Raw genomic sequence first — 44,213 nt, 5'->3', positions numbered from 1 at the left:
CGTGGCCCCCACCCCCGGGCACACGCGGCACCATTCAGTACCAAACCAGCGCCCCAAGTTCAGCGACCCGCCAACCCACCCACCCCTACCAGGCACAACCCAGCACTGAAAACCAGAAACCGACCACTGAAAAACCGAAGCCGAACATCAGCTGGTGTCATCGACGCCGGCAGGTACGGGAAGGCGCCGTAGTCGGCGAAGGGGAAGCGGACGTACTCGGCGTGGCTGCCGCGCAGGCCGCCCATGGCATGGGAGTAGCCGAAGATGCCGACGGTCTCATACTCGAGGAGGACCTGACCGATGCCGGGTTGATGTTGCTGTTATTGCACAGGACCACAGGTCGTTGGCGCAGTACCAGCAGTGCCCGCAGCCGATGAACGAGCAGACGACGACCCGGTCGTTGGCCATGAACCGGTCCACGAACACCAGCCGATGTCGGGCACCTGCACCTGCTGCACGCTTCGGACCCGTCATGAGTTTCGTGGCGATGTCCCTCGACCACGGTCTGTCACGGGCCGGTCAGCTCCTCAACCAGACACGCCAGATGGGTCCCGGGAGATGTCCGTGAACACCTGATGGTGAGAACCGTCCGGCTGGCCACGATCGCACAACAGATCAGGCCCCACCAGCAAGCGCACCTCCCCGCCATCACGCACCAGCTCGTAGAGGCCTGCCGGGAAACAGCCTGTGATTTCGCGAACTGGCCTCGCGGGGCCAGCGCGTCGCCCGCCGCATGTTGTTCTCCGGCAGGCCCTGAGCCGATGAATGACGACGCCTTGACCTCATTGACACGCGTTGATGAGCGACGCAAACTCAGTCAGGTACACGTCAAACGAGAGGGCTGGTCGATGCACAGACGCACTTCGAGCCCTCTCCCCTTCTGGTCTCGGTCCCCGCTCGTTCTCGCACCATTGGCTGTCGGCGAGACGGAAGTGGCCACTACCGAAGGAACCGCCCACGCCGATGGCTGCTGTACCTGGTCGCTGCGCCGACGGCATGGCCGGCCCCGCGGTAGGGAAGACGCACCGGCTTCAAGACGACGACTGCCCTCCGGTTCACTTCACCCACGGCGGGCTGAGCACTCGCGACACCATCCAGGCGCGCCCCTTCTACGCCTTACTAGAGGCTTGTTCGACTATCCCTGCAGCAACGTCGGCGCAAGCGCCGCGTCGGGTCGCCGTCTGTGCGATGACACAGCCAACCCAGGCGTTCCTACTCGCTCTGCCATCTCGCCCAGCAAGCCCGGATCCAACGGTCTCTTCTTCTGCCTCGGATATCCCCGGCACGGCGACCTCCCGCGTCGAACACCGGAGCACCTCCGCCTGGTCCGCCTCCAGATCCGTACCGTACGGGCCGCTCCGCTCCGGACCTCGCTGTCTGCTCTCCCCGCATGACCCTTTTCCTGCGCGAAAGGAAATACGCCCATGTTCTCCGCACTGTCCCGAAGAATTACCGTGACCGCCCTTGCCGTCACCGGTCTGCTCACCACCGGTCTGCTCGCCACCGCGCCTTCGGCGCCGGCCACCACCAAGGGCTCAGGCACGATTCCCGTAGCTGCCGCCCAGCCGGCATCCACCGGTGTCACCGCGAAGATGTCAGACGTCGTCGCCGACCGTCTCGGAACCAGCCGCAAGGCACTGATAGACGCCGTCTCCACGGACGTCCTCTCCCGGTCCCACGACGCCAAGGGACTCGCCCCGAAGACCGCCATCGCCAAGTTCGCCGACGAGGGCCGGAAGGTGGTCGTCGACGTACGCACCGTCTCGCGCGACTGGGCCCGTGGCGTCGCTTACGTCGAGGCGTCGCGCAAGCAACACGGCGAGCCGGAGGGATGGCTCTACATCGCCCACCGTAAGGACGGGCAATGGGTCTCGGGCCTCGAAGGCGACGACGAGTTCGCCGAACACGTGGCCCGGTCCCCGCTGGTCGGCAAGGCGGAACGGCGGACCATGACGGCGTACGCCGAACACGAGGCGACGCCTGAGGCAGAGGCGTCGCCGACCGGGGCCCTGGCCAACACCAACGGGCTGCTGCTGCCCTGGATGCCCGACTACTACATGACCCTGACCGGTGGCCCGCACGCCCACGACGGCGCGACCGGCTACTGGAGCGCCCTCGACTTCGCTGGTGGTAACGCCAGCGGGAAAGTCCGTTCGTCCCGTGAAGGCACCGCGACCTCAATGTGCGGCGCCGGCGGCGGCTGGACCCGGGTGATCCACCCCGGTGGCTTCTCCACGGACTACTACCACATGTCCAACGCGACCTACTACAACGGGACGGCGATCTCCAGCAGTGCCCTGCTCGGCAACATCGGCACCGACACCTGCGCCGGCGGTTCCGCGAGCGGCGCCCACGTGCACTGGAGTCTACGCACGTACGACGCCAACTACGTCGGCCAGTACACCTGGCTGAACGGCCGCACCATCGGCGGCTGGACGTGGTGGAACGGCTCCAGCCAGTACTCCGGCTGCGGCACCCGTTCCGGCTACACCGCCTGCCCCGGTACGGCGATCTACAACCGCACCAGCTGACCAACGCCCAGACCTCCGCTGCCGGGCCCGCCCGGGTCTCGGTCGACTCCACGGTCGTGCGAGCTCACCAGCACGCGGCCGGGGCCCGCAAAAAGGGTCCCGGCCGGTGAATCCCGGCAGGGGCACGCCATCGGCCGGTCCCACGGCGGACTGACCACGAAGATCCACCTCGCTGCCGATGCCGACTGCCTGCCACTGCCGTTCGTTGCCTCCCTGCCTCGGGCATCGCCTCAGCGTCGGACTTCGAGATCCGGATGGATCAGTGGGTCGCTCGTGTCTTCGGGGTCCGCGGCGGCTTTCAGTGAGTGCTCGTCCGTCTCGGTTCAGCTGGCAGGCTGCTGTTCGGCTCGGGCCCGGGTAGTGGCGAAGCGGTAGGAGTCGGTGCCGGTTTCGGTTCGTGAGCCAGACCGAGCTGGAATCCGTGGGCTATGAGAAAGAAGCCGCTGCAGGTGATTCCCGCCCGGGTGTGGGGACGCGCTGCCGACGGAGATCAAGGACGGCACCTACGTGAAGGCCTCGGAGGCGACGACGGTATGGCTGATCACCGGCGGGGACCGGACGGCGGCAGCCTCCACCCAGCCGGCGTGGACCATCCCGACGCGCGTGCTGGACGCCATCCCGCTCGGATGACGACGCGGTGAACGGTTCCGGGCCGCCACCGGGCGGCGCGGAACCCTTCGAGGCCGATCCGGCCTTGCTCGGGGCAGAACTGCTGCGGCCGTCGTTCGGGGAACGCGGTTGCCTGCCGCTCGGTGATGCCCACCCGGACGGTCAAGTTCAGCAAGTTGAGGTTGAAGCGATGTGGTTCACACGGATGCGGACCACTTGGAGAGAGGGTGTGGGTGGGGAAGGTCGCTGGGTGGCAGGGGTTAGGAACGCCTGCGGTATGCGCGCCAGCGTCGGCGTAGCCAGTCTCCGATTTCCCCTACCGTGACCAGCAGCGCTGCGGAGGCGGCGCAGCGCAGGAAGCCGGTGGGCTGACTAGTGGTGCGGCTGAGCAGCCAGAGGATGAGTGTGAGCGTGGTCCACCAGAGGCTGACTGATCTGATCTCGTGCGGCCAGAATCGTGGCCGCGTCATGACGCGGTGCTTACTGTGCAGTGCGAGGTGATGGCCGCGACCGCGCATCGGGTTGTGGCGACGATGTGTTCTGCGGTGGCGGCCGAGGTGATCGCCGGTGAAGCGCCGGCCAGGCGGGGGATCGCGAGAGGCGTGGCGGCGTACGGCGCGAGGATGGCCCGGCCACGCGGTGGCGTCGGGGCGCGCCGGGGGCGTGGAGGCTTCGGCGTGTGGTCGGTGACCATTGCCACCCTGGCCGGAATCAGGGTGAGGGAGAAGAAGGCCGGGCCGATCCAGTGCCAGGTCATGAGGGAAGTCCTGTAGGCGGTGAGGGGCGGGTCAGCTGAGACGGGTGGTGGCGATCACGACAAGTCCGGTGATGAGTGCGGCAATGCCGATAGCAAGGATGGGGAGGCCAGGCCCAGGCAGTACGTACATCGCTGCCCCTGCCACAGTCAATGCGGTCCCGACGGCGGCCAGGACGGCTCCGATGCGTCGTTCTGACATGCTGCTCCAGATGCTGCTGGCGGGTGGTCATGGGCGGGACGTGCGGTGGTAGATCATGCTGTCGGAGATCCCAGGACCCCGCTCAGGGCGCTTTGCCGCCTTGCCGATGACCAGTCGTGCGCTGGCTCACCGCGATCACGAGGATGCCGGTCACCATCAGCACGCTGCCGGTCAGGGTTCCCCACTGCCGGGTGTCGAGGTCGCTGGTCATCAGCCCGAAGACCGCCTGACAGCAGAGTGCGATGGCCATGACCAACTGCCCCCAGCCGTAGAGCTGCGGGCGGCGGATCGGTTTCCGGTTCGTGGGAAGCACCCATCCGCGGGTGACTGCCGCCATACCCGAAGCGGCAATGAGCAACGCCAGCAGAATGACGGGTACGCCGAGGTAGAGCCTCATTTTCCCTCCTTGCGGGCCGGGTCCATGCCGGACATCGCGTGATCATGACACCCCTTGGGGCGCCCGTCCATGAGCTTCCTCCTGGATGGGCGGACCATGGAGGGGAGGACCGGCAGAGGGGCATCCCGGCCAACGCCGCACGCCGCGGCGAGGAGCAGGGACCCGGGCTCGAGGTAGGTGCGTTCACGGTCTGGGCCCGTCAGACCGTGTGCAGTGGTGACCGGGCGTGCCGTCCGGTACTGCGTTGCTGTTGCCGTTTCAGGATCCATCGGACCAGCGGCAGCAGCGCCAGCCACACCACCAGCATGACCGGCACGCTCGTGAAGTCGCCCACGACCAGGGCCGGAAGCGCGCACAGGGCTGCTCCGGCCGCTTCCTTGCCCCGCGTCACGAGTGTGGCGGGCAGCTCCCGCACGGCGTGGCGCCGGGCCCGGGCCAGGGCCGTGCCTCCCGTGTACAGGCTGTACGCGCCGCCGCAGATCACTGCCAGGGCGAGCGCGCACACGAAGACCGGCTCGCCCTTCGGGGTATCGGCGGTCTCCTGGGAGACTTTGCCTTGCCGTACTTCGGTCGCGTAGTCCCGCCACAGGGTGACCGTCACGTTGTCACCGGGATGCAGGCGCTTGAGCAGCGGCTCCGAGGCGCCCATGTCGATGCTGCGGGGCACTTGCGTCGGACCGTTCAGGTGCAGCGTGTACTCCGATGACTTGTTCTCTTCTTTGATCACCGTGCGGGTCACGGTCGCGTCGAACGAGCGCAGGCAGTCGTGATGGGAAGTGGAGAGGGTGGTGCAGGAGGTCGCGGTTGCGAACGCCTTCTCGTCCTCGATCAGGCTCGGCACGATGGCCAGTCCCGCGGCACCGAGGAGGAGCATCATGACACCGAGCAGAGCCGCGCACAGCCCCCACACGCGACGCCAGATCGTACGCCGCCGGACGGTTCCCGGCTCGGGCGGCAGGCTCATGCGGTGGCGCACGAGCGGGTCACCGTGCGGCGGCATGACGGCGTTCTCTCACTCGCCCCACCAGAGTGAGCACGGCTACGGAGACGGTCGCTGCTGTCCCTGTGGCCAGCGCGTCCGCGACGTACCGGCCCAGCTCCGGACGCAGGACGTCGACGAGCCCGAACAGCACGGCAGCCCCCGCAAGACCGGCCGCGACCCCTGCCGGCCAGGAACGGTGTCGCGCCCAGAACCACTGCAGGAGCCCGGCGCCGATGAGGGGAGCAACGGACAGCTGCGGCTCGTCAAGGGCGGCGAGCACGCCGTATCCCAGGACGCTGACCGCCCAGCAGGCCGCGGCGACCAGCACAGCCTCACTCCAGGAGCCGGATCGTCTCACGCCCGCCGCCCGCCTTTCATCGTTCGGGCCCGGTGACGCTGCCACCCCCGGGCGACATGGGCCATCACGATCGAGCCGACCACGAGCGGCCCGGCCACCCAGCGGATCACATCTGCCGTCCAGCCCGACTCCCCGCCGGTCATCAAGGTGACCGTCTCGATGGTGAGGGCGATTCCCAGCAGGACAAAGCCGAGCCCCCAGGCCCGGACTACCCACACGGGCCCGTGGATGGGCTCCGGTGGCCGGCGAGGCTGGAAAACGGCCCGACATCCCAGCCAGACGCAGCCCAGTCCCGCGGCCACCACGAGCACGTCCATGGCCCTGTCGAGGCCTTGGGTCACGGTCCCGAGCATCCGCCTCTCCGTTCACCTGTCCACTTTCTGCAGGCCTCAGAGCGACAGGCCCTCCGGCTCGTCATGATGACTGCCCGGACATCGCCGTTCATCCACCGGGCACGGCAGACGACCTGCCCGGCTGCTTGCCGGAACCCGGCAATGTCGGTTCCGACGGCCCTGGCCCCGCGCCCCTCGAACAGCCTCGGTCCTCCAGTTGGGCAGTTGGGCAGTTGGGCAGTTGGGCAGTTGGGCAGTTGGGCAGTTGGGCAGTTGGGCAGTTGGGCAGTTGGGCGAGTATCCGGGATCTCGCTGTTCGCGGACGTCCGCGAACAGCTTCGGTGTCGGAAGGATGGCGGCTGCCAGGTGGTGGCCCGGCCGAAGGCCGGTTGCACCTTCTGCGACGCGCCCGTGCCCGCACACGCTCTGAGCCACCGGATGGGCCGGCGGCCCCTCCCGAACCGGTTGAGCCGGGAGAACCTAGCTCCCGGACGTTCCCTGCCTGACCGACGCGGCGTGGTCAACGGGGGCGCTCCCCCACGGCTGTTGCGTGGGAGCGTCGTCGTCTCCGGCAGCGCCGCCTCAGCGGCCGGGCGGTTCGGGGTAGCGCTGGCGGCGCTCCGCCAGCCCCAGCTCCGCCAGCTTCCTCATCGCCCCGCGGGCGTAGGGCCGGGCGCGGCATCCTGCGCCGTGATCACCTGGGCCATCTGCCGCATCGTAACTATTCGCACGCGCAGTTCGACCAGGCCCCGACCGAACGTGTGGCAAAGGCCCGTTCGGCAACCATGTTTGGTGTGCAGCCGCAGCCACGGTCAGACATGCAAGGGCAAGGAGGACCTGCTGCGCCTGGACTGCGACGGCGTGGGCGTTGGCGTGGCCTGCGGCTGGGGGGACTCAGGCGCCGATGAGAATCAGTACGGCGAGCAGCAGTTGGGCAGCCCACTGAACGACGACGACGCCGAGCCTGGCGGGCTTCCACTGGGCGCGGGGCCATGTCAGCGCGACGATGCCGCAGCCGAGGGCGACGTAGAAGACGGCCCACAGGACGTCACCGGGCACGGGCGAGCAGCCCTCGCCGTACGTCAGGCACCGGCTGCCGCGCTCGCCGGCGAGTACGAGGAACCACGCGACGAAGACAATGGGGAGCAGCAGGGCGAGCCCGGCCGCGGCGCAGCCGGTCAGTGCCTGGGACGACGAGTCGGGCTCGGCGGCGCGGGTGTCGGTGGCAGGTACGGCGGTGGTGTCCATGCTGTCTATGAGAGCGGGCCACCGGCGGCCGGCGTATCGGCCCGGCTACTCAACTCCCCTGAGTACGGTCGCCCAGGGCGCGCTCCGCGATGGATTCTGCGCGCGGTAAAGCCGCCTTTTTCTCCGTCGTCGTACGGTGGCGCGGCTTCCCGTCGGCCCGATGCGCGATGACGCGCTGGAGGCGCTGAACGCGGATCGGCCTCCACAAGGAGGTTCCTCTGAGGGCCGATCCGCTCTCCGCGCCGTACACGCTGACGGCTCCCGTCCTGCGAAGGGAGGGGAGCCGTCCAGGTGTGTCCGGAGGCGTTAGGCCTTCAGCGGGTCATGCGTGACGGTGCGAATGCCGGTTACCGGCGACGAGGCGGTAGAGGGCGAGCAGGATGACGGAGCCGACGATCGCGGCGATCCAGGTGGAGAGGTCGAAGAACCCGTCGATGGAGTCGACACCGAAGATGACCTTGCCGAGCCAGCCGCCGAGCAGACCACCGACGATGCCGATGAGCATGGTGATGATGATGCCGCCGGGGTCCTTGCCCGGCATCAGTGCCTTGGCGATGGCGCCGGCGAGCAGGCCGATGATGATCCACGCGATGATGCCCATGATGCGTCTCCGCTTCGTCATATAAACGTTGTGTCAGCTCATCGTCTGCACCAAAATCGTCCGAACAAACGTCTTCTCCATGAACCCGGTCGTGCCGGCTCGTGATCTGTAGTGAGGGATCCAGGCCAGCCGCGCCGGCCGGACTGGCCGCCGTCAGGCCCGTCAGGCGTCCTCTCGGATCTCAACCCACTCGACCGCGGCCCCACCCTCCTCGTCGGCCGTCACAAGTTCGACTGGCAAAACGGCGACCAGCTTGTCCGGCACGTACTGTGGAAGTGTGTCGGCGGCATCGGCGGTGACCGACTCGGTGAGGCGCCGGACCGCGTCCTCGGGGGTGCTGGAGCTCTCTGCGGTGAGACCGAGCGCCGGGCAATGGGAGGTGTAGAAGGAGGCGGGAGTTCTCTTTCCGTCCCCGCCCGCGCCCTGACGCGTCAGCGTCCGGGCCCATGCCGCCGGTGCTGTGGCCCCAGTGGTCGATGCCGACGAACGCCAGCGTCGCCGAACACGGCCCGCAGCGGGCCGTGTTCGGCGACCAGGCGGGTGCGGTAGGCGGTCCAGGCCCGCACCGGGCAGATCTCGGGATCGTCGGCGTAGCGGATGTTGGCGTTGCGCACGCTGTGCTTGGTTTTGCCGGTGAGCACGGCACCGACCATGCCGCGCGGGTGCAGACGGCTCACCCCGCCGCCTCGACCGGCCAGAACTGCACCACGTACTGCTCCACCCCGTCGGGCACACCGTCCCTGCTCGCAGCGGCGGCTTCCTGACGCCCCGTACAGAGGATCCGGGTGTTCCAGGTCGCCGGAGCGGACGGCAGCGCGATGTCCTCCAGGCCGGGCCCGGCCATCGACCACAGCCGCAGTCTTCCGGACCGGCACTCGATCCGCGACACCGCCGTTTTGTCCCAGGAGCCCTCAGGCAGCGGCGGCTCGTGCTCCCAGACCTCCGCAGTGACCGCAACGTGCTGTGTTTGTCCCGCTGTCGTCAGATCGATTCGCCCGGGCCGTTGCGTACCGAAGTCTCCGGCTCTGAAGGCCTCCGGGAACATCGCAGGCAGCCACGCGTCATCGGCATCCTGGAGACACAGCCCGTAGTAGTCGGCCAGAACCCTGACACGCTGTACGCTTAACGGCTCCATGCCGACGATATTATGGAGACGGCAGGAGGTCCGAGCCAGCGCGTTCCTCAGCGTCCGGGTGCTCTCCTTCACCACCGCCTCACCCGGCCGAGGCCGCCCCTCCCGTACCGGCCGGCCAATCGCGCAAGGCGCCCATGAGTTGGGTGTGGACGGTCTGAACACCCAGAACTCTGGACGTTCTTGGAATCACTGCACTGCGGTGAGTTCCTTTCCGGCACCGTCACAGCGATCGAGCGGTTCGGCGTATTCGTAGCGCTGCAGCGGGGCCAGACACCGGCGTCGGCTCAGTCCCGCAGCCGGCGCCGGGCCGTCACACCGGAGGAGCCCACACGCTCTGCGGGAACGTCACGCCAGGGAACACCGGGCCGCACCGCCATCCTGCTCGGCCTGAAATTGCAGGCCGAACTCGAAAGCGCCCAGGCCACCGACAGCGGCCACCCTCCCGGCAAAGAGCCCTACGTCGAGCCCTTCGACACCCGCAATCTCTGACAAGAGGGCTGGCCGAGGGCTCCGGTTAACTGATCGCTTCAGAACGAGTCGAGCTGTGGTCTTGCGCTCGGCGATCCTGGTCGGCAGGGTGTCCGGGGTGCGTGTTGATCTTGTTCCTGGCGACCTGGAGAGCTCGGCTGTTGCCCCTGCCCCCGAGCGGCGCCGTCGCCATCCGGGACGGTTGCGTGTTCCCGACCGAACGGCGTTTGCTGGCGGGCTGGGGATTTACACCCAGGCCAGGAAGATGATCACGGCCGGTGTGCACGTACAGGCGGGGGACTCATCGCGATCGGTGCGGTGGCGGGCCATGGCTCACCCCTTCTGATCGGTGCCGCCGCACCAGGAGCGAATGCGGAGGGGTGCGGCGGTCACTCGTTCACATGGCGCCAGGGGGCTGCTGCCGGGCCTCGTCGGTGACCTGCTGGCCGGACTGCCGGGCCTGCTCCGTGACCTGTCCGGCCCGGTCGGTCGTCTCCTCCTTGGTGGTGCGAGCAGCGTCCGCGGCGGTGTCCTTGACCTCCTGGGCGGCCTGCTTGGCCGTCTCGGTGGCGTCCTCCTTCACGTGCTGCGCAGATTCCATGGCCGCCTGCTTGACGGGCTCGATCGCCTCGCCGGCCTTCTCGGAGAGCTGGGAGGCCGCCTGCTCCTCGGCCTGCGAGGTGGGCAGGAGCGAGGAGGCCAGCAGCCCGGCACCGAAGGCGATCAGCCCGGCCGCCAGCGGATTGCCCTGCGTCTGTCGGACCGCCTGCTCCGGCGCGCTGCTGACCGCTTCGCCGACCTGGCCCGCGGTCTGGCGCATCGTGTCCGCGGCCTGCCCGGCGCTGTCCTGGACGGAAGCTGCGGCCTGCTGAGTGCGCCCCTTGGCTTCCTTTGTGGTTGCGGAAGCGGTGCCCATGACGCGCTCGCGCACGCCGGAGACCGCGCCACGGACCCGGTCCGTGCGGCGGCGCACGATCCGTCCCGGGCTGGTGCGGTCGGCCAGCCGGTCGGCGTTCTGCGACAGGCGCTCGCGGGTCGCCTCGATCTCGGTTCTCACTTGCTCGGGTGACGTGCCCATTGCGCGTCCTCCTTCAGCGTCTCCACGGTCTGCTGCGGCTTCGGGGACACCTCCCGCATCCGGGAGCGGCCCATCACGAACAGCACTGCCGCGATCCCCGCCCACACCGCGGTGACGATCAGGGCAGCCCATCCGGTGTCCATCACATTGGCCAGGCCGAACATCGCCGCGAGCGAGGCGAACAGCGCGACCATGTAGCCGCCGAACCCGGCTCCGCCGTACATTCCGGCGGCCTTGCCCGCCTTGCCGGCCTCCTCCCGGATCTCGGCCTTGGCCAGCTCCACCTCTTGCCGGAAAAGCGTCTGGATGTCCGAGGTCATCTCCGACAACAGCTGTCCGACCGAAGAGTCCTGTCCGCGTGGCTCCGGTGCCATCGATGACATGTCACACCTCCGGGTAGGCCCGTGGTTGCCCCTGTACGGCCCCTTGCGGGTAGGGCTGCGGCTCCGGTTCTACCGTCCTCTCGGGCTCCTCCGGGTAACCGCGGAACTCCCGCTGTACGGCCCCCTCGGGCACCCCTGGCGACCCATCGCCCTGGACCGGAGTCCGATCCTGCTGCGGCCCCTGTCCGGACTGCGCCTTGCTGCCGGCCTTGGCCATCCTGCCGACCGCGAACCCCGCCAGCGCCGCCCCCGCCAGGAACGCCCCCGGCCGACGTCGCGCGAATTCCTTCAGGTCCTCGGTCATGCCTTCCACACCGTGCCGGTCCAGGTAGTCCGCCGCCCGGTGGCCACCATCCGCAGCCTTGGACACCAGGCCCCGGGCCGGGGAGTCGTCGGGCGCGTTGCGCGCCAACTCCGCCAGATCGTCCGCCCACTGGTGCACCGTCCCGGCCGCCCGCCGCGTCTGGCCCTCCACCTCTTCAGCCACACGGCCCCGAAGGTCACCCACGGCGCTTCCGGCCTGGCGACGCGCCTCCCCAGCTACCGTCTTGGCCTGCTCCAGCGCGGTGCCCGCCACCTCGCCGGCGGCTTCCCTGGCCTGGCCCGCTGTGGCCGATGCCTGGTCCTTCGCGGTCTGTCCGGCCGCCTGGACACGGCCGGCCCCGCCATCGGCGGACTCAGCACTCATAACCCTCACCCTCTCTCCGGGCGCGGACAGCCTCCGGGCTTCGATGACCATGCGAGGGAATCGCTGCACACGCTCGCCATGGTCGTTGTCTCTCGGCTCGGTGGGGGCCTTACCACACCCGTTTGCTTATGTACCGATTAGGGCATTTTGCGAGTATCCGGGCCATGACATGCAAAACAACTATCCTGATCGGGTTCGTTGTCTGGTCGACGGGCGGTCAGGCCAGAAGCAGAGTGACGCGTCGTGGCCTGCGGCCTTAGCAGCTCTCCTCAGCCGGTGGTCGACCGAATTTTGTCGCTGACGCAGCTTGCCCGCATTGCTGGCACTCGTCTGGTCGACCAAGACGCCACCGCGCACCCCAGCCTCCGCAAGGTCTGGGTCGACGCGGGTACCGCCGGCACCTCGTCGAGCACGCCGCCACTGTCCGCATCGGCATGGAGATCATCCAACCGGATGAAAGCGTGAGCGTAGGGGCCTGCACGTGATCGACACCGGCGACATCGACGTCTTCCTCGGCCTGGACGTCAGCAAGGGCGAACACCACGCCACCGCCGTCACCCCGGCCGGGAAGAAGGCGTACGACAAGCGGCTGGCCACCACCGATCCCGCGCTCCGAGAGCTGCTCGCCAAGCGGCCGCGATGATCGCCGCGAGTGGCCACCTCGCTCGCTGCCGTGCCTGACCAGCGGAAACTACTGGCCGGCGGATCGAGGAACTACTGAAGGCCCACCCTCTCTCGAAGGTCCTGACGTCCATGCCGGGAAAAGAAGATCGCCCAAGGCAAGCAACACACCCAAGCCCTGCACTGCCTCGCCAGGCGCCGAGCCGACGTCCTCTTTGCCATGCTCCGCGACGGAACCGTTTACGAACCCCAGTCGGCCTCCGATGCCTGCGGCGAGGGTGCGGAGGCTGGGCAGGTCGTCCCGCCGGACGGCGTCGAGCCAGTCCGGCAGCCGCTCGCCCTGGCGCTCGGTGAGCATTGTCGCGAAGGAGCGGACATGGCGGGTGAGCTAATTCAGTTCGGGACAGTGGGCCCGGACGGATCAAGGCCGGAAGGAGCACCCCGGACCGGACATGCTGGGCCAAGCCGAGGCCTTCGTGGCCGGCCTCCCGTACGTCACCAGGAAGCCGCACACCGGCGAGGCTGCTCCTCCGGCGCAGCCACCATGGCAGCGCGGCCCGCGTTCGGTGAGGCTGGGAGGTGTGCTCGGCGTTCTTGCCGGCCTGACCCGTTCCCTACTGAAGGAGCACTGTCTCTACCGCCCGCCGTGCCGGCGTCCAGCAACCAGCCTGGCGGTGACGGCTCTGGGCAAGCGGCGGGGGCCCGGGCCAGGCGGAGTGGATCGTCGGCCGTGCGGCGGGCGAGGCAATCGATGGGAACGCCGCGCCCTCGTCTTCATGGCCTTGATCGCCCAACCCGGTGAGCCCCAGCGGTCGAAGCACTTAGATGACGGTGACTCTGGGATAGCGGTGGATCAGCTCTGCCGCTCGGTGCCTGACGTCGAAACCGACGGTCATGGCCAACTGCCCGCGGGTTTCGTGCAGGCTCCAGTCGCCGTCGTCATCGCGATAGAACGCGTACGCAGCCCGAAACTGTTCGGGGGTGCCGATCACAACGTCGGCCAGATACTCCGTCCTGCGCTGCTCGACGGTCGGGTCGGTGGCCAGCCTGACCACAGTGGTGCCGGTGAGTTCAGCCACTGCGGTGAACATCTCAAACCACGGGAATGTTCCGGTCTCGGAGGCTGTCATTATGTGCACGCCACCGCCGTGTGCGGGCCGGCGGGAGGCCGTCCGTGACTTGGTCGCGTAGAGCATGGCGACCGGCAGCGCCGCCGCCAGCTTGTCCCGGCCCTCCAGCCGCATGATCATGGCGCTGTTCCCGGTGCTGCACGCCAGCGTGGCCGTCAGTAGATCGTCGCCGACCTCGATCCCCAGCTTTCTCTTGAGCATTTCGGCAGTCAGGGCGATCATCTCCAACCGCACCTTCCTGGCGAAATCCGTGTCGCTCAGCAACTGCGCCTGCTCGGTGTAGGTAATTCTCGCCGCGCCGAGCCGCACCTGCTGTGCGTTGATCAGTTTCGGCAGCGGGTTGTCCGACATTCGCCTGCGCAGATCCAGCGACGTGGTCACCCCGACAGTGAGCCATTCTTTTGCGTCCACCACTTCCCGCATATCCGGGGACAGCGGTGAGACGTGCCAACTGTGGGCGATGGACGCCTCGTCGGTAATCTGCGCCGAAATCCGGTCCCCGTCAACGACGACCGACAGCGACGGCTGCGCAGTCACCCCGTCGAACAGGTCCGTGCCCATGCCGTAGGCAGCGAACCGGTCCAACGTAGCCAGGCGCCAGCGCCCGTTGTCCCTGCGCAGCATCGCGAGCTCGTAATACGGGTTGACCAGGAACACCAGCGTGCTGCCCGTCGGAAGCAGGATGAGCCCCGCCCGCCACGTGACGTGCGGGAAGGCGGTGAACTCGGATTCGTCGCTGGTCGGTAACTCGAGCCATCGTGGTGAGCGGCAGCCGCGGTGATGCAGCGATGCGTCAGCCGTGTCGGCTGCCACCTGCACGGTCAGCGCCGGCCTCTCCCACCGCCCAAACCGTCGACCGCACGTCTGACAGTCCACCGCCCAGAGGTTGGCGCGGAGTTCGGCCAGAAGTTCAGGGCCGAGCCTTGTCTCTGTGGTCGAGTCGGTCAGCAGCTTGGATACCGTCATTCGGTGACGACCCCCGTCTCCCAGCGCGCGTCATCCGCAATTCGACTGTCAGTGAACCATCGCACGGGGCCAGCGGGAACCCTCCCGTTCAGGGGTCCCAGTCCACGACCCCAGGGTGCTGTGCGCACCCGCACATGCTCGGACATCACCCCACCCAGGCGGTCGGAGTGAACATCACCGCCCATCCAACGGCTCCAACTCCGTACCCGGCGACCCTATGCGGTCACAGCACTAGCGTCCCTCCAGGTCCGCAGCAGCACGCTCTGCTGCCCCGTCGCAGGTCTGCGTCGCCTCGCCGTCGACTGCCCAGCCGTGGACACGCCGTCACTTTGCGGGCCGGATGCGAAGGACGGCGGCCTGATCAGCAGTGTCAATTCCGACCACCTCCAGGCTCATCTTGTTGACAACTGCCTTCTCGCCGACGCTGCAGGTCAGGCCCACGGATCCGGAGTCGCCTGCCCCTGGCCCCGTGATAGCAGCACTACATCCGCCATCACTGGCGAACTCCGACTGAATCAGCGGTGCGAACATGGCAACTGTCCCGTCCTGAATCGCCGTCACCTGGAGCGGACCGAGGCCAAGGCGTGCCGGCAGCGGCACCCTGGCCGACGGGCTCACTCGGATCTCGCAGGTGCCGTCCGCGCATGCCCGGACGTCCTTACCGTCCGTCGCCACGGGCATGGACGGGGTTGGCGAGGCAGCAGGCGCTGTGGAAGTGGCGGAGGCACTGGAGGGAACTGATGTCGGCGTGGCTGTGCTCTTGGGGACCGGCTCGTTCGACGAGCATGACAAGAGCACAGCAGCCCCCGCCACGGACAGCAGGATGCGGGCAAGCGAGCCAAGGCTGAGAACCAATCGCAGGCGGGTCACCAGTCGACGTCCCTTCGTCTTGTGGCCGGCCGACGCTTGCGGCCATGAGGGTGAACCTACGGGCGCGAGGCGAGCTGGCGAAAGACCACCGTGCTCGCGGCCACCGCGGTCGTCCGGACAGAGTCTGGGGAGCTGGAGTTGGGCGCCTGGATCGGAAGTCGGCGCAGCAGGGCCGCGACGCCCTCTCCCCGGAGCAGCTGTCCGCGATCGGCATGCGTTGGCGTAGCAGCTACGGACGAGATGCGGGGCCGGGCAGGGTAATCCTGTCCGGCCCGTCGTCATTGGGTTAGCCGTCGGCAGGGCCAATCTTCAGCAGCGGCACCCACAGCGAGGATCTCCCCGAAGCAGACCGGTTGGCCGTACGAGCGGCGGTGCGCGGCGTTGCAGTCGCTGTTCTGGGACCACCGTCTGGAGGCACCTCTGACGCTGTGCCCGTCGACGACCGACCCGGCCGTGGCGCGAGGGTGGCTGGAGTGGACGGCGGCCGGGCTGGTGGGGCTGTGCTTCAAGCGGTTGGACGAGCCGTACCGGCCGAGGAACTGCTGGTGGAGATACGCAACCTGCGCACACACGCGGACATCGGTGATGCCCGGTCACCAGGAGCCGAGCGGTCGGCCCGACCCGACCCTGACATACGTCAGGACCCCCTGCGTGCGTTCCGTCCTACGGTGATCAGGACCGAGCGCGGCGCAGCTGAGCGTAGCGATCGCACGAAGGGCGGCGGGCCGGCCGTTCGGCGTCCGCGCACACGGTCCGGGATGGCCGGGCCGGAAGGACACCGCCGGGAAGGGGTTGGAGGACATGATTCCGCTGGGCAGGCGGATCGCAGCCGGACTGGCGGCACTTGCGCTGCCCCTCGTGGTTGCCGGGTGCGGGAGCATGGGCGAAGGCGAGGGCGCGCAGCGGGAGACCACCGCGTCGGACCGGAGCGACACAGCACTTTTGCGGCGGGCGCAGGAGCAACTGATCGCCGATTGCATGCGTGGCCACGGTTTCTGGTACGCCACCGCGCCCGAGCGGACGCGGAGCGCCGCCTCCCCGTCCCCGCGGCCGAGCGCCGAACAGCGCCGCTTCCCGTACGGCATCGACGACATCGCGTGGGCGCGCACGCACGGGTTCGGTGACAACAACGCCCGGGACCACGAAGCCCTGCGCACGGCGAACCCGAACGTGCGGTATGTGAGCACGTTGCCTTCCCAGCGCCGGCAGCAGTATCAGCAGGCCCTGGGGGGCAGTGGCCGGGACGGAATCGTCACGGTGGAACTGTCCAGCGGTCACAGGATCATGGGCAACCGCGACGGCTGCATGTCCCAGGCGCAGCAGGAGCTCTACGGAGACTTCGACACGTGGTTCAAGGCCGACACGATGGTCAACAACCTTGCGTCCGAGAGCGGTCCGCGCATACTCGCCGACCCGGCATACCGGAAAGCGCTGAGTGCCTGGTCCGCATGCATGACCAGGGCGGGCCATCCGGCCGGCAGCCCCGGTGCGCTGCGGGAAGGTTTCGTTGCCCGTGCCAAGCGGCTCAGCGACGCCGACAGGGACGCCCTCGAACGCGACCTCGCCGTTACGGAGGCGCGTTGCGTCGACCGCACCGGGCTGGTGAGCGCGGCGCGGCGCCTGGAGAAGCACTACGCACACGAGCAGCGCCGCATACGGCGGGAAGAGATCGACACACGACAACGGATGAGGCAGTCCGCGCTGCCCCGTGCCGAGCGGATCCTGTCGGATTCGACACAGACCAAATGACGCGTTCGTTTCCCACGGAAAAAAGGAGAAGAACCCATGCGCAGGACTGTCATAGCCCTGTCCGCTGCCGCCCTGGCGGTGTTCGCCGGCGTTGCTCTGCCGAGCACCGCCTCGGCGGACGACAGCTGCCCGTCAGGGCACTTCTGCGTCACGACCGACGCCTACTACAACGGCTACAAGAGGGCATGGTCCGGCGACGACAGCTGGTGGGAGTCGGACGTTTTCGCCAAGGACTCGTCCTGGATCAACGCCGGTATCACCGGCCCGGGGATTCCCAGCTACGTGAGGGTCTACCCGCAGTACTTCCAGGGCGGTAACCACACCATCTGCCTCGCCCCCAACCAGAAGGTCGCCTACAGCAGCAGCGCCAACGACTGGGGCGCCTCGCATGAGTGGGACTTCGGCTGCTGACGTCGTTCCCCGAACGACGGTGTTGCGGTGCGTGCATGCGAGCACGTACCGCAGCACTGTTCATGACGTCGTTTCTATTGTCACGCCGGTTGTTGGACTGTCCGCGGCGGATCCGGTCGAACGGCTCCTCGTGTCCGGCGAGTTGGGCCTGAGCCGGTCCAGTTGTACGTCGAAGCAGATCAGGCTCATCGAGTCCGCCAGATCTGCCGCAAAGGCTGGTGCTTCCTCTGCCATGCTCCAGTGCATGGCGAAGTAGATGAGGTGAAGCAGAGGAGCGGGCCGCTGGCCTCATTGATCAGAGGCCGGTCGACCACGGAGAGGTGTCCTCGTCGTCCTCGGTGCCTGGTTCCGGGTGTGGTGCGGTGGGCCGCAGCGGCTGCGGCCCACCGCTCAGCTCGTGGTCAGGCGAGGCGGTTGCGGAATACCTGGTTGAGGTAGTCGCCGACGGGTGAGAGGACGAGGTACTGGTCGTTGGCGCTGGGGACGCCGGCGGGGGTGATGGCGAGAGAGGTGTCGTTGTAGGGGCGCAGGGTGAAGCCGCGCTGGACTCCTGTGTCGGTGTTGTACAGGTGCCACCATTGCTGCTTGTTGGAGGCTGAACAGGTCTTGGTGGAGATGACCTTGCGGTTCTCCACGCTGGCCGGCTGCAGACAGACGTTGTTGCCGCCGGCGTTTTTGACGAGGAACGTGGTGCTGCTGCCGCTCACGGCCTCGTAGGTCCACTTTTCGGTGTCGTGGATGACACCGTTGTGGTCTTCCCAGATGTCCACGTACGTCGTCGGTCCCTGGGCGAAGCCGTTGGGGGTGATGTGCTCGCCGGTCTGCACGTGGTCGATGAAGACGGCTGCTTCGGGGACGGGAACGGCCGGGGCGGCGACGGCTGCCGTGGGAGCCATGGCGGCCAGAGTACCGAGCATGACGGTGCCGAAGAGGCGGAGAGCGGTTGCTTGGGACATGGAGTCTGCTCCTGTGTTCGAAAGGGATGGCGGTGCAGCCGGACGGCAGGTCCGGTTCTGCGGGCGCCTGCGCCTCGAAGTGGTGGGTGCGGCCGCCCGTGCCCGCCGTGGGGCAGTCGAGGGCTGCCCGAAGGGCAGGCCGAAGTGCGTGACAGGGGCGGCGCGCTTGCCGGGCGGGCTCTTGCCGCGGCAGAGGTCTTTGTGCCCTCTTGGCGGCTGGAGGGTGGGGGTGGGATGGTGAGGGCGGGCGTCGTGGCCAGTTCCGATGGTCACGACGCCCGCCCGGTCCATGCCGTCAGCGGGGCGGCGTCACTGGCGTCAGCCGATGGCGAACGTGCCGCTGGCTCCCGCGTTCTTCACGCCGCCCATGGGGGCGCCGACCGTGCACTCACCGATCCCCTGGAAGAGGCTGACCTGCAGGTCGGCGTTGAAGCCCTCGCCGGCGAACATGCCCTGGCGGATGTGACCGCTGATGTGCCCGGTGTTGAGGACGGTGTGGTCCCACTTCATGTCCACCTTGCTGGTGGTCTTGCTACCGTCATCGAGGGTCCACTCGATGGTGCCGGAGCCGCTGCCGCCACTGGATGGGGTGGCGACGCAGCTGAACAGGAAGTTGTAGAAGGACGCGGACAGCTTCGCGCTGCGGATACCCACACCGCTGTTGTCGGTGCATGATCCCTCGCCGTTCAGCGTGGCCTGCTGCGGGAGAGGGATGATCTGCACACCCGGCTGGAAGTTGAGCTGCCCCGCGGTGCTGCACGAGACGGCGACATTGGGTGCGGCCTGCGCACCCGGCGCACCACTGAGGCCGAGTCCGGCGGCAAGGCCGGCGGCGGCCAGGCCCATCGTTGCCCTGCGGGCGGTGCGGGAGAAGCTGAGTGACTGCACGGTGTTGCTCCTTTCGGGAGTGATCGGCCGGCGGACACGCTGAGGGAGCTGCGGGGAGGGGGACCAGAGACTCCGCTGTGCCGCTGACGCCGATCGCGGTGCACCCACCGTGCGGAGTAACCAACCGTAAACGCAATACTACTTTTAGTGAATGCGCGGTCGGGTCCCTCGAACGGGTGGCCCCTGCCCGCCAACTCCCTTGCGAAACAGCGCATTTGCCCGCACCGGAGCGCTGCCGCCGCCCCGGCGCCTGCCCGCGAGCCGGGCGCGACCGAGAGTGCGGCCGTACCCCGCCGACGCCCTGGGCGCCGCCCTTCGGGGCGGGACGGGACCCAACGCCCCCTGCCCCCGCTCACATCATCACAACACGTAACCAACACGGATGACCCTCCGGATAAGGAGCAGGCGGGCAGGGCACCGTCCCGGGTGACCAACTCACTGCCGGGCTCCGCCTGTTACGCACCGTGAGGGGGCGTGCGCCGGTCGTCGGCCCGTGACCACCCCGAAGGGGACCTTTCATGAGAACCCGCCCTCTTGCGGTCACCCGTGCCCGCACCCACCTCCGAACACGGCTGGCCCGCCGGCTCTCAGGCGCCGTGGCCGCCACCCTCGTAGCTCTCGCCGCGGCCTCCACCGCTGCCGTGGCACCGGCCGCCGCAGCACCGGCACCAGCACCAGCACCAGCACCAGCACCAGCACCAGCACCAGCACCAGCAGGAGAACCGACACCGGTCCCGCCCGGCATCGACAACTTCCCCCAGGCGTTCCTGAACTCCCTCAGCCGGCCCGACGCCGACCCGCCCGGCGCCAACGACTGGGACTGCAAGCCCACCGCCCGCCACCCGCGTCCGGTCGTGCTCATCCACGGAACGTTCGAGAACGCCTTCAACAACTGGAACGAGCTCTCCCCCAAGCTCCGCAACGAAGGCTACTGCGTCTTCGCGGTCAACCAGGGAGCGCCCCGCGGAGCGGTCATCAAGGGCCGCAACCACATTCCCCACTCCGCAGCCGAGGTCGCACGCTTCGTCGACCAGGTCCTCAAAGCCACCGGCGCGAAGAAGGTCGACCTGGTGGGGCACTCACAGGGCGGCGGCGTACTGCCGCGCTGGTACCTGAAGTTCAACGGCGGAGCCGCCAAGGTCCACCATCTGGTGGGCATCTCCCCCTCCAACCACGGCACCACCATGGTGGGACTGGCCACCCTGGCCAAGACCATCGGCCTGCTCGGCTGGGTCGGAGAACTCGGCGGCCAGGCGCTGCCGGACCAGGTCGTCGGATCAGACGTCCACAGGAGGCTCGACCAGGGCGGTGACACGATGCCCGGCGTCACCTACACCACCATCGTCACCCGCTACGACGAGGTCGTCACCCCGTACACCAACCAGTACCTCACCGCGGGACCAGGGGCGAAGGTGAGAAACATCCTGCTGCAGAACGTCTGCCGCCTGGACCTGACCGACCACATCGGCAGTTCCTACGACCCCATCGTCCACCAGCTCGTCCTCAACGCCCTGGACCCCGCCAGAACGGCACACCCCGGCTGCTACCCGGTACCCCCCGTCATCAGCTGACACTCCCCCGACCGCCCCGGCTGAGGCCTCCTCCCTCACCGCCCCAGCCGGGGCCCCGGCCCTGCCGACACCTGACACCACACCACTCGAAAGCCGCCGCCGGCCCCGGCGAAGCGGTGCCGGCCACCACCACACCCGCCCGGCCACGCACGAACCGGACCGGCCCCGCGCCACCTGCCACCGGCACACCCGGGCCGGTCCGAACACCCAGGTGACAGCGGCCACTTGATCAGCCGCACCTCCCGCACCCGGCGAGAAGGGACCATCATGCACGGCCCGCCCCCGACACCGCGCGACCTCACCGGCTACCTGGCCGCCCTTGCCCTGGCATTACTGTTCCCGCCCCAGCCCTCACCCCCGTCCGCGCCCGCCGGCCGTCCCTACATCCCGCGGCAGCGCCGATGAGCACCCGTCATCACTCTGCTCTGCACCTTGCCGCCTGCGCCGTCGTGGCGGCCGCGCTGACCGCCCAGGCACCCCCCACCGCTTCCGCAGCCGAAGGCCCCTCCCCCGCGACCGCTCCGGCCGCCCTCACCCATGGCCAATCATCACTGGAGGCACAGACGCTGGAGCTCATCAATCAGCACCGCCGCACCGCCGGATGCCAACCGCTCAGGCCTCTGCCCGCCCTCCAGTCCGCGGCCTCCCGCCACAGCGACTTCATGGCCCGCGCGCATGCCCTGGTGCACAGCACCACACCACCCCCGTCCGGCCACGACGGACACCGCCGCCCGCCACGCGCCTGGGCCGAGAACATCGCCACCGGCCACCCCACGGCCGCCACAGTCGTCACAGCCTGGATGAACAGCCCCGGCCACCGCCGCAACATACTCAACTGCGCCTACACGCACACCGGACTCGGCCTCACCGCGTACCAGGGCCGGACATGGTGGACACACCTCCTCGCCACCGCACCGTAGGCGGTTCCGCAGCTGCGGGAAGAGCATCGGGCAGCCGCCGTCACCGGCCGCAGGCGACGCCCGTCAGCCGATGCCCTGCCCCGAAGGAGCGTGCGGCTCGCATCCCGCAGCACGGCGGCGCCCGCAGCCTCGTACAGGGTCAGGCCAACCCTCAGCGCCGAGAGGCATCACATCTGCGCGGCCTCGGCCAAGTCAAGGAACGCCAGACTAGGATGAGTGGCATGTCGCCTGATGTCTCCCCGTCCTCCGTGTGGCCGGTCCTGCACTACGACGACACGAGAGCGGCGCTGCGCTTTCTGGTCGACGTGCTGGGCTTCACCGAGGTGGTCGCCGCGCCGGACGACCATGGCGGCATCGGGCACGCAGAGCTGCGCTGGCCCGGCGGTGGTGCGTTGGTGTTCGGTTCGACCCGGCACACGGACAGCGTGCACGGGCGGATGCGGGCCGGAACCAGTGCGGTCTACGTGGTGAGCGACGACGTGGACGCGGTGCACCGGCGGGTGGTCGACGCTGGTGGCGAAGTTCTCGAACCGCCGCACGAGACCCGGTTCGGGTCGGGTGCCGCGGCGTACGTGTGCACGGTGCGCGATCCGGAGGGCAACTTGTGGACCTTCGGCACCTACCGCGGCCCTTCGCCGGCGTAGGGCTCGGAGCCGGCAAGCGAGGAGACTCTTACGCTGAACCAAGCCGACATCGTGGTCGGCACGCCCGAGCAGTTCCGCGCGACGCATGAACCCCGACCGCACGCCGCAGCGAGGTGGTCGGTGGTGGGACCGCCGGCAGGTGATCGACGGGCTCACCGTGATCCCCATCCCGGTGGACCAGCACAGTCACCGCTACGTCGGACAGCCGAGGCGGCGAGTCACCGGCCTGCGACCGCGTGACCTACAAGCAGCGCAACACTGATGAGCGGTGCATCAACCGCCTGAAGGTGCGACACGAAGTCGCGCGGGCAGGGCGCGGACTCACGTGATGGAGCGTGAGTGCACGCTGACGGCATAGCCACAGCCTTGGTAGTAGGGCTCGCCGCTCCAGGTGGCGTAGCGCTGACGCAGGGTCAGTCCGGCCTGGGTGCACCAGTGGTCGAAGTCCGTGAGGGTCACCGTTGGTTCGGGCAGGGGCAGGTGTGCCGCGTCCAGGCCCATGCCCGTGACCAGCAGTCCGCCAGGGCGCAGCACGGCGGCCAACTGCCGTACGACGGCTGATTCGGTGCCGGGGGCCAGCAGGGGAATGACGTTCCCAGCGGCGACCGCCAGGTCGAAGCCCGGATGCAGACCAAGGGCATCCAGATGGGCCAGGTCGCCGAGGAGCCACTCCTGTGTGGGGGCGTCGCGGCGGGCGACGGCGAGCATCGAGGGGTCAACGTCCACGCCGGTGCAGGAGTGGCCCAGTTCGGTGAGCCGGATCGCGATCCGGCCGGTGCCGCAGCCGGCGTCGAGTACCCGGGCGGCGGGCTTCAGCAGCGCGGCACAGAAGGTCGCCTCACCGTGGATGTCATGGCCCGATTCGGCGAGCCGCGCGAAACGCTGGGCATATTCCTCTCCGGCTTTTCCACCTGTCAGTTCCGCCCAACGGTCGCGTTCTCCAGTCATGTTCAGCGTGCCTTCCGTCAACAATCGCGGGTATATGCCTCACGGCCTGCTACGAAACTACACAGAGCGAGGCTCGAAGTGCACCGGCCGTGTGGGGTAGCCGTCGAGGGTGGTCAGCGAAGGGTCGTCCTGTGCGGCGCTTCGACGGACGAGGTACAGCCGACGCAGGGCCGGCGTGACGCCGACATGCTCGGCGGAGGCGGCGGAGGGCATGGGTTCTCCAAGGGCCAGTCCCGCGCGGCGTCCGCCGTTTCCTACCCGAGCGTGAGCATCGCCTCGCTGACCTCGCCGACCGTCGCATCGGGGATCGCGGTGGCAGCCTCTTTGAGGACGAGCAGCCGTGCTCCGGGGATCTCGCGTGCGAGCGCCTCGCCGTTGCCGACGGGGAAGAACCGGTCCCGGCGGCCGTGGACGACGAGCGTGGGGACCTTGATCTCGGGCAGGCGCTCGCGCCAGCGGGGTGTGCAGTCGAGCCTGGAGAACACCATGCCCATCTGGTTGGCCATCTGGACCGGGGGTGCGGTGCCGGGCGTGCGGTCCCAGATGCGCGCAGCGACGGCGCGCGCGGCGACGGGGTCGTCACCGCGGATTTCCGCACCGGTGGCGGCGAACTCCGCGACCGCCTCGCGGTCGGACCAGTCGGGCATCGGACGCGCGAACAGCCGCCCCATGGTCGCCCGGTCGTGGTCAGGGAGGTCATCGTCGGGCTTGCCGGGGGCCACCGCGCGGGTGCCGACCAGGGTGAGCGCCGAGAACGCGCCCGGATGGTCGAGCGCGGCCACCTGGGCGACCATCCCGCCGACGCCGATCCCCGCGAGGTGCGCAGGCCCTCCGCCGAGCCTGTCGGCGAGGGCAGCCGCGTCGGCGGCGAGGTCGCGCAGGGTGTAGGCCGGCGCCTGCGGATTCGCCGTCGTCGATTCCCCGCTGTCGCGAAGGTCGTAGCGCACCACACGGCGCCCGCCGGCGGCGAGGCGCTCGCACAGCGCGTCGGGCCAGGAGAGCATTGTCGTCCCGCCCGCGAGCAGGACGAGTGGCGCGTCGTCGTCGCCGAACTGCTCGATGCCCAAGGTGATGTCGTTGACGTCGGCAGTGGTCATCGGATCACCGCGAGACGTCGTAGGTCAGGTGCGTCGCGGTCGATGTCGAGATCACGCTCCGCTGCACCAGCGTGCGCGGCGCTCCGCCGGTGAACAGTGGTGTCCCGGCGCCCAGCACGACGGGCGCGAGGTGCAGCGTCAGCGCTTCGACCAGCCCGGCGTCGAGCGCCGAGCCGATCGTGGCGCCGCCGCCCATGAGGATGACGTCGAGGTCCCTGCCGCTGTCCGACGACGCCGCCTCGGCCCGCTCGCGCGCGGCGGTGACGGCGTCGGGCAGACCGGTGGTGACGAACGTCCAGTCGAGGTTGCTTGTCCGCACCGACTCCGGCGGGGAGCTCGTCACCACGACGAACGCGGGCTTGCCGACCTCGCCGGCGCCGTAGCCGGACGTGTCGTCCCAGCCTTGCGGCCCGTCGACCACGTCGAAGAGGTGGCGGCCGAGGACGACGGCGCCCGAGCACGCGGTCGCCTCGCGCAGGACCTGCCGGTCGTCGGGGTCGTCGGAAAACGCCCACGTGTGCAGGGCCTCGCCGCCGGTGCCCAGACCGTTGTCCGGGCCGGGGCCGGGCCCGGTGACGAAGCCGTCGAGAGAGACCGAGATGTCAGCGATGATGCGAGTCATACAGGGCAGACCCGATCCGCCGGCCAAACTCATCGCTCACGCAGGTGGCCGTACCCGTCGATCAGGTCGCCGGCGGTGTCCATCCACAGCGGCAGGTCGCTGCATCCTGTGCCGCCCCGGCAACAACTCGCGCCGCCCACCCTGGAACGACTCCCGCTGACCGCCCTGAGCTGAACCTTTCGGGCCTGCGGTTCCGGCCGCCATTGGTGTTCTGGCCTGGCTCACTCGGCGAGCGGGACCTCCTCCACCCGTCCGTCGAACCGCTCCCCCGCGAAGGCCAGGCCGGCCAGCATCAGGTCGATGGAATCCTGCGGGACGGTGATGGCCTTGACGACCTCCAACGCGCATCCCCCGAGTCCCGCGTCCCAGGCGGGCGCGCTCCCCGGATGGGCGGCCAGGAAGGTCTGCGGGTGGGCCGGCCACAGCAGCAACCGCAACATCGTCAGGCCGAGGAACGGGGAGTGCTGCACCTGCAGCGCCACGCGCTCCACCTCACTCCAGGGCAGTGCGAGGGAGACCTCAGAACTGCCCTCCAGTCGCAGGCCGCCCTCGTCGAAGATGTAGACGGCGCCGGTCTCCCGCAGTGCCAGCGGAGCGTAGGTCATGGCGTCGATGCCCAGTGATGGATCCGTGCCGGGGTCACGCATGGCGCGGCGGAAGCGCCTGGTGAAGTTCGCCCCGGTGGCACCGCTGGCAAACTCCCAGACCGCCTTCGCGAACACCAGCGGCGAGGGACGCATCATGCGCACCGGCACCCGGACCATCCGGGCCGGGAGCCGCATGGGATCACTGGCGGAAGTCATGGCGAGCCGATCCTGGCGAAGGGCTCGGGTGGTGTCTCCACTCCGTTCACCGCCGCTGGGCGCAGCAGGACAGCCGTGTGCCGACGGGCCCGTGCACATGTGCGTCGGGCAGCTTCAGAAACTCCTTGCGCTGCTGGGGGAACACCGGTTGGGACCGGGAGAGGAGAGGCCACAGCCACGGCGCCACGACCGATCGTTTTCCCGGGGGCGCCTTGTTGATCAGTGGCCTGACTGGACGAGGACGCCGACGGGGCCGAGGAGGAAGCCTGGGCGGATCAGCGCTTGACCTCAACCATGGTTGAGGGGCGAGGGTGGCGTCATGACCACTCACGACACGACGGTTCTTCTCTTCCGGAACACCATGCGCATCACCGACGGTCACCTGGAGGGCTTCCGCGACGCCATCGCCCGGGCCGTGGCGTTCGCACAGCAGCACGGGCCCCAGCTGATGGTGGAGACCTTCGTGGAGGAGGAGCGGATGCTTGCCCACAGCTTTGAGCTCTACCAGGACTCCGACGCAGTCCGCACGCACTGGGAGTTGGCGGACCCGTACATCCAAGAGGTGATGAAGCACTGCCGGGTGGAGCGCTTCGACGTGTTCGGTGAACCGGACGCTGACGTGGTGGCGGGCGTGCGTTCGGCGCTGAGCGAGCAGTGTGTGCTTACGTTCAGCCCGCGTATCGCCGGTTTCGTCCGCTTCGCCACCGGGCACCGCGCACAGCTTCCCAGCTCCTCATGACTCGGCGTCAGCGGAACATGGACAGGATGCAGCAACCCGACGTCGACGGCAAAGGTCCAACTCCATAGCCCGTGCCCAGGCCCGCAAGGACGTGAAGCGCCATCGTGTGGACCCAGTACCGCCCCTGGAGGACACGTTCGCCACCCGGCCATTCAGTGGGCGAGGCTGCGGAGCGGGGGCAACCAGCCGGCCGTGCACGATCGTCCTTATGCGACGCCAACTTCGGTGAGGCGACCTTCTCCGGCCCTGGCGCCGAGTTCGCCAGGGCAACGTTTTCCGGCGGGGCCGTGTTCGGCGAAGCGTCCTTCTCCGGTGATGCCGGCTTCGACATGACCGTCTTCTCCGACGACGCCAGGTTTCGCGGGGTGCGGTTCGAGACGGCGCCGCATCTGGGGCCGTTGGTGTGCGGCAAGCGGGTGCACTTGGACGGTGCGGTGTTCCAGCAGCCGGTGACGGTGGAGGTCGCCGCCCGTCAGGCGAGTTGTGCGCGCACCAGGTGGGCGTCGACCGCCACGCTTCAGCTGCGCTACGCCGAACTGGACTTGCGGGACGCGGTTTTCGAGTACCCGGTGGTGGTGGCCGCCCGCCCGGACCCCTTTCTCTCCGCTGGGGCGCATGACCCGGTGCCCGAGGCAGAGCTCTCCGGTCAGGAGCCCGGCGTGCGCCTGGCCTCGTTGGGCGGAGTCGATGCGGCGCACCTGGCCCTGCACGACATCGATCTCAGCGAATGCCGGTTCGCCGGGGCGGTTCACCTGGACCAGCTGCGCGTGGACGGCTGGTGCACTTTCGCCACCACCCCCGCCGGCTGGAACCCGCGCTTCCCCAGGCGGTGGAGCCGGCGCAACACACTGGCCGAGGAACACCACTGGCGGGTGCGCGCCGCCCGCCACCCCGGCCGGGCTCACGGCTGGGCGCTTCCCCGCAGGATGCTCCCGGACTGAAGCCCGCGGCGATGGCGGCGCTGTACCGGCAGCTGCGCAAGTCCCTGGAAGACGGCAAGAACGAACCGGACGCCGCCGACTTCTCCTACGGCGAATGCGAGATGCGCCGCCACGACACCACCCGGCCCTTCGGTGAACGGACGCTGCTGACCGCCTACTGGGCTCTGTCCGGGTACGGGCTGCGCGCCACCCGTGCCCTGGCCTGGCTGGTGACCGCCATGGCCGCCACGATCGCGGTGATGGTGCTGTGGGGCCTGCCCACCGACGACCCGAAACCACGAACCACCGGCCAGCAGGTCCGCGCCGGGCAGAACCTCGTCCTCATCACCGACACGCCCAACCCGCGCAACCCCACTGGTGCGTTGACCGAACGTGTCACCACCGGGCGGTTCGAGAAGGCACTGCGCGTGGTGATCAACTCGGTGATCTTCCGCTCCTCCGGCCAGGATCTCACCACCACCGGCACCTACACCGAGATGACCTCCCGCCTCGCCGAACCCGTGCTCCTCGGCCTCGCGGTCCTGGCCGTCCGCAGTCGCGTCAAACGCTGACCGCCGACGCGCACTCCAGTGGTCCTCGCGCGCCAACAGGCAAAGACCGGCCCAGCCGCTCCACCGGCTGCCGGCCGGTCAGCCGCCGGCTCCAGCAGCCCTGGCCCCCAGGCGCTGATCGGCCGACCAGTCCGGGGCTGGTGTACGGCGGCGGCCGGGCACGGCTTTTTTCAATATCTGTGCCCGCGAGCTGAGATTTTAATGGAGGATGCAGGCAGATTGTTTGCCGCCATGAACGGAGTGGGATTCTTCACCGCACGCCGACCGCTGTGGCGTGCTACTGTTGATCTCGGTTGCAGTTGTGGTTCCCGAAACTTCAAGTGCTCTCCGGTCGGCGTCAATGCGACTGGAAGCACTTTTGTCTTTCCGGTCTTTTTCCGGGCGGGGTAATCATCGCGGCGACATGGTGTCCGCGCTGTGCGGATCCCGATGCACTGCCCCAAAGGAGATATGACATGGCTACTGGCACCGTGAAGTGGTTCAACGCGGAAAAGGGCTTCGGCTTCATCGAGCAGGACGGTGGCGGCGCCGACGTGTTCGCCCACTACTCGAACATCGCCGCCCAGGGCTTCCGTGAGCTGCTCGAAGGCCAGAAGGTGAGCTTCGACATCGCGCAGGGCCAGAAGGGCCCGACGGCCGAGAACATCGTTCTCGCCTGACACTGACGCGAGCTTTGCAGCTGGGGCCCGCATCCTTCGGGGTGCGGGCCCCAGCTGCTCGCATTTCCCACAAGGGCTTCACCTGTGGGCGACGACCAGGAAATCCGTGGGTTCGCCGGACGGATCTTCCTCAGGAATACAGGCGTATACAGATGTATACAGACGTGTTCCGCATGGCTACATCCCTGTGGACGCCCCACATGTTGCGTCCACCTCGCGCCACTCATTTCAGCGCCTGCGACCGCACGGTTTTTCCGGCGGACGGATCCGGCGCTGCCGCGCTTCACCGGCCCATTCTTGCAATTCTCCGTGTCGCTCATCGCTGCGGGAATTCCTTGCCATGTGCCGCATCGAGGAAGGTTCCGCATGAACCGCACACGCACGAACGACCGCTTCGCCCGCACCCGTAACGGCAGTGCCGACCCCGGCAGGGGTGGCAGCCGATTCGGTTCGTCGGCCCCGCGCCGTTCCGGCGGTTACGGCCGCCGGTCCGCCGTGGTCCAGGGGGAGTTCGCCCTCCCCAGGACGATCACCCCCGCGCTGCCCGCCGTGGAAGGCTTCGCCGATCTCGACATGCCCGGGGCGTTGCTGGCCGCGCTCGGCTCGGACGGCGTGACCGTGCCGTTCCCGATCCAGGCCGCGACCCTGCCGAACTCCCTCGCCGGTCGGGACGTCCTCGGCCGTGGTCGCACCGGCTCCGGCAAGACCCTCGCCTTCGGGCTGGCGTTGCTGGCCCGTACGGCCGGGCAGCGCGCCGAGGCCGGGCAGCCGCTGGGGCTGGTCCTCGTACCGACGCGTGAGCTGGCGCAGCAGGTCACCGACGCGCTCACGCCGTACGCCCGCTCCGTGAAGCTGCGGCTGGCCACCGTGGTGGGCGGGATGTCGATCGGCAGGCAGGCGAGCGCCCTGCGCGGTGGCGCCGAGGTCGTCGTGGCCACACCGGGACGTCTCAAGGACCTCATCGACCGCGGTGAGTGCCGACTGGACCAGGTGTCCATCACCGTCCTCGACGAGGCGGACCAGATGGCCGACATGGGCTTCATGCCGCAGGTCACCGCACTGCTCGACCAGGTCCGTCCCGAGGGCCAGCGCATGCTGTTCTCCGCCACCCTCGACCGCAACGTGGATCTGCTCGTGCGCCGCTACCTCAGCGATCCCGTCGTGCATTCCGTCGACCCCTCGGCCGGCGCGGTCACGACGATGGAGCACCACGTCCTGCACGTCCACGGCGCCGACAAGCACACGACCACCACCGAGATCGCCGCACGCGACGGCCGCGTGATCATGTTCCTGGACACCAAGCACGCCGTCGACCGCCTCACCGATCACCTCCTGAACAGCGGGGTACGGGCCGCCGCCCTGCACGGGGGCAAGTCGCAGCCGCAGCGCACCCGCACGCTGGCGCAGTTCAAGACCGGGCACGTCAACGTGCTGGTGGCGACCAACGTCGCGGCGCGCGGCATCCACGTCGACAACCTCGACCTCGTCGTCAACGTCGACCCGCCGACCGACCACAAGGACTACCTCCACCGCGGCGGCAGGACCGCCCGCGCAGGAGAGTCCGGCAGCGTCGTCACCCTGGTGACCCCGAACCAGCGGCGCGACATGACGCGCCTCATGGCAGCGGCCGGCATCGTTCCGCGGACCACCCAGGTTCGCGTCGGCGAAGAGGCCCTGCACCGCATCACCGGCGCCCAGGCCCCCTCCGGCATCCCGGTCGTCATCACCGCACCGGTGGTCGAACGTCCCAAGAAGCGCGGCTCCGCCTCACGCGGCCGGCGCCGTCCCGCCTCGGCGGCCCGCCGCACGCCCGAACGGCAGTCCGCCGTCGGTGCGACGGCATAGAACCTTCGTGATCAGTAAGTCGGGCCCATCACCGCAGGAGGATCTTTTGACGCTTGTCCAGACGCAGTTCCGCCGGGCGAGCGCCCGGCCCGCCCACGGCGCAGTCGCCGACACCATGGACGCGGCCGGACCGCAGGTCTGGGAGGACATGACCGTGGAGGTGGCACTGTGTGTGATGGCCGCCGCCCGCACGAGTCAGCTGGTCGTCTGCGACGCGGACGGTCTGTACACCGCCCTGGTGACCCGGGCCAGGCTCACGGCCGTTCGTGACAGCCCCGGATACACGGACCGGATCCGTCTGGGTGAGATCGCCGAGGCCGTCGGGCGGTTCGCCTCGCCGCCGGCCTTGAGCGCCGGAGCCGAGCGTGCGAGGTCCCGCCGCCGGCCCGGGGCCCTGCCCTTGGCCGACGAACACGACAGGTCTTCGGACGTCTTGCCCCTCTCCCGCTGAACTGCTGTACGGCGGTCGGTCGCGTGCGTCGGCTTCGGCCTGCTGCTCCGCTGTTCCGCTGCGTTCAAGGGCATGCAGGTGAGATGACGGCCCGCTCGTCGGGTCCGCGGTCGGCCCTCACCGCAGGTCAGCACGGACTGGGCGGCGGTGCGACCGACGAGCGTTCCACGAGGCGGGCGCGCAGGGTGTGCATGTCGCGGCGCGGTTCGGCTCCTTCGAGGATGCCGAGCAGTACTTCGGCCGCCGTTGAGCCGAGTTGGTGCACCGGCTGTTCGATCATGGTGAGCGGGGGCACCATGACCGCGGCCCAGGCGCTGTCGTCGAACCCGATCAGGGACACATCGCGGGGACAGGACAACTCCCGCGCGCGGATGGCGCGCAGAGCTCCGGTGACTCCGTCGGTCTCGGTGCAGAACAGTGCGGTGACACGGTCGGGCAGATCGAGCATCCGGGCGACCTCCTGAGTCGCCCGTTCCTCCTCCTTCGGCCCGACCATCACCAGTTCCGGGTCGAAGGGGAGGCCCGCGTCGTCGAGCGCGTCGAGGTATCCGCGCAGGCGCTCCCCGTCGGTCCACAGATTCCGGGACGCGGCGGCGATCAGTTCCCGCCGTGTCGCGGGGGCTTCGTCCACCGGCGGCCCCCAGACGAATCCGATGCGCCGGTGACCGGCCGCGATGAGCTTCTCTACCGCCTCGCGCGCCGCGTCCCGGTTGTTGATGACGACGGCGTCCAGTTCGAGTGAGGACACCGCGCGGTCGACGAGGACGACGGGGATGCCGCGGTCGAGGGCCGTGCGGATGTGGCCGACCGAGGAGCGGTCGACCGCGGCCGACGCGACGATGATGCCGTCGACGCGCTTGTCGATGAGGACGTTGGCCGCCGCGACCTCCTCGTCGAGTTTCTCGTACGTACTCAGGACCAGCGTGTCGAATCCCCGGGCGCGGGAGGTGTCGCAGATGCCGCGGACGACACCCGCGAAGAACGGGTTGCCGATGTCCGCGACGATGACCCCGAGGGTGTGGGTCACACCTGTCGACATGCTGCGGGCCAGTGCGTTCGCGCGGTAGCCGAGCTTCTCGGCCGCGGCGAGCACCCGCTCCTTCAGTTCAGGGCTGACGTGTCCGTATCCGCCGAGTGTGCGGGCCGCGGTCGCCCGGCCGACTCCGGCCTCCGCGGCCACCTCGGAGATCGTCGGGGGCGCCGACGGGCGGGGCCGCTCTGCTGGCATCGCTGGGGTACCTCACTTCTCGTCATCGACGGCTGTCCACATGCTAGACACGGCCGGTCGGCCGGTGGGCCGGCCACGGCCGAACGCGGCCTCGGTGAAGCACTGGTCGTGGGCGGCGCCGGCCCCGTCGTGCAGCGCTCGCCCCAGTTGGTGGCGGTCCGGCGGGCTCGGCCTCCGCCAGCCCGCGCGCAGCAGCGAGACCACGAAACCGGCGAGGAAGGCGTCACCGCAGCCCATCGTGTCGACGAGGGACGTCTCGTCCGTCAAGGGCCGGGCCGGCGCCGCCACGGTCGTGCGGCCGTCGTGGGCGACGGCGCCCCCGGCCCCGCGGGTGGCGAGGGCGAGCCCCGCTCCGCGCCCCACCGCCTCGGCCAGCAGGTCCCGGGTGGCCGCCTCGTCCAGGTGGGAGCAGGACAGCAGTACGAGGTCGGCATGCGGGCAGACCCGGTCCAGGTACCCGGGTGTCCGGAACTCCTCCTCGCTGGAGAGGTCGAAGGTCGTGAGCGTGTCCAGCCCGGCGAGCTTGGGCAGTTCGTCCTCGCTGCCCGAGTACACGCTGGAGTGCACCAGGTCGAAGGACGACACGTAGTCGAGCAGACCGGGGTCGAGGACGAGCGGTTCGCGTACGGTGACGCCGCCTCCGTTCCAGCCCAGGAAGACACGGTCTCCGGCGTCGACCCGCAGGGTGGACACGCCGCTCTCGCCGGCGCGCACGGCGCACCGGTCGACGGCCACCCCGGTGTCCGCGATGGCCTCGCGCAGGAAGCTGCCGAGGTCGTCGTCGCCGAACACCCCGAGATACGCCGCCTCCATGCCGAGGCGTCTCGCGTAGACGGCCACGTTCACGCTGTTGCCGCCCGGGTAGTCGATGCCGCGGTCGACGAACCGGTCGACGATGTTGTCGCCGAAGCCGAGGACTCTCATGGGTTCTCCTGTGCGCTGGCCCGGCACGCCACGGGGCGGGGGCACGGACGGGCGCCCGGCAGCGCGGACACGTCGCCGGGCGGATGCGGACTACCGACTGAGGACTGCGGATACCGACTGCGGGCTGCGGACTGCGGACTGCGGAACACCGTGCGCGATGCGCGGTGCCGGACCGCGATGCGCCGGCCCCTGCCGCCGGAGTCCTCCCCGGACTGACAGCGGCCGGCCGCGCGTCTCAGTAGTCCATGACGCGGTAGTAGCGGCGCAGGTCCAGCGAGTGGCCGCGCACCCGTTCGAGGTGCTTGCTGACGCGGCCCATGACGGTGTCGAGCACCACCGGCGCGAGCAGGCCGCGGAACTCGGGGCTGATGCCGGCCAGCTCGTAGTCGCGGGTGTCGAAGACCGTCACGTCGCGGGAGATGCGCTTGGCGAAGGCCTCGACGCGGTCGGTGAGGGCACGGGTCTCGTCCTCGCCCTGGAAGACGATCACGCTCGTGTCCTCCTCGAGGAGTTCCAGCGAGCCGTGGAAGAACTCCGCGCTGTGCACGCGGGTGGTGCGCAGCCACTGCATCTCCTCGAGGATGCACATGGAGTACAGGTAGGTGAACCCCCACAGGTTTCCGCCGCCCACCAGGAAGTGGTAGTCGGTGTCCTTGTGGGCCTCGGCGAAGGCGGCGGCCGTCGGCTCGGCCTGCCGCGCCACGTCGAGGAGGATGCCGGGCAGTCCGGCGAGTTCGTCGGCGAGCTTCTCGTATCCCTCGAACTCGCCCCGGCGCGCGAGCAACCGGCCCGTGAACAGCAGCATCTGCGGATCGAAGGGCCAGGCCTTCGGCTCGGAGACGAGGGCCACGTCCACGCTCCGGGCGATGGGTGAGTCGGGGTGGCCCGTGAATCCGACGGTGCGCACGCCCTTCGCCTTGCAGTACTCGATGGCCCGGAGGCTGTCCTCGGTGGTGCCCGACACCGAGGTGAAGACGGCGACCGAGCGCTCGCCGAGCGTCGCCTCTCCCCCGGCGACCAGTTCGGCCGCGATGACGGCGTGGACGGGCAGCGTGGAGGTGCGGCGTGCGAGCCGCTCGTACGGCCACATCTGGGCGTAGGTGCCGCCGGCGCCGACGAGGAAGAGGTTGTCGAAGCCTTCGTCCGTGAGGCGGTCGGCGAGTTCTTCGATCCGGGGGCGCAGGGCCACCGTGCTCGCCAGCTGGGAGAGGAATTCCGGCTCGTCGAATCCGAGCATCTTCGCGTCCTTTCGGGAACGGGTGCGGCCGGCGGCGCTGAGCGACCTGATACCGGTATCACGCGGGCCACACGCTGACACAGCGTGCCGACGGCGTCAACAGCGAGGTGCTGCACGCCGGTTCGCGATCGACTTCTTCAAGGCCTTCTACCTGCTCTTTTGTTCATCTGAAGACCAGAGGGCAGCCTGGGTGGCGAGGCGGTCCCGCACCTTCCCGGAGAAGATCTTCGTTCCTACTCTGGTACCGGTATCAGATTCTCTGTACAGTCGCCGCACGCCAGCGGCCGTCCCCCGGACTCCCCCGCAGCGGATCCGACGTGCCCGCACCTTCGGCGGGCCCGCCCACTCGACGAAAGGACGCCCATGCGCGCACGTGCACTGACGCGGTCCGCGGCACTTCTCGGGGCCTCGGCACTCGTCCTCACCGGCTGCTTCGCCGGACCGGCGAAGGGTCCCGCGGCCGACGTGACCGCGAAGCCGGAGTACTCCGGCACCCTGAGCATCCTCACCAAGTTCGCGGGCGAGCCCCTGGAGCCCTACTTCGAGGACCTCGCCGCCGCGTACGAGCGCAAGCACCCGAAGGTGGACGTCGAGCTCATCCAGGAGACCGACCAGAGCATCAAGGACAAGACCAAGACGCTCACCGCGTCGGACGCCCTGCCCGACATCTACTTCACCTGGACGGGCAACTGGGCGGAGAACTTCATCCGCGGGGGCCGCGCGGCGGACCTCACCAAGGTGATCGGCCCCGGCACCGCGTGGGGCAAGACCTTCAGCGAGTCGTCCCTGTCGGCGTTCGCCCACGACGGCCGCTACTACGGTGTCCCGCTGTACAACAACGGCAAGTTCATGGGCTACAACAAGTCCGCCTTCGACAAGGCCGGCGTGGACGTGCCGAAGACCTTCGAGGAGCTGATCGCCGCCTGTCCCGTCCTGCGCGAGGCCGGCTACGAGCCCGTCGCCTTCGGCAACAAGGACGGCTGGCCCGCCCTGCACTACCTCCAGCAGCTCTTCGCCCACAACGTGCCGACCGACGTCCGCGAGGCCGACTACGACCCGAAGACCGCCACCTGGGACGACCCGGGCTACCTTGCCGCGCTCAAGCAGTTCAAGACCCTGGTGTCCGGCTGCACCGACACCGGACGCGGCACCAACGGCGTCCTCTACACCTCGGCGCAGGAGGCGTTCGGCCAGGGCAGGGCGGCCATGTACTACCAGGAGATCCTGGAGTTCGACAGCACCACCTCCGGCGCCGCCCTCAAGCCGGAGGACCTCGGCATCTTCCCGCTCCCCGCCGCCGCGGAGGCCGAGGGAGACCCGAAGGTCGTCGAAGGGGCGCCCGAGGGATACTTCGTCAACGCCCGGTCGCCGCGTGCCGCCCTCGCCGTGGACTTCATGAAGTTCGTGACCAGCTCCGCCAGTGCGAAGACCCTCTCCGCACCGCCCTACGGCCAGCCGAGCACCGTGATCGGCGCGGTGACCCCGCAGACGTCCAGCAAGGCCGTCCAGGAGGGCATCGACCTGGTCAACAAGGCCCCGCGCCTAGCCGGTTGGCTGGACATGGTCACCACGCCCGAGGTCGCCGACGCCTGGCTGGCCGGCGGCGAGGCCCTCATCAGCGGCAGCAAGTCGCCCGAGCAGGTCATGGACAGCGTGCGCCGGGCCTCCGAATCCGCCAAGTGACCGGCGCGCGGTCGAAGGGAATCAATCCGGTGCGCACCCTGTACCGAAGAGCAGCCGGGCTCGCGTGGATCGTGCCGGCCCTGGTCCTGCTCTGCGTCTTCGTCTACCTCCCGCTCGTCCAGAACTTCGGGTACTCCACGCTGACCTGGGACATCTACAGCGGCGGCCGGCAGTTCGTCGGCCTGGACAACTACCGCGACCTGTTCGGCGACCCGGTCTTCTGGACCTCTTTCACCAACAACCTCTGGTACGCCCTGCTGTCGGTCGTCTTCCAGGTCTTCGGCGCCCTGCTGCTCGCGGCGCTCGTCGAGAGCATCCGCAGTACGCGATGGCAGCGCGCCCTGCGGACGATCTACTTCATTCCCTCGGCGATCTCCCTGACCGTCGCGGGTCTGCTCTTCTACTTCGTCTACGAACCCAACCTGGGACTGCTCAACCACGCCCTCGGGGCAGTCGGCCTCGACGCGTTCGAGCACGCGTGGCTGGGGCAGGAGAGCACCGCCATGGCGGCGGTCATCGCGATGAGCCAGTGGCAGGGCTTCGGGTACTCGACGCTGCTGTTCGCCGTCGCCATCCAGCGCATCCCCGCGGAGCTCTACGAAGCGGCGGCGCTCGACGGCGTGGGACCCGTCCGCCGCTTCTTCCAGGTGACGCTCCCGCTCGTACGGGAGATGACCGGCCTGATGGTCATGGTGACCGTGTCGGGAGCCTTCCAGGTGTTCAACGAGGTCATGGTGATGACCAGCGGCGGACCCGACAACTCGACCCACGTGCTCGGCACGTGGCTGTACCGCAACGGCTTCGTACGCAACGACTTCGGCTACGCCGCGGCCATCGGCACGGTGATCTTCGTGATCACGCTCACGATCGCGATGGCGCAGCTGTGGTTCACCCGTAGGAGAAGGGTGGAATGGTGAGCCGTCTCGGCTTCCTCGGCGTGATCGCGCGCCTGTTCATATGGGCCTTCCTGCTGGGCCTCGCGGTGGTGGTGCTGTATCCGCTGCTGTGGATGGCGCTGAACGGGTTCAAGTCCAACGCCGAACTCTTCGGCAACCCCTTCGCGTTCCCCACCGACCTCAGTTTCGACAACTACCGCGACGCGTGGAACCGCGGCGTGAGCAACTACCTCGCGACCAGCGTCCTGGTCACGGTGACGTCCACCGTCGCGACCGTCTTCATCAGCGCCTGGGCGGCTTACGGACTCACACGGGTGAACATCCCGCTCAACAAGGTGCTCACCGCCGTGATCCTCGGCGGCCTCATGCTCACGCCGACGGTCGCTCTCGTCCCGCTGGTGCGCATGTTCCAGTCGATCGGCCTGTACAACAGCTTCTGGGCGCTGCTCATCCTGTACACGGCCTTCCGTGTCCCCTTCACGACCTTCCTCATCCGCGCCTACATGATCGACCTGCCGCGCGAGGTGGACGAGGCGGCGCAGATCGACGGTGCCGGCCGCTGGACCGCGTTCTGGCGGATCATCCTGCCGATGTGCAAGCCCATCATCACGTCCACCGTCCTGCTGCACGTGCTCTTCGCGTGGAACGAGTACCTGTTCGCCATGGTGTTCACCAACGGCAGTGACGTGCAGACCCTGCCGGTCGGACTGACGAGCCTGATGAGCAAGCACGGCACCGACTTCCCCGTCGTGTTCGCCGGCATGGTGATCGCCGCGGTCCCGGTCGTGCTCCTGTTCCTCTTCGGCCAGCGCTACATCGTGAAGGGCCTGGCCGACGGCATCGGCAAGTGAACGACTCCCCGTGTACGCCGTGTACGACGTGTACGACGTGCACTACCTGTTCGACGCGTACGAAAGGAAGACAGGCCTCATGCCGACCGCCCGTGCGCCACGGCTGACCGGAGCCAACTTCGCCTACCAGCACCTGCCGTTCGACACGTTCCTGGACGACGCGGTCGCGCTGGGCCGCGAGAAGCTCGAACTGTGGGGCATCGCCCCGCACCTGCACATCCCGCGGATCGGCAACGCGGAGGCCCGCGACATGCGCCGCCGCATCGAGCAACGCGGTCTCTCGGCGTACTGCCTGACGCCCGAGCAGGTGATGTACCCGGTCAACGTGGCCTCCCCGGTCGACTGGCTGCGCGAGCAGAGCATCGCCGTGTTCCGCCGGGCGGCCGAACTGTGCGTCGAACTCGGCGCCGCGAAACTGCTGGTGACGCCGGGACGGGGCCGGGAGGACGAGCCCGTGGACGCCGCCTGGCGCCGGTCGGTCGACGCGATCGGGGACATCGCCGCCTACGCGGACACGCTGGGCGTGACGTGTGTGCTCGAACCGCTCCAGCGGGTCGAGTCCAACCTGGTCAACGACTCGCCCACCCTGGCGGCGATGCTCGACGAGATCGGCTCCCCCCGTGTCGGGGCGGTGCTCGACACGGTGACGATGGCCGTGGCCGGCGAATCCGTCGACGACGCCTTCGCCGCGCTCGGCGACCGCATCCGTCATGTGCACCTGATCGACGGCCGCCCCGCGGGACACCTGGCGTGGGGCGACGGCGAACTGCCGCTGCACGACTACCTGCGGGCCCTCCAGCGGCACGGGTACGACGGCTGGATGACGTTCGAGCTCTTCGGCGACGGCACGTACGCGCTCGACCCGCGGGCGGCGGTGGAGCGGTGTGACGCGGCGGTACGCAGGCGCGACCACGGCACATCGAGGACCTGAGTCGCTGCCGCTGCCGGTCGTCCGAGGCTCCTGGCCGACGGGCGTGCGATAGGTTGCCGGCCATGACCGAGCTAGGAGCCGTCGCCTGGCCGCCTGCCCCCGATCAGGACCGAGCGGCTCGTGCTCCGCGAGCCCGAGGCCCGCGACCGCTCGGCGTTCGTCGAGCTGTTCGCGTCGCCGGAGGTGGGCACCTACCTCGGTGGCGCTCGACCGCGTGATGAGGTCGAGCGCGCGGTGCCCGAGGTGCCCGGGCGGCGCCCCGGCCTCTTCGTGATCGATCTCGACGGGGCGATGATCGGCATGGTCACGCTCGATCGGCGCGACGCGGAGCGCCGGGGCCATGTCCGTCCGGATGCCGGGGAGGCCGAACTCGGCTACCTGCTCCTGCCAAAGGCGTGGGGACGCGGGTATGCCGCCGAGGCGTGCGCGGCGGCACTCGCCTGGTTCGCCGAAGCGCTTCCCGGCGAGCCGGTGGTGCTCTGCACCCAGACCGCCAACGACCGCTCGATGCGCCTCGCGGCGGCACTCGGGTTCACCGAGGTGGAACGGTTCGAGGAGTACGGCGCCGAGCAGTGGCTCGGCGTGTGGTCGCCGGTCACGCCGTCCGGCTGAGCTCGTGCTCGACGGCGTACGCCGCTGATGGCCGGCCGGGTGATGTCGCGGGGGTGTCGGCATCGGGTCAGTCCCGGTCTCCGGTCTTCCCGGGCCCGTCGTGCGCGGTGTGCCGGTTCGGGTGGCCGTGGTCGAGCCAGGCGCGTTCCCATTGGCGGGTGAGGGCCGGGTAGATGACGAGGTATCGGAAGGGCGCGATCGCGGCCATGTAGATCCGTCCGAACAGTCCGTTGGGTTTGACCAGGGCCGCCATGCGCAGTTCGTAGCCGCCGGCCCCGGTCGGTACCCAGCCCAGGTGCATGATGTCGTGGACGGTCTTGTTGGCCAGTTCGCGGGCCGCTTCGTCGCGGAGCTGGTAGACCTCGGTGAACGGGTCGGTGCACGCGGTGGCGTCGTCAGCGGTGCGGGCGAGGTCGTGGGGCAGGCGGTCGCGCAGCGAGACGACCCGTCCGCCGAGGCCCTCCCGGGTACTGTCCCAGCCGAGCAGGGCGCCGAGCTTCCAGCGCACCGCGAACAGGAACCGGACCGCGGCGGGCTCCTTGCGGGTGTCGTACGCCGCCTTGAGCGCGTCGACCATCACGGGGAAGTCGTCGGGCCCGGCACCGGGGGCGCGGAAGGACCACACGTCCTCGACCCGGAAGTCGCGCGTGAACTCGTGGATCCGCCATGGCTGCGCGGTGTGAGCGGCTTTCGGGAGGCGCGTCGTCATTCCTTCCCGGCCGGTGTGCCCTGCCTGCATCCGCCTCCGAATGACCGGGCTGAACGACCTTTCCTCACCGGTGAGCCGGCATCGGCGCAGACCACGTCGGCCGTGCCGACGGCTGTACCGGCAGGGACAAGACCACCAGTTACGGAACCACTAGTTTCGATACTCATAGTTCCGTATGATGCGTGCATGTCTGCTGGAAAGCAAGCCCGGAACCAGGGCGGCCGCCCCCGAGAAGCCCGCGTCGACGACGCCGTCGCCTCCGCCGTTCGAGAGCTGCTGGTCGAAGTGGGGTACACGCGGCTCACGATGGCCGCGGTGGCCGCGCGGGCCGGCGTGGGCAAGGCGACGATCTACCGGCGGCACGCCACCAAGCAGGAAATGATCTTTGACGTTCTGGTGCCGGGACGGTTCCTGGCCGTGGCGCCCGACCGCGGGTCGCTCCGCGCCGACCTGGCCGCCGTGCTCGCCGAGGTCGCGGACAGCATGGCCGCTGCGCCGCAGGGAACGGTTCCCGGCCTGCTGGCCGACATCCACGCCGACCCCGCGCTGCGTGACCGGTTCGACGCCAAGTACCTCGGCCCTCAACGCCGGACCATCACCGAGATCCTGGACCGCGCGGTCGCGCGCGGCGAGCTCACCACCCGGGCCGACCCTGCCGCCCTCAACGCCCTGCTGGTCGGCCCCGTCTTCGCCTGGCTGTTCCTGCTGTCCGAATCGCCCGACCAGCTCCCCACGCTGACGTCCGCCCTTCTCGACGCAGCACTCGCCCTCAGCGGCCCGAGCGTCAACGCCCCCGGCGCTTGTGGCGGTTCGGGCAGTGGGGAAGCGGCTGGAACGTCGTCTCATCAGCCGTGAGCCGGGTCAGTCCAGTGGGCCCGGCCGGGTGGTCAGGGGCGCGGAGCCCATCAGGCCGCAGAAGCCGGTCCGGGTCGCGCAGCAGTCGCGCGCACGCCTGCGTCGCCGGCCGGTCGTCCAGCCCGAGCCGTAGCACGGCGAGCGAGGCGCCGCGCCGTACGTCCGGCTGCGGGTCGCCCATGAGCCACACCAGTACCCCGGCGCCGGCCTGGCGGCCTCCGAGCCGGCCGAGGCCGTGCGCGGCGGCCGGCCGCACCTGGGGGTCCGGGTCGTCGGCGGCCCCGACGAGCGCGGCGGCGTGTTCCGCGCGGCCGGTCTTCCCGAGCCCTTTGGCGGCCGCGGCGCGACGACCGGATTGTGTGGGTCGTCCAGCGGGCCAAGGACTCGCGGGCTGTTTCCGGGCGTCCGCTTCCTGCTGTCCCCAGCCACCGGGTCACCCCGGCGCCGTCCCGGGAGCGCGTCTTGTTGCCGATTGATGGATTGCCGCTCTCCTGGCCTGGGCAGGGAAGTCCCGCAGCGATTGACATGCACACACCTACCTTCCCCACAGGAGGTCGACCATGCGCTCACGCATCCTCGCCCACGGCGTCGCCGCCGCCGTGACAGCGGCCCTCACGCTGGCCGGCGGCCAGGCCCACGCGGGTACGGCCGCCCCGGACGACCGCACCGTCGCGGCACGTGTCGTCACCTATGACGCCAGCGCTTCGGCGGAGTTCAGGGCGGCCGTCGACCGGGGCGCCGCCATCTGGAACGAAAGCGTCAACAACGTGGAGCTGCGCCCGGTCGCCGCCGGACAGCGCGCCAACATCCGGATCCTGGCCGACGACGGCTGGCCCCGCGCGCTGCCCACCTCCCTCGGCAACGGAACCGTCTACATCGGACGGCAGGCCGTCAACCAGGGCTACGACACGATTCGGATCTCGTCGCACGAACTCGGCCACATCCTGGGCCTGCCGGACCGCAAGCCCGGCCCGTGCACCAGCCTGATGTCGGGCTCCAGCGCGGGCGTCTCCTGCAAGAACCCCTACCCGAACACGGCCGAGCGGGCCGAGGTCGAGGGCAACTTCGGGGCTGTGCTCACCCGCCCGGTGGGTGTTCCTGACGGCGTGCTGATCGTGAACTGACGTCCGTCCGGTGCGCGGGGACGCTCCCTCCCCGCGCACCGTGCCGACGCCGCCCACTCCGCTGGTGGCGGGAGGTCCTTCGGCTCAGAAGTCCAGCCGGACGTCGTAGGAGCGCAGCCAGAAGTCCAGCGCAAGTACCAGTTCGGCGCTGGTCCGCAGGCCCTCGCCGGCGGCCAGGCCTTCGGTGACCGCGGTGGTGAGCGTGGGCCGGTCCAGCAGTGCGAGCACCGGGTTGTCCGGGTCGCGGGTCACCCGGGCCAGCTCGGCGCGCAGGGCCTCCAGGTAGCGGGGGTCCTTGGTGGTGGGGTACGGGGCCTTGACCCGGTCGGCGATCTCCGGCGGCAGCAGGTCGCGGGTGGCCGCCCGCAGCAGGCTCTTCTCCCGGCCGTCGAAGGTCTTCATCGACCAAGGGGTGTTGAAGACGTAACTCACCAGCCGGTGGTCGCAGAACGGCACGCGCACCTCCAGGCCCACCGCCATGCTGGCGCGGTCCTTGCGGTCCAGCATCCAGGGCAGGAAGCGGGTCAGATGCAGGTAACACAGTTCCCGCATCCGGCGCTCCCGGGCCGAGGCGCCTGGCACGTGCGGCACCTCGGTGAGCGCGTCCCGGTAGCGCTGGGCGCGGTAGTCGCCGAGTTCGATCTTCTGGATCAGGCCGCGGTCGATCAGTGCCTCGCCCGGTCCGCTGCCGGGGCCCGAGATGCCGGTGCCGAACGGCGGGGCCAGCCAGGGGAAGGTGGGCGCGGCGACGGAGTCGGGGTGGTGGAGCCAGCGGTAGCCGCCGAACAGCTCGTCCGCTGACTCCCCGGAGAGCGCGACCGTGGACTGTTCCCGTACCGCCTTGAACAGCAGGTAGAGCGAGGTGTCCCCGTCACCCAGGTCGAACGGCAGGTCCCGGGCGCGCATCACCGCCGCACGGTGCGCGGGGTCCATCAGCGCCGGTGCGTCCAGGGTGACCACCCGGTGGTCCGCGCCGACGTGCCGGGCCAGCAGGTGCCCGTAGGGGGTGTCGGGGGTGCCGCGCCACTCGTCGGCCTGGAAGTTCTCGGCGTGGGCGGCGAAGTCGAGGGCGAACGAGCGGACCGGTCCGTCGCCCGTCCGCTCCAGTTGCCGGGCGGCGAGCGCGGTGATCACGCTGGAGTCCAGTCCGCCGGAGAGCAGGGTGCACAGCGGAACGTCGGAGATCAGCTGGCGGGCGATGATGTCGTCCAGGAGTTCCCGGACCCGGCCGACGGTGGTGTCCAGGTCGTCGGTGTGCTCCCGCGCCTCCACCTCCCAGTAGCGGCGCAGGCGCAGCCCTTCCCGCCGGACCCGCAGGGTGTGGCCGGGCCGCAGCTCGCGCATGCCGCTGTAGACGGCGTGGCCGGGCGTCTTGGTGAAGGAGAGCAGCTCCGCCATGCCCTCGCCGTCCACGGCGGGTCGGGCGGCGGGGTGGGCGAAGATCGCCTTGGGTTCGGAGCCGAAGAGGAGTCCGTCGCGCAGCGGGAAGTAGTAGAGCGGCTTGATCCCCAACCGGTCGCGGACCAGCAGCAGTTCGCCCTTGCCCGGTTCCCACAGGGCGAAGGCGTACATCCCGTTGAGGCGTTCGGTGAAGTCCTCGCCCCACTCCAGGTAGGCGTGCAGCACCACCTCGGTGTCGCTGCTGGTGCGGAACCGGTGGCCGTGGCGGGCGAGTTCCTCGCGCAGCTCACGGTGGTTGAAGACCTCGCCGCTGTAGGTCAGCGCGACCACGGTGCGGTCCCCGTGGCGGAAGGTCATCGGCTGGCTGCCGCCCTCGGGGTCGATGACCGCCAGGCGCCGGTGGCCGAGGGCGACCCGGTCGTCCAGCCACACCCCGTGGTCGTCCGGGCCGCGGCAGGCCATGGTCCGGGTCATGGCGTCGATCACCTGCTGCTGGACGGGTTCCGCGGGGTCGTAGGAGACCCATCCGGCTATTCCGCACATGAGACAACTCCTCCAGTCGGGTATCTCCTGCTGGGCCGAGGCGCGTTCCCCGGGCCCGGCCTGGCCCGGGG

The 44,213-nt window shown here is 69.3% G+C and carries 45 protein-coding genes and 6 pseudogenes; 24 read left to right on the top strand and 27 right to left on the bottom strand.

Features of this window, described 5'->3' with window-relative positions; genetic code table 11:
* The 4 genes and pseudogenes from QC282_RS29660 to QC282_RS29645 form a co-directional block, all read left to right on the top strand.
* On the top strand, positions 1–377 hold a 377-nt coding region (locus QC282_RS29660), incomplete at its 5' end, for a hypothetical protein (RefSeq protein WP_279552668.1).
* 1,047 nt (positions 378–1,424) lie between these two features.
* On the top strand, positions 1,425–2,531 hold the full coding sequence (locus tag QC282_RS29655) for a M23 family metallopeptidase (RefSeq protein WP_279552667.1): 1,107 nt from the start codon (positions 1,425–1,427) through the stop codon (positions 2,529–2,531).
* Positions 2,532–2,566: 35 nt separating this feature from the next.
* A pseudogene (locus QC282_RS29650) lies at positions 2,567–2,729 on the top strand (IS5/IS1182 family transposase); the annotation flags it as partial.
* A 309-nt stretch (positions 2,730–3,038) separates the two neighbouring features.
* Positions 3,039–3,161, top strand: a complete 123-nt coding sequence (locus QC282_RS29645; RefSeq protein WP_279552666.1) for a hypothetical protein — start codon at positions 3,039–3,041, stop codon at positions 3,159–3,161.
* A gap of 445 nt (positions 3,162–3,606) precedes the next feature.
* Here QC282_RS29645 and QC282_RS29640 read toward each other — a convergent pair whose 3' ends face one another.
* The 9 genes from QC282_RS29640 to QC282_RS29600 form a co-directional block, all read right to left on the bottom strand.
* Positions 3,607–3,897: a hypothetical protein gene (locus tag QC282_RS29640; RefSeq protein ID WP_279552665.1), complete on the bottom strand. Its 291-nt coding sequence runs from the start codon at positions 3,895–3,897 to the stop codon at positions 3,607–3,609.
* Positions 3,898–4,178: 281 nt separating this feature from the next.
* A complete protein-coding gene (locus tag QC282_RS29635) occupies positions 4,179–4,493 on the bottom strand; it encodes a hypothetical protein (RefSeq protein ID WP_279552664.1) in 315 nt (104 codons plus the stop codon).
* A gap of 199 nt (positions 4,494–4,692) precedes the next feature.
* Positions 4,693–5,469, bottom strand: coding sequence for a hypothetical protein (locus QC282_RS29630; RefSeq protein WP_279552663.1), 777 nt, complete (start codon positions 5,467–5,469; stop codon positions 4,693–4,695).
* A 7-nt stretch (positions 5,470–5,476) separates the two neighbouring features.
* Positions 5,477–5,833 carry a hypothetical protein gene (locus QC282_RS29625; RefSeq protein ID WP_279552662.1) on the bottom strand — a complete coding sequence of 119 codons (357 nt, stop codon included), beginning with the start codon at positions 5,831–5,833 and terminating at the stop codon, positions 5,477–5,479.
* Positions 5,830–6,174: a hypothetical protein gene (locus QC282_RS29620; RefSeq protein WP_279552661.1), complete on the bottom strand. Its 345-nt coding sequence runs from the start codon at positions 6,172–6,174 to the stop codon at positions 5,830–5,832. Before QC282_RS29620 ends, QC282_RS29625 begins: the two co-directional genes overlap by 4 nt.
* An 885-nt stretch (positions 6,175–7,059) precedes the next feature.
* A complete protein-coding gene (locus tag QC282_RS29615) occupies positions 7,060–7,413 on the bottom strand; it encodes a hypothetical protein (protein WP_279552660.1) in 354 nt (117 codons plus the stop codon).
* Between the two features lie 322 nt (positions 7,414–7,735).
* Entirely contained in the window at positions 7,736–8,014 is a 279-nt protein-coding gene (locus QC282_RS29610; RefSeq protein WP_252556322.1) for a GlsB/YeaQ/YmgE family stress response membrane protein, read from the bottom strand.
* Positions 8,015–8,445: 431 nt separating this feature from the next.
* Positions 8,446–8,691: a hypothetical protein gene (locus tag QC282_RS29605; RefSeq protein WP_279552659.1), complete on the bottom strand. Its 246-nt coding sequence runs from the start codon at positions 8,689–8,691 to the stop codon at positions 8,446–8,448.
* Complete coding sequence (locus QC282_RS29600; protein ID WP_279552658.1) at positions 8,688–9,149, bottom strand: hypothetical protein; 462 nt, start codon at positions 9,147–9,149, stop codon at positions 8,688–8,690. Before QC282_RS29600 ends, QC282_RS29605 begins: the two co-directional genes overlap by 4 nt.
* A 150-nt stretch (positions 9,150–9,299) precedes the next feature.
* Here QC282_RS29600 and QC282_RS29595 point away from each other — a divergent pair.
* Positions 9,300–9,407, top strand: a pseudogene (locus QC282_RS29595) (RNA-binding protein); the annotation flags it as partial.
* Positions 9,408–9,436: 29 nt separating this feature from the next.
* On the opposite strand, the pseudogene QC282_RS29590 reads toward QC282_RS29595, so the two are convergent.
* The 4 genes and pseudogenes from QC282_RS29590 to QC282_RS29575 form a co-directional block, all read right to left on the bottom strand.
* Positions 9,437–9,582, bottom strand: a pseudogene (locus QC282_RS29590) (IS5/IS1182 family transposase); the annotation flags it as partial.
* A gap of 432 nt (positions 9,583–10,014) precedes the next feature.
* Positions 10,015–10,695 carry a DUF3618 domain-containing protein gene (locus QC282_RS29585; protein WP_279552657.1) on the bottom strand — a complete coding sequence of 227 codons (681 nt, stop codon included), beginning with the start codon at positions 10,693–10,695 and terminating at the stop codon, positions 10,015–10,017.
* Complete coding sequence (locus QC282_RS29580) at positions 10,671–11,069, bottom strand: phage holin family protein (protein WP_279552656.1); 399 nt, start codon at positions 11,067–11,069, stop codon at positions 10,671–10,673. The genes QC282_RS29585 and QC282_RS29580 overlap by 25 nt, the downstream gene beginning before the upstream one ends.
* Before the next feature lie 10 nt (positions 11,070–11,079).
* The gene (locus tag QC282_RS29575) at positions 11,080–11,766 is read right to left on the bottom strand and encodes a hypothetical protein (protein ID WP_279552655.1); all 687 of its coding nucleotides are present in this window, start codon (positions 11,764–11,766) and stop codon (positions 11,080–11,082) included.
* Between the two features lie 499 nt (positions 11,767–12,265).
* Between QC282_RS29575 and QC282_RS29570 the strand changes: the two are divergent.
* Positions 12,266–12,391, top strand: a pseudogene (locus QC282_RS29570) (transposase); the annotation flags it as partial.
* An 817-nt stretch (positions 12,392–13,208) separates the two neighbouring features.
* Here QC282_RS29570 and QC282_RS29565 read toward each other — a convergent pair.
* Positions 13,209–14,483: a hypothetical protein gene (locus tag QC282_RS29565; protein ID WP_279552654.1), complete on the bottom strand. Its 1,275-nt coding sequence runs from the start codon at positions 14,481–14,483 to the stop codon at positions 13,209–13,211.
* A 324-nt stretch (positions 14,484–14,807) separates the two neighbouring features.
* Positions 14,808–15,353: a hypothetical protein gene (locus QC282_RS29560; RefSeq protein ID WP_279552653.1), complete on the bottom strand. Its 546-nt coding sequence runs from the start codon at positions 15,351–15,353 to the stop codon at positions 14,808–14,810.
* An 801-nt stretch (positions 15,354–16,154) separates the two neighbouring features.
* On the opposite strand from QC282_RS29560, the gene QC282_RS29555 reads away from it, so the two are divergent.
* On the top strand, positions 16,155–17,102 hold the full coding sequence (locus QC282_RS29555) for a hypothetical protein (RefSeq protein WP_279552652.1): 948 nt from the start codon (positions 16,155–16,157) through the stop codon (positions 17,100–17,102).
* A gap of 36 nt (positions 17,103–17,138) precedes the next feature.
* The gene (locus tag QC282_RS29550) at positions 17,139–17,513 is read left to right on the top strand and encodes a peptidase inhibitor family I36 protein (protein WP_279552651.1); all 375 of its coding nucleotides are present in this window, start codon (positions 17,139–17,141) and stop codon (positions 17,511–17,513) included.
* A gap of 401 nt (positions 17,514–17,914) precedes the next feature.
* Here the strand turns inward: QC282_RS29550 and QC282_RS29545 are convergent, their stop codons facing one another.
* A complete protein-coding gene (locus QC282_RS29545) occupies positions 17,915–18,469 on the bottom strand; it encodes a hypothetical protein (protein WP_279552650.1) in 555 nt (184 codons plus the stop codon).
* Positions 18,470–18,787: 318 nt separating this feature from the next.
* Positions 18,788–19,357 carry a hypothetical protein gene (locus tag QC282_RS29540; protein WP_279552649.1) on the bottom strand — a complete coding sequence of 190 codons (570 nt, stop codon included), beginning with the start codon at positions 19,355–19,357 and terminating at the stop codon, positions 18,788–18,790.
* Between the two features lie 518 nt (positions 19,358–19,875).
* Here QC282_RS29540 and QC282_RS29535 point away from each other — a divergent pair.
* The 3 genes from QC282_RS29535 to QC282_RS29525 all read left to right on the top strand — a co-directional run bounded on the left by QC282_RS29535 (position 19,876) and on the right by QC282_RS29525 (position 22,492).
* Complete coding sequence (locus QC282_RS29535) at positions 19,876–20,928, top strand: triacylglycerol lipase (RefSeq protein ID WP_279552648.1); 1,053 nt, start codon at positions 19,876–19,878, stop codon at positions 20,926–20,928.
* Between the two features lie 401 nt (positions 20,929–21,329).
* Positions 21,330–21,848 carry a CAP domain-containing protein gene (locus tag QC282_RS29530; RefSeq protein ID WP_279552647.1) on the top strand — a complete coding sequence of 173 codons (519 nt, stop codon included), beginning with the start codon at positions 21,330–21,332 and terminating at the stop codon, positions 21,846–21,848.
* Between the two features lie 221 nt (positions 21,849–22,069).
* Entirely contained in the window at positions 22,070–22,492 is a 423-nt protein-coding gene (locus tag QC282_RS29525; RefSeq protein ID WP_279552646.1) for a VOC family protein, read from the top strand.
* A 321-nt stretch (positions 22,493–22,813) separates the two neighbouring features.
* Here the strand turns inward: QC282_RS29525 and QC282_RS29520 are convergent, their stop codons facing one another.
* From QC282_RS29520 to QC282_RS29505, 4 genes are all read right to left on the bottom strand, one after another.
* Positions 22,814–23,440, bottom strand: a complete 627-nt coding sequence (locus QC282_RS29520; RefSeq protein ID WP_279552645.1) for a class I SAM-dependent methyltransferase — start codon at positions 23,438–23,440, stop codon at positions 22,814–22,816.
* A gap of 254 nt (positions 23,441–23,694) precedes the next feature.
* On the bottom strand, positions 23,695–24,537 hold the full coding sequence (locus tag QC282_RS29515) for an alpha/beta hydrolase (protein ID WP_279552644.1): 843 nt from the start codon (positions 24,535–24,537) through the stop codon (positions 23,695–23,697).
* 4 nt (positions 24,538–24,541) lie between these two features.
* Positions 24,542–25,159 (bottom strand): dihydrofolate reductase family protein, encoded by a 618-nt coding sequence (locus tag QC282_RS29510; protein ID WP_279552643.1) that lies wholly within the window; start codon positions 25,157–25,159, stop codon positions 24,542–24,544.
* Between the two features lie 221 nt (positions 25,160–25,380).
* Complete coding sequence (locus QC282_RS29505; protein WP_279552642.1) at positions 25,381–25,962, bottom strand: hypothetical protein; 582 nt, start codon at positions 25,960–25,962, stop codon at positions 25,381–25,383.
* Positions 25,963–26,281: 319 nt separating this feature from the next.
* Between QC282_RS29505 and QC282_RS29500 the strand changes: the two genes are divergently transcribed.
* From QC282_RS29500 to QC282_RS29475, 6 genes are all read left to right on the top strand, one after another.
* Positions 26,282–26,701: a hypothetical protein gene (locus QC282_RS29500; RefSeq protein ID WP_279552641.1), complete on the top strand. Its 420-nt coding sequence runs from the start codon at positions 26,282–26,284 to the stop codon at positions 26,699–26,701.
* Positions 26,702–26,988: 287 nt separating this feature from the next.
* A complete protein-coding gene (locus QC282_RS29495; protein ID WP_279552640.1) occupies positions 26,989–27,642 on the top strand; it encodes a pentapeptide repeat-containing protein in 654 nt (217 codons plus the stop codon).
* A gap of 11 nt (positions 27,643–27,653) precedes the next feature.
* Positions 27,654–28,193 (top strand): hypothetical protein, encoded by a 540-nt coding sequence (locus QC282_RS29490; RefSeq protein ID WP_279552639.1) that lies wholly within the window; start codon positions 27,654–27,656, stop codon positions 28,191–28,193.
* Between the two features lie 455 nt (positions 28,194–28,648).
* Positions 28,649–28,852 carry a cold-shock protein gene (locus QC282_RS29485; protein ID WP_030039020.1) on the top strand — a complete coding sequence of 68 codons (204 nt, stop codon included), beginning with the start codon at positions 28,649–28,651 and terminating at the stop codon, positions 28,850–28,852.
* A gap of 366 nt (positions 28,853–29,218) precedes the next feature.
* Positions 29,219–30,697, top strand: coding sequence for a DEAD/DEAH box helicase (locus tag QC282_RS29480; protein WP_279552638.1), 1,479 nt, complete (start codon positions 29,219–29,221; stop codon positions 30,695–30,697).
* Between the two features lie 46 nt (positions 30,698–30,743).
* Positions 30,744–31,148 carry a hypothetical protein gene (locus tag QC282_RS29475; protein ID WP_279552637.1) on the top strand — a complete coding sequence of 135 codons (405 nt, stop codon included), beginning with the start codon at positions 30,744–30,746 and terminating at the stop codon, positions 31,146–31,148.
* A 127-nt stretch (positions 31,149–31,275) separates the two neighbouring features.
* On the opposite strand, the gene QC282_RS29470 is transcribed toward QC282_RS29475, so the two are convergent.
* The 3 genes from QC282_RS29470 to QC282_RS29460 all read right to left on the bottom strand — a co-directional run bounded on the left by QC282_RS29470 (position 31,276) and on the right by QC282_RS29460 (position 34,537).
* Positions 31,276–32,376, bottom strand: coding sequence for a LacI family DNA-binding transcriptional regulator (locus QC282_RS29470; RefSeq protein ID WP_279552636.1), 1,101 nt, complete (start codon positions 32,374–32,376; stop codon positions 31,276–31,278).
* A 12-nt stretch (positions 32,377–32,388) separates the two neighbouring features.
* Positions 32,389–33,300, bottom strand: a complete 912-nt coding sequence (locus QC282_RS29465) for a PfkB family carbohydrate kinase (protein WP_279552635.1) — start codon at positions 33,298–33,300, stop codon at positions 32,389–32,391.
* A 235-nt stretch (positions 33,301–33,535) separates the two neighbouring features.
* Entirely contained in the window at positions 33,536–34,537 is a 1,002-nt protein-coding gene (locus QC282_RS29460) for an SIS domain-containing protein (RefSeq protein ID WP_279552634.1), read from the bottom strand.
* Between the two features lie 363 nt (positions 34,538–34,900).
* On the opposite strand from QC282_RS29460, the gene QC282_RS29455 reads away from it, so the two are divergent.
* From QC282_RS29455 to QC282_RS29435, 5 genes and pseudogenes are all read left to right on the top strand, one after another.
* Positions 34,901–36,220 carry an ABC transporter substrate-binding protein gene (locus tag QC282_RS29455; protein ID WP_279552633.1) on the top strand — a complete coding sequence of 440 codons (1,320 nt, stop codon included), beginning with the start codon at positions 34,901–34,903 and terminating at the stop codon, positions 36,218–36,220.
* A 29-nt stretch (positions 36,221–36,249) separates the two neighbouring features.
* On the top strand, positions 36,250–37,137 hold the full coding sequence (locus QC282_RS29450; protein WP_279552632.1) for a sugar ABC transporter permease: 888 nt from the start codon (positions 36,250–36,252) through the stop codon (positions 37,135–37,137).
* Positions 37,131–37,967: a carbohydrate ABC transporter permease gene (locus tag QC282_RS29445; protein WP_279552631.1), complete on the top strand. Its 837-nt coding sequence runs from the start codon at positions 37,131–37,133 to the stop codon at positions 37,965–37,967. Before QC282_RS29450 ends, QC282_RS29445 begins: the two co-directional genes overlap by 7 nt.
* 10 nt (positions 37,968–37,977) lie before the next feature.
* The gene (locus QC282_RS29440) at positions 37,978–38,898 is read left to right on the top strand and encodes a sugar phosphate isomerase/epimerase (RefSeq protein ID WP_279552630.1); all 921 of its coding nucleotides are present in this window, start codon (positions 37,978–37,980) and stop codon (positions 38,896–38,898) included.
* Positions 38,899–38,960: 62 nt separating this feature from the next.
* Positions 38,961–39,510: pseudogene (locus QC282_RS29435) on the top strand (GNAT family N-acetyltransferase).
* Positions 39,511–39,577: 67 nt separating this feature from the next.
* Here QC282_RS29435 and QC282_RS29430 read toward each other — a convergent pair.
* On the bottom strand, positions 39,578–40,219 hold the full coding sequence (locus QC282_RS29430; protein ID WP_279552629.1) for a DUF2867 domain-containing protein: 642 nt from the start codon (positions 40,217–40,219) through the stop codon (positions 39,578–39,580).
* 186 nt (positions 40,220–40,405) lie between these two features.
* Here QC282_RS29430 and QC282_RS29425 point away from each other — a divergent pair, with 186 nt between their 5' ends.
* On the top strand, positions 40,406–41,074 hold the full coding sequence (locus tag QC282_RS29425) for a TetR-like C-terminal domain-containing protein (RefSeq protein WP_279552628.1): 669 nt from the start codon (positions 40,406–40,408) through the stop codon (positions 41,072–41,074).
* On the opposite strand, the pseudogene QC282_RS32430 reads toward QC282_RS29425, so the two are convergent.
* Positions 41,004–41,408: pseudogene (locus QC282_RS32430) on the bottom strand (HEAT repeat domain-containing protein); the annotation flags it as partial. The gene QC282_RS29425 and the pseudogene QC282_RS32430 sit on opposite strands and share 71 nt — an antisense overlap.
* Before the next feature lie 226 nt (positions 41,409–41,634).
* Between QC282_RS32430 and QC282_RS29420 the strand changes: the two are divergent.
* Positions 41,635–42,198 carry a snapalysin family zinc-dependent metalloprotease gene (locus tag QC282_RS29420; RefSeq protein ID WP_279552627.1) on the top strand — a complete coding sequence of 188 codons (564 nt, stop codon included), beginning with the start codon at positions 41,635–41,637 and terminating at the stop codon, positions 42,196–42,198.
* An 84-nt stretch (positions 42,199–42,282) separates the two neighbouring features.
* Here QC282_RS29420 and asnB read toward each other — a convergent pair whose 3' ends face one another.
* Positions 42,283–44,142, bottom strand: coding sequence for an asparagine synthase (glutamine-hydrolyzing) (gene asnB, locus QC282_RS29415; protein ID WP_279552669.1), 1,860 nt, complete (start codon positions 44,140–44,142; stop codon positions 42,283–42,285).
* Positions 44,143–44,213 lie beyond the last annotated feature (71 nt).

It is taken from the genome of Streptomyces sp. DH24 (genome assembly GCF_029813775.1).
Taxonomy (GTDB): domain Bacteria; phylum Actinomycetota; class Actinomycetes; order Streptomycetales; family Streptomycetaceae; genus Streptomyces.
Note: the sequence above shows the minus strand (reverse complement) of the source record. Positions and strands in the feature narration are given on the sequence as shown.

What these genes read in the sequence shown, in the direction of transcription:
- QC282_RS29470 (WP_279552636.1), bottom strand. Translation starts at nt 32,376, where the DNA reads ATGCCAGCAGAGCGGCCCCGCCCGTCGGCGCCCCCGACGATCTCCGAG.
- QC282_RS29530 (WP_279552647.1), top strand. Translation starts at nt 21,330, where the DNA reads ATGAGCACCCGTCATCACTCTGCTCTGCACCTTGCCGCCTGCGCCGTC.
- QC282_RS29465 (WP_279552635.1), bottom strand. Translation starts at nt 33,300, where the DNA reads ATGAGAGTCCTCGGCTTCGGCGACAACATCGTCGACCGGTTCGTCGAC.
- QC282_RS29455 (WP_279552633.1), top strand. Translation starts at nt 34,901, where the DNA reads ATGCGCGCACGTGCACTGACGCGGTCCGCGGCACTTCTCGGGGCCTCG.
- QC282_RS29600 (WP_279552658.1), bottom strand. Translation starts at nt 9,149, where the DNA reads ATGGAGCCGTTAAGCGTACAGCGTGTCAGGGTTCTGGCCGACTACTAC.
- QC282_RS29640 (WP_279552665.1), bottom strand. Translation starts at nt 3,897, where the DNA reads ATGACCTGGCACTGGATCGGCCCGGCCTTCTTCTCCCTCACCCTGATT.
- asnB (WP_279552669.1), bottom strand. Translation starts at nt 44,142, where the DNA reads ATGTGCGGAATAGCCGGATGGGTCTCCTACGACCCCGCGGAACCCGTC.
- QC282_RS29565 (WP_279552654.1), bottom strand. Translation starts at nt 14,483, where the DNA reads ATGACGGTATCCAAGCTGCTGACCGACTCGACCACAGAGACAAGGCTC.
- QC282_RS29575 (WP_279552655.1), bottom strand. Translation starts at nt 11,766, where the DNA reads ATGAGTGCTGAGTCCGCCGATGGCGGGGCCGGCCGTGTCCAGGCGGCC.
- QC282_RS29480 (WP_279552638.1), top strand. Translation starts at nt 29,219, where the DNA reads ATGAACCGCACACGCACGAACGACCGCTTCGCCCGCACCCGTAACGGC.
- QC282_RS29520 (WP_279552645.1), bottom strand. Translation starts at nt 23,440, where the DNA reads ATGACTGGAGAACGCGACCGTTGGGCGGAACTGACAGGTGGAAAAGCC.
- QC282_RS29610 (WP_252556322.1), bottom strand. Translation starts at nt 8,014, where the DNA reads ATGGGCATCATCGCGTGGATCATCATCGGCCTGCTCGCCGGCGCCATC.
- QC282_RS29535 (WP_279552648.1), top strand. Translation starts at nt 19,876, where the DNA reads ATGAGAACCCGCCCTCTTGCGGTCACCCGTGCCCGCACCCACCTCCGA.
- QC282_RS29510 (WP_279552643.1), bottom strand. Translation starts at nt 25,159, where the DNA reads ATGACTCGCATCATCGCTGACATCTCGGTCTCTCTCGACGGCTTCGTC.
- QC282_RS29580 (WP_279552656.1), bottom strand. Translation starts at nt 11,069, where the DNA reads ATGGCACCGGAGCCACGCGGACAGGACTCTTCGGTCGGACAGCTGTTG.
- QC282_RS29500 (WP_279552641.1), top strand. Translation starts at nt 26,282, where the DNA reads ATGACCACTCACGACACGACGGTTCTTCTCTTCCGGAACACCATGCGC.
- QC282_RS29615 (WP_279552660.1), bottom strand. Translation starts at nt 7,413, where the DNA reads ATGGACACCACCGCCGTACCTGCCACCGACACCCGCGCCGCCGAGCCC.
- QC282_RS29515 (WP_279552644.1), bottom strand. Translation starts at nt 24,537, where the DNA reads ATGACCACTGCCGACGTCAACGACATCACCTTGGGCATCGAGCAGTTC.
- QC282_RS29545 (WP_279552650.1), bottom strand. Translation starts at nt 18,469, where the DNA reads ATGTCCCAAGCAACCGCTCTCCGCCTCTTCGGCACCGTCATGCTCGGT.
- QC282_RS29490 (WP_279552639.1), top strand. Translation starts at nt 27,654, where the DNA reads ATGGCGGCGCTGTACCGGCAGCTGCGCAAGTCCCTGGAAGACGGCAAG.
- QC282_RS29460 (WP_279552634.1), bottom strand. Translation starts at nt 34,537, where the DNA reads ATGCTCGGATTCGACGAGCCGGAATTCCTCTCCCAGCTGGCGAGCACG.
- QC282_RS29420 (WP_279552627.1), top strand. Translation starts at nt 41,635, where the DNA reads ATGCGCTCACGCATCCTCGCCCACGGCGTCGCCGCCGCCGTGACAGCG.
- QC282_RS29635 (WP_279552664.1), bottom strand. Translation starts at nt 4,493, where the DNA reads ATGAGGCTCTACCTCGGCGTACCCGTCATTCTGCTGGCGTTGCTCATT.
- QC282_RS29525 (WP_279552646.1), top strand. Translation starts at nt 22,070, where the DNA reads ATGTCGCCTGATGTCTCCCCGTCCTCCGTGTGGCCGGTCCTGCACTAC.
- QC282_RS29445 (WP_279552631.1), top strand. Translation starts at nt 37,131, where the DNA reads ATGGTGAGCCGTCTCGGCTTCCTCGGCGTGATCGCGCGCCTGTTCATA.
- QC282_RS29425 (WP_279552628.1), top strand. Translation starts at nt 40,406, where the DNA reads ATGTCTGCTGGAAAGCAAGCCCGGAACCAGGGCGGCCGCCCCCGAGAA.
- QC282_RS29430 (WP_279552629.1), bottom strand. Translation starts at nt 40,219, where the DNA reads ATGACGACGCGCCTCCCGAAAGCCGCTCACACCGCGCAGCCATGGCGG.
- QC282_RS29485 (WP_030039020.1), top strand. Translation starts at nt 28,649, where the DNA reads ATGGCTACTGGCACCGTGAAGTGGTTCAACGCGGAAAAGGGCTTCGGC.
- QC282_RS29655 (WP_279552667.1), top strand. Translation starts at nt 1,425, where the DNA reads ATGTTCTCCGCACTGTCCCGAAGAATTACCGTGACCGCCCTTGCCGTC.
- QC282_RS29585 (WP_279552657.1), bottom strand. Translation starts at nt 10,695, where the DNA reads ATGGGCACGTCACCCGAGCAAGTGAGAACCGAGATCGAGGCGACCCGC.
- QC282_RS29550 (WP_279552651.1), top strand. Translation starts at nt 17,139, where the DNA reads ATGCGCAGGACTGTCATAGCCCTGTCCGCTGCCGCCCTGGCGGTGTTC.
- QC282_RS29505 (WP_279552642.1), bottom strand. Translation starts at nt 25,962, where the DNA reads ATGACTTCCGCCAGTGATCCCATGCGGCTCCCGGCCCGGATGGTCCGG.
- QC282_RS29555 (WP_279552652.1), top strand. Translation starts at nt 16,155, where the DNA reads ATGATTCCGCTGGGCAGGCGGATCGCAGCCGGACTGGCGGCACTTGCG.